At 56.2% G+C, this 57,671-nt stretch carries 51 protein-coding genes and 5 pseudogenes (2 of these 56 only partly in view); 39 read left to right on the top strand and 17 right to left on the bottom strand.

Annotated elements, in window-relative coordinates:
* The 22 genes and pseudogenes from gyrA to Q8X48_RS08665 all read left to right on the top strand — a co-directional run.
* A protein-coding gene (gyrA, locus tag Q8X48_RS08560) for a DNA gyrase subunit A (RefSeq protein ID WP_126049925.1) crosses the window boundary here: on the top strand, window positions 1–217 show its 3' portion. The gene continues 2,438 nt to the left of window position 1, outside the view; only the last 217 of its 2,655 coding nucleotides appear in the window; its start codon lies off the left edge, out of view; the stop codon is at window positions 215–217.
* Window positions 218–525: 308 nt separating this feature from the next.
* Window positions 526–1,611, top strand: coding sequence for a 3-phosphoserine/phosphohydroxythreonine transaminase (gene serC, locus Q8X48_RS08565; RefSeq protein WP_407800511.1), 1,086 nt, complete (start codon window positions 526–528; stop codon window positions 1,609–1,611).
* The gene (pheA, locus tag Q8X48_RS08570; RefSeq protein WP_007939916.1) at window positions 1,611–2,705 is read left to right on the top strand and encodes a prephenate dehydratase; all 1,095 of its coding nucleotides are present in this window, start codon (window positions 1,611–1,613) and stop codon (window positions 2,703–2,705) included. The genes serC and pheA overlap by 1 nt, the downstream gene beginning before the upstream one ends.
* A gap of 12 nt (window positions 2,706–2,717) precedes the next feature.
* The gene (hisC, locus tag Q8X48_RS08575; protein ID WP_407800510.1) at window positions 2,718–3,830 is read left to right on the top strand and encodes a histidinol-phosphate transaminase; all 1,113 of its coding nucleotides are present in this window, start codon (window positions 2,718–2,720) and stop codon (window positions 3,828–3,830) included.
* 28 nt (window positions 3,831–3,858) lie between these two features.
* Window positions 3,859–6,066, top strand: a complete 2,208-nt coding sequence (locus tag Q8X48_RS08580; RefSeq protein ID WP_407800584.1) for a bifunctional prephenate dehydrogenase/3-phosphoshikimate 1-carboxyvinyltransferase — start codon at window positions 3,859–3,861, stop codon at window positions 6,064–6,066.
* The gene (cmk, locus tag Q8X48_RS08585; protein ID WP_007973641.1) at window positions 6,063–6,752 is read left to right on the top strand and encodes a (d)CMP kinase; all 690 of its coding nucleotides are present in this window, start codon (window positions 6,063–6,065) and stop codon (window positions 6,750–6,752) included. The genes Q8X48_RS08580 and cmk overlap by 4 nt, the downstream gene beginning before the upstream one ends.
* A gap of 120 nt (window positions 6,753–6,872) precedes the next feature.
* Complete coding sequence (gene rpsA / locus Q8X48_RS08590) at window positions 6,873–8,564, top strand: 30S ribosomal protein S1 (protein ID WP_007973639.1); 1,692 nt, start codon at window positions 6,873–6,875, stop codon at window positions 8,562–8,564.
* Window positions 8,565–8,774: 210 nt separating this feature from the next.
* Window positions 8,775–9,056, top strand: coding sequence for a hypothetical protein (locus Q8X48_RS08595; protein ID WP_095966354.1), 282 nt, complete (start codon window positions 8,775–8,777; stop codon window positions 9,054–9,056).
* Window positions 9,057–9,206: 150 nt separating this feature from the next.
* Window positions 9,207–9,509, top strand: a complete 303-nt coding sequence (gene ihfB, locus Q8X48_RS08600; RefSeq protein WP_150812244.1) for an integration host factor subunit beta — start codon at window positions 9,207–9,209, stop codon at window positions 9,507–9,509.
* Window positions 9,484–9,750, top strand: coding sequence for a hypothetical protein (locus tag Q8X48_RS08605; protein ID WP_407800509.1), 267 nt, complete (start codon window positions 9,484–9,486; stop codon window positions 9,748–9,750). Before ihfB ends, Q8X48_RS08605 begins: the two co-directional genes overlap by 26 nt.
* Before the next feature lie 184 nt (window positions 9,751–9,934).
* Window positions 9,935–10,066 carry an asparagine synthase-related protein gene (locus Q8X48_RS08610; RefSeq protein WP_407800583.1) on the top strand — a complete coding sequence of 44 codons (132 nt, stop codon included), beginning with the start codon at window positions 9,935–9,937 and terminating at the stop codon, window positions 10,064–10,066.
* A gap of 228 nt (window positions 10,067–10,294) precedes the next feature.
* Window positions 10,295–11,155 (top strand): glycosyltransferase, encoded by an 861-nt coding sequence (locus Q8X48_RS08615; protein WP_407800508.1) that lies wholly within the window; start codon window positions 10,295–10,297, stop codon window positions 11,153–11,155.
* A 3-nt stretch (window positions 11,156–11,158) separates the two neighbouring features.
* Entirely contained in the window at window positions 11,159–12,403 is a 1,245-nt protein-coding gene (locus Q8X48_RS08620) for a glycosyltransferase family 4 protein (protein WP_407800507.1), read from the top strand.
* Window positions 12,400–13,257 (top strand): dTDP-4-dehydrorhamnose reductase family protein, encoded by an 858-nt coding sequence (locus Q8X48_RS08625; protein WP_407800506.1) that lies wholly within the window; start codon window positions 12,400–12,402, stop codon window positions 13,255–13,257. Before Q8X48_RS08620 ends, Q8X48_RS08625 begins: the two co-directional genes overlap by 4 nt.
* A gap of 33 nt (window positions 13,258–13,290) precedes the next feature.
* Entirely contained in the window at window positions 13,291–14,301 is a 1,011-nt protein-coding gene (locus Q8X48_RS08630; protein ID WP_407800505.1) for a polysaccharide biosynthesis protein, read from the top strand.
* Window positions 14,294–15,421: a non-hydrolyzing UDP-N-acetylglucosamine 2-epimerase gene (wecB, locus tag Q8X48_RS08635; RefSeq protein ID WP_407800504.1), complete on the top strand. Its 1,128-nt coding sequence runs from the start codon at window positions 14,294–14,296 to the stop codon at window positions 15,419–15,421. The genes Q8X48_RS08630 and wecB overlap by 8 nt, the downstream gene beginning before the upstream one ends.
* A gap of 19 nt (window positions 15,422–15,440) precedes the next feature.
* Window positions 15,441–16,403, top strand: a complete 963-nt coding sequence (locus Q8X48_RS08640) for a UDP-glucose 4-epimerase family protein (protein WP_407800503.1) — start codon at window positions 15,441–15,443, stop codon at window positions 16,401–16,403.
* Between the two features lie 64 nt (window positions 16,404–16,467).
* Complete coding sequence (locus tag Q8X48_RS08645; RefSeq protein WP_407800502.1) at window positions 16,468–17,493, top strand: MraY family glycosyltransferase; 1,026 nt, start codon at window positions 16,468–16,470, stop codon at window positions 17,491–17,493.
* A 101-nt stretch (window positions 17,494–17,594) separates the two neighbouring features.
* Window positions 17,595–19,589 carry a polysaccharide biosynthesis protein gene (locus tag Q8X48_RS08650; protein WP_407800501.1) on the top strand — a complete coding sequence of 665 codons (1,995 nt, stop codon included), beginning with the start codon at window positions 17,595–17,597 and terminating at the stop codon, window positions 19,587–19,589.
* Between the two features lie 490 nt (window positions 19,590–20,079).
* Window positions 20,080–21,048 (top strand): NAD-dependent epimerase/dehydratase family protein, encoded by a 969-nt coding sequence (locus Q8X48_RS08655; protein ID WP_407800582.1) that lies wholly within the window; start codon window positions 20,080–20,082, stop codon window positions 21,046–21,048.
* On the top strand, window positions 21,045–22,163 hold the full coding sequence (locus Q8X48_RS08660; RefSeq protein ID WP_407800500.1) for a glycosyltransferase family 4 protein: 1,119 nt from the start codon (window positions 21,045–21,047) through the stop codon (window positions 22,161–22,163). Before Q8X48_RS08655 ends, Q8X48_RS08660 begins: the two co-directional genes overlap by 4 nt.
* Before the next feature lie 519 nt (window positions 22,164–22,682).
* Window positions 22,683–23,210: pseudogene (locus Q8X48_RS08665) on the top strand (IS66 family transposase); the annotation flags it as partial.
* Here the strand turns inward: Q8X48_RS08665 and Q8X48_RS08670 are convergent.
* The 7 genes and pseudogenes from Q8X48_RS08670 to Q8X48_RS08700 all read right to left on the bottom strand — a co-directional run.
* Window positions 23,204–23,572: pseudogene (locus Q8X48_RS08670) on the bottom strand (IS66 family transposase); the annotation flags it as partial. The pseudogenes Q8X48_RS08665 and Q8X48_RS08670 sit on opposite strands and share 7 nt — an antisense overlap.
* Before the next feature lie 99 nt (window positions 23,573–23,671).
* Window positions 23,672–23,788: an IS66 family insertion sequence element accessory protein TnpB gene (gene tnpB, locus Q8X48_RS08675; RefSeq protein ID WP_407800499.1), complete on the bottom strand. Its 117-nt coding sequence runs from the start codon at window positions 23,786–23,788 to the stop codon at window positions 23,672–23,674.
* Between the two features lie 906 nt (window positions 23,789–24,694).
* Window positions 24,695–25,822, bottom strand: coding sequence for an EpsG family protein (locus Q8X48_RS08680; RefSeq protein ID WP_407800498.1), 1,128 nt, complete (start codon window positions 25,820–25,822; stop codon window positions 24,695–24,697).
* A 4-nt stretch (window positions 25,823–25,826) separates the two neighbouring features.
* Window positions 25,827–26,735 carry a glycosyltransferase family 2 protein gene (locus tag Q8X48_RS08685; protein ID WP_407800497.1) on the bottom strand — a complete coding sequence of 303 codons (909 nt, stop codon included), beginning with the start codon at window positions 26,733–26,735 and terminating at the stop codon, window positions 25,827–25,829.
* 62 nt (window positions 26,736–26,797) lie between these two features.
* Complete coding sequence (locus Q8X48_RS08690) at window positions 26,798–28,084, bottom strand: flippase (protein WP_407800496.1); 1,287 nt, start codon at window positions 28,082–28,084, stop codon at window positions 26,798–26,800.
* Between the two features lie 563 nt (window positions 28,085–28,647).
* Window positions 28,648–29,652, bottom strand: coding sequence for an LPS O-antigen chain length determinant protein WzzB (locus tag Q8X48_RS08695; protein WP_407800495.1), 1,005 nt, complete (start codon window positions 29,650–29,652; stop codon window positions 28,648–28,650).
* Window positions 29,653–29,862: 210 nt separating this feature from the next.
* Window positions 29,863–30,141, bottom strand: a pseudogene (locus tag Q8X48_RS08700) (hypothetical protein); the annotation flags it as partial.
* A gap of 503 nt (window positions 30,142–30,644) precedes the next feature.
* On the opposite strand from Q8X48_RS08700, the pseudogene Q8X48_RS08705 reads away from it, so the two are divergent.
* From Q8X48_RS08705 to fabF, 5 genes and pseudogenes are all read left to right on the top strand, one after another.
* A pseudogene (locus Q8X48_RS08705) lies at window positions 30,645–31,336 on the top strand (IS5 family transposase); the annotation flags it as partial.
* Between the two features lie 31 nt (window positions 31,337–31,367).
* A pseudogene (locus tag Q8X48_RS08710) lies at window positions 31,368–31,571 on the top strand (polysaccharide biosynthesis protein); the annotation flags it as partial.
* 112 nt (window positions 31,572–31,683) lie between these two features.
* Complete coding sequence (locus tag Q8X48_RS08715) at window positions 31,684–32,019, top strand: ComEA family DNA-binding protein (RefSeq protein ID WP_095966369.1); 336 nt, start codon at window positions 31,684–31,686, stop codon at window positions 32,017–32,019.
* Between the two features lie 481 nt (window positions 32,020–32,500).
* The gene (locus Q8X48_RS08720; protein WP_407800494.1) at window positions 32,501–33,295 is read left to right on the top strand and encodes an SDR family NAD(P)-dependent oxidoreductase; all 795 of its coding nucleotides are present in this window, start codon (window positions 32,501–32,503) and stop codon (window positions 33,293–33,295) included.
* A gap of 31 nt (window positions 33,296–33,326) precedes the next feature.
* Window positions 33,327–34,601: a beta-ketoacyl-ACP synthase II gene (fabF, locus tag Q8X48_RS08725; RefSeq protein ID WP_407800493.1), complete on the top strand. Its 1,275-nt coding sequence runs from the start codon at window positions 33,327–33,329 to the stop codon at window positions 34,599–34,601.
* On the opposite strand, the gene Q8X48_RS08730 is transcribed toward fabF, so the two are convergent.
* From Q8X48_RS08730 to rfbB, 6 genes are all read right to left on the bottom strand, one after another.
* On the bottom strand, window positions 34,598–35,155 hold the full coding sequence (locus Q8X48_RS08730) for a TetR/AcrR family transcriptional regulator (protein ID WP_126049951.1): 558 nt from the start codon (window positions 35,153–35,155) through the stop codon (window positions 34,598–34,600). The two genes, fabF and Q8X48_RS08730, sit on opposite strands and share 4 nt — an antisense overlap.
* Before the next feature lie 167 nt (window positions 35,156–35,322).
* On the bottom strand, window positions 35,323–35,490 hold the full coding sequence (locus tag Q8X48_RS08735; protein WP_007973599.1) for a DUF2897 family protein: 168 nt from the start codon (window positions 35,488–35,490) through the stop codon (window positions 35,323–35,325).
* 142 nt (window positions 35,491–35,632) lie between these two features.
* Entirely contained in the window at window positions 35,633–36,997 is a 1,365-nt protein-coding gene (gene eat / locus Q8X48_RS08740) for an ethanolamine permease (protein WP_217837532.1), read from the bottom strand.
* 260 nt (window positions 36,998–37,257) lie between these two features.
* On the bottom strand, window positions 37,258–38,127 hold the full coding sequence (gene rfbD / locus Q8X48_RS08745) for a dTDP-4-dehydrorhamnose reductase (RefSeq protein WP_407800492.1): 870 nt from the start codon (window positions 38,125–38,127) through the stop codon (window positions 37,258–37,260).
* A 46-nt stretch (window positions 38,128–38,173) separates the two neighbouring features.
* The gene (gene rfbA / locus Q8X48_RS08750; RefSeq protein WP_407800491.1) at window positions 38,174–39,049 is read right to left on the bottom strand and encodes a glucose-1-phosphate thymidylyltransferase RfbA; all 876 of its coding nucleotides are present in this window, start codon (window positions 39,047–39,049) and stop codon (window positions 38,174–38,176) included.
* Complete coding sequence (gene rfbB, locus Q8X48_RS08755) at window positions 39,046–40,128, bottom strand: dTDP-glucose 4,6-dehydratase (RefSeq protein ID WP_407800490.1); 1,083 nt, start codon at window positions 40,126–40,128, stop codon at window positions 39,046–39,048. Before rfbB ends, rfbA begins: the two co-directional genes overlap by 4 nt.
* A 343-nt stretch (window positions 40,129–40,471) precedes the next feature.
* Here rfbB and kdpF point away from each other — a divergent pair, with 343 nt between their 5' ends.
* The 6 genes from kdpF to Q8X48_RS08785 all read left to right on the top strand — a co-directional run bounded on the left by kdpF (window position 40,472) and on the right by Q8X48_RS08785 (window position 48,573).
* The gene (gene kdpF, locus Q8X48_RS08760; RefSeq protein WP_007899818.1) at window positions 40,472–40,561 is read left to right on the top strand and encodes a K(+)-transporting ATPase subunit F; all 90 of its coding nucleotides are present in this window, start codon (window positions 40,472–40,474) and stop codon (window positions 40,559–40,561) included.
* Between the two features lie 8 nt (window positions 40,562–40,569).
* Window positions 40,570–42,264: a potassium-transporting ATPase subunit KdpA gene (gene kdpA / locus Q8X48_RS08765; protein ID WP_407800489.1), complete on the top strand. Its 1,695-nt coding sequence runs from the start codon at window positions 40,570–40,572 to the stop codon at window positions 42,262–42,264.
* Window positions 42,265–42,275: 11 nt separating this feature from the next.
* Window positions 42,276–44,333 carry a potassium-transporting ATPase subunit KdpB gene (gene kdpB, locus Q8X48_RS08770; RefSeq protein WP_407800488.1) on the top strand — a complete coding sequence of 686 codons (2,058 nt, stop codon included), beginning with the start codon at window positions 42,276–42,278 and terminating at the stop codon, window positions 44,331–44,333.
* Window positions 44,334–44,485: 152 nt separating this feature from the next.
* Complete coding sequence (gene kdpC / locus Q8X48_RS08775) at window positions 44,486–45,031, top strand: potassium-transporting ATPase subunit KdpC (RefSeq protein ID WP_015094010.1); 546 nt, start codon at window positions 44,486–44,488, stop codon at window positions 45,029–45,031.
* Window positions 45,032–45,162: 131 nt separating this feature from the next.
* On the top strand, window positions 45,163–47,814 hold the full coding sequence (locus Q8X48_RS08780; protein WP_407800487.1) for an ATP-binding protein: 2,652 nt from the start codon (window positions 45,163–45,165) through the stop codon (window positions 47,812–47,814).
* Window positions 47,815–47,862: 48 nt separating this feature from the next.
* A complete protein-coding gene (locus Q8X48_RS08785; RefSeq protein ID WP_126049966.1) occupies window positions 47,863–48,573 on the top strand; it encodes a response regulator in 711 nt (236 codons plus the stop codon).
* Window positions 48,574–48,714: 141 nt separating this feature from the next.
* On the opposite strand, the gene Q8X48_RS08790 is transcribed toward Q8X48_RS08785, so the two are convergent.
* Window positions 48,715–49,752 carry a patatin-like phospholipase family protein gene (locus Q8X48_RS08790; protein ID WP_007973589.1) on the bottom strand — a complete coding sequence of 346 codons (1,038 nt, stop codon included), beginning with the start codon at window positions 49,750–49,752 and terminating at the stop codon, window positions 48,715–48,717.
* A 221-nt stretch (window positions 49,753–49,973) separates the two neighbouring features.
* Here Q8X48_RS08790 and Q8X48_RS08795 point away from each other — a divergent pair, with 221 nt between their 5' ends.
* The 3 genes from Q8X48_RS08795 (at window position 49,974) to Q8X48_RS08805 (ending at window position 52,142) form a co-directional block, all read left to right on the top strand.
* Window positions 49,974–50,252: a hypothetical protein gene (locus Q8X48_RS08795; RefSeq protein WP_007973587.1), complete on the top strand. Its 279-nt coding sequence runs from the start codon at window positions 49,974–49,976 to the stop codon at window positions 50,250–50,252.
* Between the two features lie 100 nt (window positions 50,253–50,352).
* Window positions 50,353–51,111, top strand: coding sequence for a CHAD domain-containing protein (locus Q8X48_RS08800; protein ID WP_407800486.1), 759 nt, complete (start codon window positions 50,353–50,355; stop codon window positions 51,109–51,111).
* A gap of 233 nt (window positions 51,112–51,344) precedes the next feature.
* Complete coding sequence (locus tag Q8X48_RS08805; protein WP_407800485.1) at window positions 51,345–52,142, top strand: acyl-CoA thioesterase; 798 nt, start codon at window positions 51,345–51,347, stop codon at window positions 52,140–52,142.
* Here the strand turns inward: Q8X48_RS08805 and Q8X48_RS08810 are convergent, their stop codons facing one another.
* The 3 genes from Q8X48_RS08810 to Q8X48_RS08820 form a co-directional block, all read right to left on the bottom strand.
* Complete coding sequence (locus tag Q8X48_RS08810; protein WP_095966385.1) at window positions 52,143–52,508, bottom strand: Mpo1-like protein; 366 nt, start codon at window positions 52,506–52,508, stop codon at window positions 52,143–52,145.
* A 230-nt stretch (window positions 52,509–52,738) separates the two neighbouring features.
* Window positions 52,739–54,220 (bottom strand): methyl-accepting chemotaxis protein, encoded by a 1,482-nt coding sequence (locus Q8X48_RS08815; protein WP_407800484.1) that lies wholly within the window; start codon window positions 54,218–54,220, stop codon window positions 52,739–52,741.
* A 190-nt stretch (window positions 54,221–54,410) separates the two neighbouring features.
* Window positions 54,411–55,226 carry a TatD family hydrolase gene (locus tag Q8X48_RS08820; RefSeq protein WP_217837542.1) on the bottom strand — a complete coding sequence of 272 codons (816 nt, stop codon included), beginning with the start codon at window positions 55,224–55,226 and terminating at the stop codon, window positions 54,411–54,413.
* Between the two features lie 224 nt (window positions 55,227–55,450).
* On the opposite strand from Q8X48_RS08820, the gene Q8X48_RS08825 reads away from it, so the two are divergent.
* The 3 genes from Q8X48_RS08825 to Q8X48_RS08835 all read left to right on the top strand — a co-directional run.
* The gene (locus Q8X48_RS08825; RefSeq protein WP_407800483.1) at window positions 55,451–56,872 is read left to right on the top strand and encodes a transglycosylase SLT domain-containing protein; all 1,422 of its coding nucleotides are present in this window, start codon (window positions 55,451–55,453) and stop codon (window positions 56,870–56,872) included.
* 103 nt (window positions 56,873–56,975) lie between these two features.
* Window positions 56,976–57,410, top strand: coding sequence for a DoxX family protein (locus Q8X48_RS08830; RefSeq protein WP_407800482.1), 435 nt, complete (start codon window positions 56,976–56,978; stop codon window positions 57,408–57,410).
* Window positions 57,411–57,658: 248 nt separating this feature from the next.
* Window positions 57,659–57,671, top strand: the beginning of a protein-coding gene (locus tag Q8X48_RS08835) for a hypothetical protein (RefSeq protein WP_008001428.1). The gene runs 296 nt beyond the window's last position; only the first 13 of its 309 coding nucleotides appear in the window; its start codon is at window positions 57,659–57,661; its stop codon lies off the right edge, out of view.

Raw genomic sequence — 57,671 nt, forward strand, 5'->3', positions numbered from 1 at the left:
GTCCAGCCTGGGTCGTAACACCCAGGGCGTGACCCTGATCAAACTGGCCAAGGATGAAACCCTGGTCGGGCTGGAGCGGGTTCAGGAACCTTCGGAAATCGAAGGTGAAGAACTGGAGGGTGAAGAGGGGGCGGTGTTCGATGGTGAAGTCGTGATCGACGACGTTGCCGAAGACCAGCAACTCGACGCCGCTGCTGACGAAGAGCCACAGGAATAAGCGGGCAAGCAGGGGGCGGATGAAAATTCGCCCCCTTGTTGTTTGTCCCTTTTGAAAATTTTGACACTCATGGCGACCTTGTGTGGGTGCCGGGCTTTTGTGGCGAGGGGGCTTGCCCCCGTTGGGGTGCGAAGCGCCCCTGAAACCAGTCACCGCAATCTTGCGTGAGGCGGCGGTGACAGGTTTACGATTGCTACGCAATCGAACGGGGGCAAGCCCCCTCGCCACAGGTAAGCGCGCTCCTGCATGAGGTCTGTGTCAACTGATTATTTATTGCGTGATACCCCCAAATCAGAGCGAGATTGGATGTGAGCAAGAGAGCCTATAACTTCTGTGCCGGTCCTGCGGCGCTTCCCGAAGCTGTCCTGCAGCGCGCCCAGGGTGAACTCCTCGACTGGCACGGCAAGGGTCTGTCGGTCATGGAAATGAGCCATCGCAGTGATGAGTTCGTGTCCATCGCCACCAAGGCCGAGCAGGATCTGCGTGATCTGCTGAATATCCCTTCGAACTATAAAGTGCTGTTCCTGCAAGGTGGGGCCAGCCAGCAATTCGCGCAGATTCCTCTGAACCTGCTGCCGGAAAACGGCTCGGCCGACTATATCGACACCGGTATCTGGTCGCAGAAAGCCATCGAAGAAGCTTCGCGTTATGGCCAGGTCAACGTTGCCGGCACCGCCAAGCCCTACGACTATTTCGCCATTCCCGGTCAGAATGAGTGGAAGCTGTCGAAAGACGCGGCCTACGTTCACTACGCGCCGAACGAAACCATCGGTGGCCTGGAGTTCCAGTGGATTCCGCAAACCGGTGACGTTCCGCTGGTGGCCGACATGTCCTCGGACATCCTGTCGCGCCCGGTGGATGTTTCGCGTTTCGGCATGATCTACGCCGGTGCCCAGAAAAACATCGGCCCGAGCGGTATCGTCGTCAACATCGTTCGCGAAGACCTGCTGGGCAAGGCCCGCTCCATTTGCCCCACCATGCTCAATTACAAGGTCGCGGCCGACAACGGCTCGATGTACAACACCCCTCCGACCCTGGCGTGGTATTTGTCCGGCCTGGTGTTCGAGTGGCTCAAAGAGCAGGGCGGTGTCGAGGCCATCGGCAAGCTCAACGAAGTCAAGCAGCGCACGCTGTACAACTTCATCGATGCCAGCGGCCTGTACAGCAACCCGATCAACAAGTCGGACCGCTCGTGGATGAACGTGCCGTTCCGCCTGGCTGATGATCGTCTGGACAAGCCGTTCCTGGCCGGTGCCGACGAGCGTGGCCTGTTGAACCTCAAGGGCCACCGTTCCGTGGGTGGCATGCGCGCCTCCATCTATAACGCCGTCGACATCAACGCCGTCAATGCGCTGATTTCGTACATGGCAGAGTTCGAGAAGGAACACGGCTAATGTCTGAGCAAGAACTCAAGGCACTGCGCCTGCGCATTGATGCCCTGGACGAAAAGGTCCTGGAGCTGATCAGTGAGCGTGCGCGCTGCGCCCAGGAAGTCGCGCGAGTAAAGATGGCCTCGCTGGCCGAAGGCGAAGTGCCGGTGTTCTATCGTCCTGAGCGTGAGGCTCAGGTGCTCAAGCGTGTCATGGAGCGTAACCAGGGGCCGCTGGGCAACGAAGAGATGGCGCGGCTGTTCCGCGAAATCATGTCTTCCTGCCTGGCACTCGAGCAGCCGTTGAAAGTGGCTTATCTCGGCCCTGAGGGTACCTTCACCCAGGCGGCGGCCATGAAGCACTTCGGTCACGCGGTAATCAGCAAGCCGATGGCGGCGATCGACGAAGTGTTCCGTGAAGTGGCGGCCGGGGCGGTGAACTTTGGCGTGGTGCCGGTGGAAAACTCCACCGAAGGCGCGGTCAACCACACCCTCGACAGCTTCCTCGAACATGACATGGTGATCTGCGGCGAAGTCGAGCTGCGTATCCACCATCACCTGTTGGTCGGTGAAAACACCAAGACCGACAGCATCAGCCGCATCTACTCCCACGCCCAGTCCCTGGCCCAGTGCCGCAAGTGGCTGGACGCCCATTACCCGAATGTCGAGCGTGTGGCGGTGTCCAGCAACGCCGAAGCGGCCAAGCGGGTCAAGGGTGAGTGGAACTCGGCGGCGATTGCCGGTGACATGGCGGCCGGTCTGTACGGCTTGACCCGTCTGGCCGAAAAAATCGAGGACCGCCCGGATAACTCCACGCGCTTCCTCATGATCGGTAACCAGGAAGTGCCGCCGACCGGCGACGACAAGACCTCGATCATCGTCTCGATGAGCAACAAGCCGGGTGCGCTTCATGAGTTGCTGGTGCCGTTCCACGACAACGGCATCGACCTGACGCGAATCGAGACCCGTCCGTCGCGCAGCGGCAAATGGACCTACGTGTTCTTCATCGATTTTGTCGGCCACCACCGCGATCCGCTGGTAAAAGGTGTGCTGGAAAAAATCAGTCAGGAAGCAGTGGCACTCAAAGTGCTGGGTTCCTACCCGAAAGCAGTTCTCTAAGGGCGGTAGCAAATGAGTGGCAATTTCCTCGCTCTGGCACAGCCGGGCGTGCAACAACTTTCGCCTTACGTTCCGGGCAAGCCCGTGGACGAACTGGCTCGCGAGCTGGACCTCGATCCAGCCAGCATCATCAAGCTGGCGAGCAACGAAAACCCGCTGGGCCCTGGTCCCAAGGCGTTGGCGGCCATCCGCGATGCGCTGGCCGAGCTGACCCGTTATCCGGACGGCAACGGCTTTGCCCTCAAGAGCCTGTTGGCCGGGCAGTGCCGCGTCGAACTTGATCAGGTTACGCTGGGCAATGGTTCCAACGACATCCTGGAACTGGTCGCGCGTGCCTATCTGGCGCCAGGCCTGAACGCCGTGTTCAGCGAGCATGCGTTCGCGGTCTACCCGATTGCCACTCAGGCGGTCGGTGCACAGGCCAAGGTCGTTCCGGCCAGGGATTGGGGGCATGACCTGCCTGCCATGCTGGCAGCCATCGACGCCAATACCCGCGTGGTCTTCATCGCCAACCCGAACAACCCGACCGGGACCTGGTTCGACGCCGAGGCGCTGGACGAATTCCTGCAGGATGTTCCGGAGCATGTGCTGGTCGTACTGGATGAGGCTTATATCGAGTACGCCGAAGGCAGCGATCTGCCGGATGGCCTGGACTTCCTGGCGGCCTACCCGAACCTGCTGGTTTCCCGCACCTTCTCCAAGGCCTATGGTCTGGCGGCGTTGCGCGTGGGTTATGGCTTGTCCACGTCAGTAGTCGCAGATGTGCTGAACCGTGTGCGCCAGCCATTCAACGTCAACAGCCTGGCCCTGGCCGCAGCCTGTGCGGCGTTGAAGGACGACGAGTATCTGGCGCAATGCCGTCAGTTGAACGAGTCCGGCATGCAGCAGCTGGAAGCCGGTTTCCGTGAGCTGGGGCTGAGCTGGATTCCATCCAAGGGCAATTTCATCTGCGTCGATCTCGGTCAAGTGGCGGCTCCGGTGTTCCAGGGCTTGCTGCGTGAAGGTGTGATCGTGCGCCCGGTGGCCAACTACGGCATGCCGAATCACCTGCGCGTCACCATTGGTCTGCCGGCAGAGAACAGCCGCTTCCTGGATGCGCTGACCAAGGTTCTGGCTCGTGGTTGATGTCACTGCACTGCAATCTGCTGAACCTATGATCGGTCGCCTGGTGGTGGTCGGTCTGGGGTTGATCGGCGGTTCGTTTGCCAAGGGATTGCGCGAAAGCGGGATGTGTCGCGAAGTGGTCGGGGTCGATCTCGATCCACAATCGCGCAAGCTCGCGGTCGAGTTGGGGGTGGTGGATCGCTGCGAAGAAGACCTGGGCGTTGCTTGTCAGGGCGCCGACGTCATTCAGCTGGCGGTGCCGATCCTGGCCATGGAGAAAGTGCTTGCGCGTCTGGCTGGCATGGACCTGGGGCAGGCGATCCTGACCGATGTCGGTAGTGCCAAGGGCAACGTGGTGCGCGCTGCCACTGAAGCATTTGGCACGATGCCGCCATGCTTCGTGCCGGGGCATCCGATTGCCGGTTCCGAGCAGAGTGGGGTCGAGGCCTCCAACGCCGAGCTGTTCCGTCGGCACAAGGTGATCCTGACACCGCTGGATCAGACCGATCCGGCAGCCTTGGCCGTGGTCGACCGTTTGTGGCGCGCGCTGGGTGCCGATGTCGAGCACATGCAAGTCGAACGTCACGACGAAGTATTGGCCGCGACCAGTCATCTGCCGCACTTGCTGGCGTTCGGCCTGGTCGATTCGTTGGCCAAGCGCAATGAAAATCTTGAGATCTTCCGTTACGCTGCGGGCGGTTTCCGCGATTTCACAAGAATCGCCGGTAGCGACCCGGTCATGTGGCACGACATCTTCCTCGCCAACCGCGAAGCTGTCCTGCGCACACTCGATACATTTCGCAGCGATCTCGACGCCTTGCGCGACGCGGTCGATGCAGGGGATGGGCACCAATTGTTGGGCGTTTTCACTCGCGCCCGGGTTGCCCGCGAGCATTTCAGTAAAATCCTGGCCCGCAGGGCCTATGTGGACGCTATGAATTCCAACGATCTGATTTTCCTGGCTCAACCTGGTGGCCGCCTGTCCGGTCGGATTCGCGTACCGGGTGACAAATCGATTTCCCACCGTTCGATCATGCTCGGTTCCCTCGCTGAGGGCGTCACCGAAGTCGAAGGCTTCCTCGAGGGTGAAGATGCCCTGGCGACCTTGCAGGCGTTCCGTGACATGGGCGTGGTCATCGAAGGTCCGCACCACGGACGCGTGACCATTCACGGCGTTGGCCTGCACGGCCTGAAGCCGGCACCGGGCCCGATCTACCTGGGCAACTCCGGTACTTCGATGCGTCTGCTGTCCGGCCTGTTGGCTGCGCAGAACTTCGACAGCACCCTGACCGGCGACGCCTCGCTGTCCAAGCGCCCGATGAATCGCGTGGCCAATCCGCTGCGTGAAATGGGCGCGGTGATCGAGACTGCCGCCGAAGGTCGTCCACCGATGACCATCCGTGGCGGCAACAAGCTCAAGGGCCTGACGTACACCATGCCGATGGCCAGCGCCCAGGTTAAATCCTGCCTGCTGCTGGCCGGTCTGTACGCCGAAGGCAAGACCACCGTTACCGAGCCGGCTCCGACCCGCGACCATACCGAGCGCATGCTGCGCGGTTTCGGCTACCCGGTGAGCGTTGATGGTGCCACGGCATCGGTTGAGTCCGGTGGCAAGCTGGCCGCGACCCACATCGAAGTGCCGGGCGACATTTCGTCGTCGGCGTTCTTCCTGGTGGCGGCATCGATCGCCGAAGGTTCGGACCTGGTGCTCGAGCATGTCGGCATCAATCCGACCCGTACCGGTGTGATCGACATCCTGCGCCTGATGGGAGCGGACATCACTCTGGAAAACCAGCGTGAAGTCGGCGGCGAACCCGTGGCTGACCTGCGTGTGCGGGCAGCTAAACTCAAAGGTATCGAGATTCCGCAAGCGCTGGTTCCATTGGCCATTGACGAATTCCCGGTGCTGTTCGTGGCCGCTGCCTGTGCCGAAGGGCGCACTGTGCTGACCGGCGCCGAAGAGCTGCGGGTCAAGGAATCGGATCGCATCCAGGTCATGGCGGACGGTCTGCTGGCACTGGGCGTCAAATGCGAACCGACCCCGGACGGCATCATCATCGACGGCGGCCAGATCGGCGGCGGTGAAGTGCACGGTCATGGTGATCACCGTATCGCCATGGCGTTCAGCGTTGCTTCGCTGCGCGCCAGTGCGCCGATCCGCATTCATGATTGCGCCAACGTCGCGACGTCGTTCCCGAACTTCCTGGCGCTGTGCGCGCAGGTCGGTATTCGCGTGGCACAAGAGGCGCAGTCGTGAACAACATTGCACCGGTCATCACCATCGATGGGCCAAGTGGCTCGGGCAAGGGCACGGTAGCCGGGATTCTGGCCAAGCGCCTGGGCTGGAACCTGCTGGATTCCGGTGCGTTGTACCGCCTGCTGGCTTTCGCCGCGCATAACCATGGTGTCGACCTGACCAACGAAGAGTTGCTGAAGAAACTTGCCGCTCATCTGGACGTGCAGTTCATCGCGGCGACGGACGGTCAGCTGCAACGCATCATTCTGGAAGGTGATGAAGTCAGCGATGTCATCCGCACCGAAAGCGTCGGTTCCGGCGCGTCCCAGGTGGCTGCGTTGCCCGCTGTGCGCGAGGCGCTGCTGCAGCGCCAGCGTGCTTTTCAGGAAGCGCCGGGCCTGGTGGCGGATGGGCGCGACATGGGAACGGTGGTTTTTCCTGATGCGCCGCTGAAGATTTTTCTGACCGCCAGTGCCGAGGAGAGGGCACGCCGCCGATATTTGCAGTTGAAGGGCAAAGTCGAGGGTGTTAGTCTGTCGAGTCTGCTAGATGAGATACGTGCACGCGATGAGCGTGACACCCAGCGAGCGGTAGCCCCGCTCAAACCGGCGGCTGACGCCATACAGCTGGATTCCACGGAATTGTCCATCGACCAGGTGCTGGAACGCATCATGAGCGAGATCGCCATTCGCGATATCGCCGGGTGACCAAGAGGGCCGCAGGGGACCAGTCATAGTCCTGCGGTGGCTTCTTTTAAATGAAACTAACCCACACCGTCTGGGGTGTGGAGATGGGCGTTTTCTTCGCCCTCATCAACAGGAATTAAAATGAGCGAAAGCTTTGCGGAACTCTTTGAAGAAAGCCTAAAAACCCTGAACCTTCAGGCAGGCTCCATCATCACCGGTGTTATCGTTGATATCGATTACCAGGCTCGCTGGGTAACCGTTCACGCTGGCCTGAAGTCTGAAGCACTCATCCCGCTTGAGCAGTTCTACAACGACGCTGGCGAACTGAACATCAACGTCGGTGACGAAGTTCACGTTGCTCTGGACTCGGTTGAAGACGGCTTTGGTGAAACCAAGCTGTCCCGTGAAAAAGCCAAGCGCGCTGAATGCTGGATTGTTCTGGAAGCAGCCTTCGCAGCCGAAGAAGTGGTCAAGGGCGTTATCAACGGTAAGGTTAAAGGCGGCTTCACTGTCGACGTTAACGGCATCCGTGCGTTCCTGCCAGGTTCTCTGGTTGACGTCCGTCCAGTGCGCGACACCACGCACCTGGAAGGCAAAGAGCTGGAATTCAAGGTCATCAAGCTGGACCAGAAGCGCAACAACGTTGTCGTTTCCCGTCGTAGCGTCCTGGAAGCCGAGAACTCCGCCGAGCGCGAAGCTCTGCTGGAATCCCTGCAGGAAGGCCAACAAGTCAAAGGTATTGTCAAGAACCTCACCGACTACGGCGCATTCGTCGATCTGGGTGGCGTCGATGGCCTGCTGCACATTACCGACATGGCTTGGAAGCGTATCAAGCATCCTTCCGAAATCGTCAACGTTGGCGACGAGATCGATGTCAAGGTTCTGAAGTACGATCGCGAGCGCAATCGTGTTTCCCTGGGCCTGAAGCAACTGGGTGAAGATCCATGGGTTGCTATCAAAGCCCGTTACCCGGAAAGCACTCGCGTTACCGCGCGTGTAACCAACCTGACCGACTACGGCTGCTTCGCTGAGCTGGAAGAAGGCGTTGAAGGTCTGGTACACGTTTCCGAAATGGACTGGACCAACAAGAACATCCACCCTTCGAAAGTCGTACAAGTCGGCGACGAAGTGGAAGTCATGGTTCTGGACATCGACGAAGAGCGTCGTCGTATCTCCCTGGGCATCAAGCAGTGCAAATCTAACCCATGGGAAGATTTCTCTGGCCAGTTCAACAAGGGCGATAAAATCTCCGGCACCATCAAGTCGATCACCGATTTCGGTATCTTCATTGGTCTGGACGGCGGCATCGACGGTCTGGTTCACCTGTCCGACATCTCCTGGAACGAAGTGGGCGAAGAAGCCGTACGCCGCTTCAAGAAGGGCGACGAGCTGGACACCGTTATCCTGTCGGTTGACCCAGAGCGCGAGCGCATCTCCCTGGGTATCAAGCAACTGGAAAGCGATCCGTTCTCCGAGTACGTTCAAGAGAACGACAAAGGCGCCATCGTTAAAGGCATCGTGAAGGAAGTTGACGCTAAAGGCGCCATCATCACTCTGGCCGACGATATCGAAGCGACTCTGAAAGCCTCCGAAATCAGCCGTGACCGCGTTGAAGACGCGCGCAACGTTCTGAAAGAAGGCGAAGAAGTAGAAGCCAAGATCATCAGCGTTGACCGCAAGAGCCGTGTAATCCAGCTCTCGATCAAGTCGAAAGACGTTGAAGACGAGAAAGAAGCAATCCAGAGCCTGCGCGACAAGCCAGTAGCTACTGATGCTCCTGTGGCCACCACTCTGGGTGACCTGCTGCGTGCACAAATGGAAAAACAGAACTAAGTTCTGATTTTCTGTAAAAAAGGGCGACTTCGGTCGCCCTTTTTTGTGCCTGGAATTTGGTGAGGCGCGCCCGGCTTTGGTTGCTCGAGTCGTGAACCAAAGCTGCTGAGAAAATGTCTGATTGTTTAGTCGGATCAAGTGCTTGTTTGCGGCTAGTCTTTAGCTTGAGACTAATGATCGCCCATTGGGCTTTCTGGCAAAAGGACGTGAATGAACAAGCTAATTGTCGCAGTAGCAGTGCTGGCGCTAGCGGGTTGTGCCACCAATGCCAAAACTCACGCAGTGCGCGGGGTGAGCGGCATTGAGGTTGATTGTTCGGGGCTCGGTTCGAATTGGGATAAGTGTTACAAGCGCGCGGCCAAGGAGTGCAGGGGGGCGGGCTATAAAGTGGTGGCGAGGTCTGACGATGTGAAGGAGGAGGAAGATGGCTTCCCCTTCGGCTTCAATCCCGCAGGTTTCCTGACGCGCACTATGCTGGTGATTTGCCGATGAGACAGTGATGGCTCGGAGGTCTCCTCGCTCCAGGAATCAGGCATTCCGGGGTGGTGGGATGTATGGCAAAACTCGGGCTGTTCAAAATCATGCCGGCGTGCTAAAACCTTTGGAGCGCTGATCTAGCTGCTTGAAAAAGAAGGGAAAAATATGACGAAGTCGGAGTTGATCGAACGAATTGTCACCCATCAAGGGCTGCTTTCATCCAAGGATGTGGAGCTGGCCATCAAGACCATGCTTGAGCAAATGTCCCAGTGTCTGGCTACCGGAGACCGTATCGAGATCCGGGGGTTTGGCAGCTTCTCTCTGCACTACCGTGCTCCACGGGTTGGCCGTAATCCGAAAACCGGTCAGTCTGTCAGTCTCGACGGCAAATTCGTTCCTCACTTCAAGCCAGGCAAGGAGTTGCGTGATCGGGTGAATGAGGATGAAGAAGGTTGCAGTGATGATTAGTTGGCGAGACGGCAGTCGCCTCAAGCGACTCGTGATCACAGGGTTTGTGTTGTTTGTATCAATTCCATGCCTGCTCTTCGTGCTGGAAAACCAGCAGCTTGTTGCTGTCTCCTTTTTAGGTTTTTCTTCACCACAGCTTCAGTTGTCGATTTTTGGCGTTGTTTCATTCTTGGTCGGAATGATTGTGGGAGGGGGTGTTGTGTCTGCTTATGCCTTGAGGGTCAGGAGCAGGGGGCGGTAAGTTGAACATTGATTTTATTGGAGTTTGTTTCTGGTGTTCAGCAGAGGCAATGCCGCGGTATTCTGCGCGCTTTAGTTGTTAGGGTTTTCTGGCGCAAATGTAGTCGCAATGGCAACCTACAGACAATGTGGTTCTGGGTATTGACGGCCTAGATCAGGGCGACGTCTCTTGGGGGTGATGGACGATTACATCGAAGAAATGCCAATGGGATGTTTCTCAGTACTTACCGGATGATCTGCTGGTAAAAGCCGACCGTGGTGCCATGAGCGTGAGCCTCGAAGCCTGGGCACCCTTGCTTGATCATCGAGTCGCGTAACTGGCGTTTTCTTTGTCTTCAGAGTAGTTGATCAAAGTGGGCAGAGGACTTGCTGGCTGAGGAGCGAATTAGGAGATAGGGTTGTTTCGATTGTCAGAAAATTCTCTCGGAGTGGCTCCAGCATCAAAACGGAACGTACGATCGCAGTCTTCATTTGTGGAATATTCTGATGTTCCAATCCTAGCTTGATAAAAATAGTCGCTAATACAGATTGAGCAAAAGGTTTCCATGAAGATAGTTTTCAATGCGCTCTCTGCCCGTTTAGGTGGAGGTCAGACATATCTGATTAACCTTTTTCAGTTTGTACCCTTCGACAAGGATATTGAGATTCGCGTGTTTGCCCCTTCGTCACTCAAGCTACCGGATCACTCAAGGATCCGTCGAGTCCAACCTGCCTGGCCGACAGAAAATTCAATTGTCAGAGCCTTGTGGGGAAAGTGGGTGCTGCCCGGTATCTTGAAGGCGGAAAAGGCTGACGTGCTGTTTTGTCCCGGGGGGGTAGTGGGCACTCGTGCACCAGCAGGTTGTAAGGTGGCGACGATGCTTCGGAGCATGATTCAATTTGATTTGCACGTACGAAAAAGTTTACCGCTGGGGTTGCAACGACTCAGAAACTGGTTTTTGAGCCGTATTGTGCTCAAGAACATGTCTGAAGCTAATCTGACGATATTTGTTTCAAACTATGCACGAAGTATCATCGAATCGCTGGCCAAGGCTAAAAATCCCTTCACTATCCATCATGGAATTGACTCTGTGTTTTTGCTACACGGTAAAAGTACTGTTAGTCCGGATTTATTGCTCGGGAAAGAGTGCGCTTTATATGTGTCGAGATTTGACGTTTACAAACACAATTTTCAAGTAGTCAGTGCTTGCGGGGAGCTAGCCAAGGAGCTTTTCGAAAGATTTTCGCCGTTTGATTCCCAAGACAAAGGTCAGGTGCTGACAGAGGTTTTAACAAATTCCGAACTCTTGAAGATGCTGGCCGTTGCGGCGGTTGCGCAAGGTGATAAGTTTGACTGGGAAGATGTCTCAAGAAAAACGTGGTCCGAGCTGCTGGCGTTGGCCAAGTTGCACAAAGTGGGTGTTTGATAAATGAGAGTTCTCGTGGTATCGCAGTATTTTTGGCCGGAATCTTTTATTATCAACGACCTGGTCAAGAACTTATCTGCTCAGGGGCATGTCGTAAAAGTTCTTACCGGCAAGCCGAATTATCCGGATGGTGTTGTGTTCGACGGTTACCAAGCTTGCGGATATCAGGAAGAAAGTTACGAAACGACCGTTAGCGTATGCCGTGCGCCGCTTAGGCCTCGCGGTTCGTCGGGTGCAAAAAACCTGATGCGGAATTATTTATCCTATATCGTAAATGGACTGAAATTTTACCCGGACGCTGTAAAGGGTGAGAGTTATGACGCAATCTTTGTGTTTGCACCTTCCCCGATTACGTCAGTCATTCCTGCCATCTATTTGAAATGGAAACTCAAGAGTCATCTGGCAGTATGGGTCCAGGATCTCTGGCCAGAGAGCTTGAGTGCGACGGGATTCATCCGGAATAAATCGGTCTTGCGCGTGGTCGGGTGGATGGTCAGAGGCATTTACGCCTGTGTTGATACTTTACTCGTTCAGTCGAGGGCATTCCTGGAACCGGTTGCTCGCTATGCTGATCCCGGCAAGGTCGTGTATTACCCAAACTCTTATCAGGACACTCCGCCAGTCTTCGAAGACACCCGGATTCCTGCACCGCTGCTTGCGGAGCTCGAAAACAGTTTCTGTCTCGTTTTTGCCGGCAATCTGGGGACCGCACAATCGGTCGAAACCCTGGTTGAGGTAGCAGACAGGCTTCGCCATCTCTCCGAACTCCGAATTGTGCTGGTCGGCAGCGGTAGCATGCTGAGCTGGATCGAAAGCCAGAAAAAATCCAGAGCATTGGACAACCTTGTTCTTGCCGGCAGGTTTGCGGCAAGTGAAATGCCACATTTTTTCAGTCGTGCCACAGGATTGTTGGTAACGTTGAAGCAAGATGAGGCATTCTCCTATACCATTCCCAGTAAGGTTCAGGCTTACCTGGCGGCGGGGAGGCCGATCATCGCCGCGCTTGATGGCGAAGGGGCTCGGGTTATTCAAGAGGCCAAAGCGGGCCTGACGAGCGCGGCGCAAGATGTAGAGGGTATGGCCAGGTGCATCGAGCAACTTTTCCACATGAGTTCAGATGAGCGGGAGTCGTTGGGGCAGTCGGGCAGGGCGTACTACCTCGAGCATTTCGAAATGGAGCGTCAAAGCGCGCGTCTCGTAGAAATCCTCAGTACCAGGATCAATGAATTGAAGGGTAGCTTAAAATGAAAGTTCTAGTGTTAGGGGTCACCGGAATGCTCGGTAGCACGGTGTTCAGGCAATTCCATGGACACCCGCGCTTTGAGGTGTGGGGCACTTTACGCAACCCCGGTGGCGCAAACCATTTTTCAGACGATGTTCGCAGTTCGCTGATCAGCAATGTTGATGTGCTGGACCAGGACTCGCTGGTTTCTGTGCTGGCACGGGTCAAGCCGGATGTGGTCATTAACTGCGTCGGCTTGATCAAGCAGCTGGCTGATGCCAAGGATCCCCTTTCAGCACTTCCCATCAATGCCATGCTGCCGCATCGCATTGCCAAGTTATGCGAACTGTCTGGCGCTCGCTTGATTCACATCAGTACCGACTGTGTGTTCTCCGGACGCAAAGGGCTTTACATTGAAGAGGATGTCTCCGATGCGGAGGATCTCTACGGTAAGTCCAAGTACATTGGTGAGCTTCATGCCCTGCCGAATGCAGTCACCCTGCGGACTTCAATCATCGGTCACGAACTGGGAAGCAATTACTCGCTGGTGGATTGGTTTCTATCTCAGAACGGCTCCGTCAAGGGCTACGACAAGGCCATTTTTTCGGGGCTTCCTACCGTGGAGCTGGCGCGTGTCATTCGAGATTACGTGATTCCGAATCCGGAGCTTCAGGGCCTTTATCATGTCTCGGTGGCACCCATTGACAAGTTGTCCCTGCTGAAACTGGTGGCAGAAGTTTATGAAAAGGATATCGATATCGTCGCTGACAGTAATCTTTCTATCAATCGTTCGCTGGACTCATCAAAGTTCCAATCCGCGACCGGTTACGTTCCACCTTCATGGTTGGAATTGGTTAAATCGATGCGCGCGCTGCGTTGATCATTAAATTCAATCAGATTTTGGATTATAGTTATGTTCGATAATAAAGTTTTGATGATCACGGGTGGCACAGGGTCATTTGGCCATACAGTGTTGAAGCGTTTTCTGGATACCGACGTAAAAGAGATTCGTGTATTCAGCCGTGATGAAAAAAAACAGGAAGATATGCGCATTGCCCTGTCGAACGACAAGGTGAAATTCTATATCGGTGATGTTCGGGATCGCGATAGCCTTGATCAGGCCATGTTCGGTGTGGATTACATTTTTCACGCTGCTGCATTGAAACAAGTGCCTTCCTGCGAGTTCTACCCAATGGAAGCCGTGCGTACCAATGTTATTGGTACTGAAAACGTTCTGAATGCCGCGATTGCTTCCGGCGTTAAGCGCGTTGTCGTGCTCAGTACCGACAAAGCTGTTTATCCAATCAATGCCATGGGTATTTCCAAGGCCATGGCTGAAAAACTGATGGTGGCCAAGTCGCGGATGATTCCGGCTGCGGGACCTGTGATCTGCGCAACTCGTTATGGCAATGTCATGGCCTCGCGCGGGTCAGTGATTCCGTTGTTTATCAACCAATTGCAAAATGACGAACCGCTGACTGTCACCGATCCGAACATGACCCGCTTTCTGATGTCGCTGGAGGACTCTGTCGATCTGGTGCTGCACGCTTTCGAGCATGCCGAGCAAGGCGATATTTTCGTTCAGAAAGCACCTGCTTCGACAGTCGCGGACTTGGCGCAAGCGCTCAAGGAGCTGTTTGCTCGCGATAATACTGTCAAGGTCATTGGCACCCGTCATGGCGAAAAACTCTACGAGTCGCTGATTTCCCGTGAAGAAATGGCCAAAGCCGAAGACATGGGGCGTTACTATCGAATCCCAGCTGACAATCGCGACCTGAACTACAAGAAGTTCTTTGTTGAGGGTGAACAGGAGATTTCCGATCTTGAAGATTACACTTCGCATAATACCGATCGTCTCGATGTCGAAGGTGTGAAGAAAGTTCTTTTGAATCTGGAATACATTCAGGAAAAACTTGATGCTTAAGGTCATGACGCTAGTCGGCACGCGACCGGAGCTTATCAAGATGAGTCGTGTCATTGCCGAGCTGGATAAGCAGGTCAACCATGTGTTAGTCCACTCCGGCCAAAACTATGACTTCGAATTGAATCAGGTATTTTTCGACGAGCTTGAAATTCGAAAGCCTGATTACTTTCTGGGCGCCGCCGGCGATACAGCTGCCAAGACCATCGCCGAGGTGATTTCGAAGGCGGATGAAGTATTTGAAGTTGAAAAGCCGGACGCGCTTCTGCTCTATGGCGATACCAATACCTGTCTAGCAGTGATTGCCGCAAAGCGCCGCAAGATACCGGTATTCCATATGGAAGCCGGCAATCGCTGTTTCGATCAGCGAGTTCCCGAGGAACTGAATCGCAAGGTGCTCGATCACCTGAGCGATATCAATATGGTTCTGACCGAGCATGCCCGGCGTTATCTGATCGCCGAAGGGATTCGTCCTGAAACCATCATCAAAACCGGTTCGCATATGGAGGAAGTGCTCGACTACTACATGCCGAAAATTCTCACGTCCGATGTGCTGGTTCGAGAGAGTCTGGAGCAGGACAAATTTTTCATCGTCAGCGCTCACCGAGAGGAAAATGTCGATACGCCGGAAAACCTCCGGGATTTGCTCAAGACGTTGCGAGCCTTGGCCGACGAGTATCAGTTTCCGATCATCGTGTCCACTCACCCCCGGACCCGCCAGCGTCTGGAGGCGATAGGTGAATCGCTGGATCACCCGTTGATCCGCTTTTCCAAGCCGTTCGGTCTGTTTGACTACATCAAGTTGCAGATTTCGGCGTTTTGCGTCCTATCCGACAGTGGCACCATTACTGAAGAAGCCTCTCTGCTCAACTTGCCTGCAATTACTATCCGTAATGCACATGAGCGTCCGGAGGGAATGGACGAAGGGACACTCATTATGAGTGGCCTGAAAGTGGATGGCGTTCTCAATGCCGTACGTGTGGTGACCAGTCAGCATGAGCGTGATCGGCGTGTCATTCCCGTGGTCAGGGATTACCAGGCAGGTCCTGTGTCCAAGCAGGTGGTTCGTGTTGTATTGAGTTATACCGACTACATCAACCGTACTGTCTGGTCGAAACCCTGAGCGGCGTCGAGGTTTGAAAATGCGTGTTTTATTGACAGGTGCCACGGGTTTCGTAGGCCGTGCTGTCCTGGGCCGGTTAGCGGCTTCTGAAGATCTGGAACCGGTGGCAGCAATTCGTGGGCATGCCTTGCCCGACTGTCCGGCGCGCGTTACAACTGTTCGAACCGCCGGACTCGATAGTGATGCCGATTGGTCGCAAGCGCTGGATCGTGCGGAAGTTGTCATTCACAGCGCGGCGCGTGTCCATGTCATGAATGATACCGAGTCCGATCCGCTGGAGGCGTTCCGCAAAGTGAACGTCGAAGGTACCCTGAATCTTGCGCGGCAGGCGGCTGGCCAGGGGGTTAGACGTTTTGTGTTCATCAGCTCGATCAAGGTGAATGGCGAAGGTACGCCGCTCAATAAACCCTATTTTGCAGATACTCCACCCGCGCCAGCGGACCCCTATGGCGTTTCAAAAATGGAAGCCGAGCAAGGGCTTCGGGAAATTGCGACTGGCTCAGGGATGGAGGTCGTGATTATTCGTCCTGTGCTCGTTTACGGCCCGGGTGTAAGGGCCAATTTCCTGAACATGATGCGTTGGCTGGACAAGGGCGTGCCGCTGCCATTCGGGGCTATCCATAATCGACGCAGTCTGGTCGCGCTTGATAATCTTGTTGATTTGATATTGACCTGTATTCGTCACCCTGCTGCGGCGAACCAGACTTTCCTTGTCAGTGATGGGGAAGATCTGTCTACGACGCAGTTGTTGAGGCGCATGGGGCAAGCACTGGGCAAACCCGCACGATTGTTGCCTGTACCGAGTGTGCTGCTTGAGCGAGGAGCGCAGCTTTTAGGCAAGCAGGGTTTATCGCAACGGCTTTGCGGGTCGTTGCAAGTTGATATAAGCAAAACTCGAAAATTGCTGGACTGGACTCCTCCGGTGAGTGTCAATGAAGCTCTTTTGTCGGCTGCGAACTACTACAAGGGCAGACAGCGATAAGCTGGCTAACGACAGTGTTGGTTCAATTGCAAAATTGATTTTGGCTGTTTCAGGAAGTTGACCTTTGAACACAATCTGGTTGTTGGTTGCAGTGGTTGGCGTTTCATTTTTGGCCACGGGTGCGTTGCGCCGATATGCTTTGGCACGTAGCTTGATAGATATTCCGAATTCGCGAAGCTCACATTCGGTCCCGACACCCCGGGGTGGAGGTGTGGCCATCGTCCTGAGTTTTCTGGTTGCGTTACCGGCACTAGTCTGGACAGATGACATGGCTTGGCCCATGGCATTGGCTCTACTTGGAGCCGGTGGGTGGATTGCAGTCGTAGGCTTTCTTGATGACCACGGACACATTGCTGCCCGGTGGCGCCTGCTGGCGCATTTCGTTGGTGCCATCTGGGCATTGTTATGGATCGGCGGCATGGCCCCGATCAATGTGTTCGGTTACGAAATAAGTCTGGGATGGTTTGGTTATGTCATCGGGGCTTTGTTTCTGGTCTGGATGCTCAACCTCTACAACTTCATGGATGGCATTGATGGTCTGGCGAGTGTCGAGGCTATTTGCGCCTGTGTCGGCGCTTGTCTGGTGTATTGGATTGGCGGCCATCCGAGTCTCTCCATTCCCCCGTTTGTGCTGGCAATGGCCGTACTCGGTTTCCTTGTCTGGAATTTCCCGCCAGCGCGTATTTTCATGGGCGATGCCGGGAGTGGTTTTCTAGGCATGGTGCTGGCGGTGTTGGCCTTGCATGCCGCATGGACTGTCCCGGTGTTTCTGTGGGCATGGCTTATCCTGTTGGGAGTTTTCATTGTTGACGCTACCTTTACCTTGCTGCGCCGCCTGTTGCGTGGTGACAAAGTCTATGAGGCTCATCGCAGCCATGGATACCAGTACGCTTCAAGGAAATTCGGCAGCCATCGTGTGGTCACGGCTGCAATAGCCGCTATCAATTTGTTGTGGTTACTGCCGGTCGCTATATTGGTCGTCATGCGGTACCTGGATGGTGCGACGGGATTGATTCTGGCCTATGTGCCGTTGGTGGCGCTGGCTTTCAAATTCCACGCTGGCGAGTTGGAAGTCACGAGTAATGCGTGATGGTTGCTCTGGCTATCACGCAATGCCTGGTCCACAAGCGATACCAAAAGCTGTAGTTGCTGTATCAATGCTAGGAGCTTCGAGAGGTGTTTAGAGGGGTTATGGATAAGATTCGGGCAAATTTATTAAGTCTGCCAAGACGACATAAGCGCATTTTGCAGGTATTGACTGATATTTTTCTGGTCTGGCTTGCCTTGTGGATGGCGTTTGTTGTGCGTCTGGGGCTGGACGAGTTGGTCAATCCCCTCACTCAGCATGTTTGGCTTTTTGTCAGCGCGCCTGTCGTGGCAATTCCTTTGTTCATCCGCTTTGGTATGTACCGCGCGGTGATGCGGTATTTCGGCAATGATGCACTTATTGCCATTATCAAGGCTGTCACATTATCGTCCCTGATCCTCGGCGTCTTGGTGTACTGGTACAGCAATCATCAGAACATCGTTCCCCGCTCGATCATATTCAACTACTGGTGGTTGAGTCTTATCATGATCGGGGGATTGCGCTTGGCCATGCGCCAGTATTTTATGGGTGATTGGTTCAGCGCAGCTCAGCATGTCCCGTTCACGAACAGGGATGACGGCTTGCCAAAAGTTGCGATTTACGGTGCGGGGGCCGCAGGCAATCAACTCGTTGCCGCCTTGCGAATGGGGAGGGTCATGCGACCTGTTGCGTTTATCGATGATGATAGCGGTATTGCCGACAGGGTTATTTCGGGGCTGCAAGTCTATAAGCCTAAACATATCCAGCAAATGATCGAGAACACGGGCGCTCAGGAAATTCTCCTTGCCATCCCGTCATCCAATCGTGGTCGCCGTCGCGAGATTCTTGGTTTTCTCGAAGGTTTCCCTCTGCATGTTCGGAGTATCCCGGGGTTCATGGATCTGGCCAGCGGCAGGGTCAAGGTCGATGACATCCAGGAAGTAGACATTGCTGACCTGCTCGGCCGTGATGCTGTTCCGGCCCAAGGGGAGTTGCTTGAGCACTGCATCAAGGGGCAGTCCGTTCTGGTCACAGGTGCCGGAGGCTCCATCGGCTCCGAACTCTGTCGTCAGATCCTGGAGCTCGGGCCCACGACACTTTTGTTGTTTGAACATAGCGAATTCAATCTCTACAGCATATTGTCCGAACTGGAACAGCGAATTGCACGAGAGTCATTATCGATCCGTCTTTTGCCAATCCTGGGGTCCGTGCGCAACCAGGAAAAACTTCTCGATGTGATGAAATCCTGGCACGTGAATACGGTGTATCACGCCGCAGCCTACAAGCACGTGCCAATGGTCGAGCATAACATTGCCGAAGGTCTGCTCAACAATGTGATTGGCACTCTCAATACAGCTCAGGCCGCACTTCAGGCAGGTGTCTCCAACTTTGTATTGATTTCGACCGACAAGGCCGTGAGGCCTACCAATGTAATGGGCAGTACCAAGCGTCTTTCCGAGTTGACGCTGCAGGCGCTCAGTCGAGAGTTGGCGCCGGTATTGTTTGGTGACATGACCAACGTTTCTAGGGTGAACAAGACGCGCTTCACGATGGTGCGGTTTGGAAACGTTCTGGGATCGTCCGGTTCGGTTATTCCGCTATTTCACAAACAGATCAAGTCGGGGGGGCCACTGACGGTCACCCACCCAAAGATCACTCGATACTTCATGACAATTCCCGAAGCCGCGCAGTTGGTTATTCAAGCAGGTTCCATGGGGCAGGGCGGTGATGTCTTCGTATTGGACATGGGGGAGCCTGTGAGGATTGTCGAGCTCGCCGAGAAGATGATTCATCTATCTGGTTTAAGTCTCCGCACGGAAAAAAACCCGCATGGCGATATCGCTATCGAGTTCACGGGGCTGCGTCCGGGTGAAAAGCTTTATGAGGAATTGTTGATTGGTGACAACGTGGCTGCCACTCAGCACCCGATGATCATGACCGCTAACGAGGATTACCTGCCCTGGGATGTGCTGAAGGTCAAGCTGACCGAATTGCTCCGTGCCGTTGATCAAGACGATTATGCGCGTGTTCGCCAATTGTTGCGCGACACGGTTAGCGGCTACACCCCGGATGGCGAAATCGTCGACTGGATCTACCAGCAACGACGCTTGGAACCCTGATTGTTTCATATTTTGCAATGTGCATATTTTTGACGGGGCCACTACATAGCCTAAGTTTGAGGAGCAGCTTCGGAAAGGCTGCGTTCTAAAATGTAGTCATGGGACTTCCATTATGCGTACAGGCTATCTCTACTCTCTATTTTTTGCTCTTCTCACCAGTGTTCCCATCGTTGCTTTCGCTGTTCCAACGACCAGTCCTGAGGTGGTCAAAGCACCTCAGGTACTGGATGTGGCCACCAAGGAACGTAATACTCCTTACTCCAGCTTACGATGTGTTTTATACTGTTTCGCCAGAACGACAGAAAGGGCGCAGGTTCTTTGCGCTAATCGAAATGCTTCCTGATAAAATTTTAGACTCCTGTTGAGTTAAGTAGGCGTACTGAGTAGATGTATTATGTTTTTTTAGCTGTTTTATATTTTTGATGGTGTCTGTTCGAATAGTAGGGCTTGGTTTGTTTGTGCATTTAATGAGTGAATCATCTTGAATACTGTGATAAGTGATGCTGAATGTGAGGCTCGCGCTACCATTGAACAGCGTATTGTGGTGATAGGTGGAACTGGCTTTGTTGGTCAGCATTTACTCAGGTCTTTAGTTGATTGCAGCAAAGAGTTCGAAATCGTTTTCGCGGTCCATCGAAGTGAACCACGTTGGTTAACAGAATCGTCTATACAGGTCAGATATTTTGACTTGGATGATAGCGCGTCATTAGAACAAATTTTGAATCGCGGCAGTATCGTTTTGAATTTGCTGCGGCCAGACGGCACCGGATGGTTCTTGTCTGCGATCAAGAATGTTTTGCGCGCTTGCGGCAATGCACACGTTAAACGTTATATCCATATTTCAAGTATTGACGTTTTTGGAGCAAACCAAGACAGCATTTGTACTTCGTCGTCACAGATCGTGCCGATCACGCCTTATGAGCGTGAGCATGCCGCTGCTGAGAAGCTTGTGTGCGCCATCAATGCGGAGTCTTTCGAAACCTTGATCTTGCGTCTTGGCGCGGTATTTGGTGTCGGGGGATTAAATATTGTTTCATTCGTAAGAGAAGTTTCGAGTGCCCCCGGCTGGAAGTTGGCATTGCGTCGTTCATTGTACGGTGTGCGACGGATGCATTTGGTCAGTGTTGAGAAAGTAGTCGAAGTTTTGTTGTTTATTACAACTGCAGCGCCAATAGTTCAAGGGGAAGTTATTGTCGTGACGGACGATGCTGACGCCGATAACAATTTCGCTTACCTCCAAGATTGTTTGCTGGAAGTATTTAATCGTACTGCAGTTTTGCATATACCTTACCTTCCCCCGCAAGTACTACGTTTGGTATTAAGTGCGAGGGGGGTTAGTAATACCAATCCAATGCGTCGCTTTCATGAGGGGCGATTGTTGCAACTTGGATTGTCTGATTCTGCACTGTTCGCCAATCGCCTGAAAAGTTATTTGAGTCACTTGAGGGCAACAGTATGAATGTTTTATTGATTAATATTTCTCTTGATGCACAACGTGGCGGTGGAACAGCGGAGCGCACAAGACATTTAGCCAATACCCTTGCGGATAAAGGCTGTTGTTGTCAAGTCATCGCGATGTCCGGTGATTCCTGGCAATCAGAATTTAATAGTCGGGGTGTTAAAACTTACATTACTGGAAAAATTGGTCAGCGCTTTCCAATCCCATTGGTCAATTTTATACGACTGTGGAAAGCGGTGAAGTCTGTTGATATTATCCATATCATGGGCTATTGGAATTTACTGAGCATTATTACCGGCTTCTTCGCCAGAATCGCGCGGACTCCTTATGTGCTTTGCCCTGCGGGTGAATTTGCTTCCATCGGAAAACCTCGTCCAGTTATGAAGCTATTTCATTTGTTGGTTGGTAAGTCGCTTATAAATAGGGCGTCGGGGTTCATTGCAATTACTCAGTTGGAACGGGCACTGATTGCAGATATTACTGGTTTTTTACCAGATCGTATCCCCGTCTTTCCGAATGGGGTGGCGGAACCCGCGTTAACTCCAACGCGTACACTGCAGTATCTACCTGAAGAACCGTATATTTTATTTATGGGTAGGCTTGCCCCCATTAAAGGTCCTGACTTACTGATTAAAGCCTATCTCTCCACGAAGGCAGCCCACCATTATCCTTTAGTGCTTGCCGGGCCAGACTTTGGAATGCAAGCTGAACTAGAAGCTTCTTTGATTGGCCATGAAGTATCTCATCAAGTTCGTTTTATTGGATTTCTCAATGAGGCCCAGCGAAATGAAGCTTATCAACACGCATTGATGCTTGTCATTCCCTCTAGATCGGAAGCCATGTCACTTGTTGCTCTGGAGGCCGGAATTACAGGTTTGCCGGTATTACTGACAAATACATGTGGCTTTGATGAAGTACAGACGATCAACGGGGGGAGCGTAGTCGATCCGACAGTTGCTGGCATCAGTAGTGGACTTCAGATTATGCTTTCAGAGATCGACGATTTGACGCATAAAGGGCAGCGACTTAAATTGTTTGTGATCGACCATTATAGTTGGCATGTAATCGTAACTAATATGGTCGATTATTTTGAGGGTTTTTCTCAGGAAAATTAAAGTTGTGATTTAATTGTAGGGATTCATTCGCATTATTAGATATTCTATTGCAATGTCTATGGCAGCACTTTCCATTAAATTATTTAGTAATCGCTTCGTGGCGAGCTCGATGCTGTAATCCAAGAAGAGTAATGGCGCCATGCCAGCTAAAAGCACGAGATAATTGCCGCTGTAAGCAATGCTGCTATAGGGGTAGGGGGCATGAATATACAGTTTTCGAATGTTTCATACTTTTCATCAGGTATTAACTGATATGTTGCTTGTGTACCTTGTGCAGGATCCTCCTTTAAGCCTCTCATGAAAAAATTTAAACCTAGAGTGCTGTTTTCGAAATAGTTTTTCTGCTGCCTTGGCTACACTCTCCCTATCATCCAGCGCTCGGAGGAACGAAAGCGAACGCCCGAGAGATTGTCCTCAGGCCAGAAGAGCAGACCGAACTGAACCGCGGTGTACGCTCAGCCAGCATCAGTCAGCGCGACGGCCGTCGCACCCGAGTGGTCCTGCTGGCAGCCCAAGGTGCTTTACCGTTTTGAAAAAGTGCTGGGCCGCCATGGCATCGTTTTCCCGCGCCAGACCTTGGGCCGCTGGGTTATCCAGGGCGGCGAACACTTGCAACCCTTGCTGAATTTAATGCGTGACCAGTTATTGGAAAGCCGCGTCATCCACTGCGATGAAACCCGCGCGCAGTTGTTGAAAGAGCAGGATCAGGAGCCCACCAGCCAGTCCTGGATGTGGGCGCAAACCGGTGGCCCATCCGACAAACCGGTGATCCTTTTCGACTACTCCACCAGGGCTTAGGATGTACCGACGCCTCTACTTGATGGCTATCGCGGCTACGTGATGACCGATGATTATGCCGGTTACAACGCGCTGGACGCACAGGCGGAGGTTGAGCGTTTAGGTTGCTGGGCGCTTGTACGACGCAAATTCGTCGAAGCGCAAAAAGTGCAGCCCAAAGGCAAGACGGGGCGTGCCGACATCGAACTGAACCTGATCAACAAGCTGTATAGCATCGAGCGCGACCTAAGGGCCGGTATTCTGGTTTCTTCGCCGATGGCATGTCTGCGGCAGCTGCAAACGCAGGTCAGTTCGTGTTCAGGGAGTTCGTGGATAACTTCGATGCGTGGCAAGTCAGCCGGTAGTGGCTTGCGTTTACCACGGCGCCTGGTCGGGGCGACAACTTCTTCGTCAGCAGCAACAGGCGCTAGCGTGTCGATACTTTCGGCTTCATTAAACAACGGCAGTTGTGGTTTCGCCGGATTTGCCGTTTGCTCAGACTTGCGTCCGAACAGGCGCTGACGAAGCAGCGCATTCTCTTCTTCAAGAAGAACGACCTTCGACTGCATCTGAGCAAGTAATTGCTTGAGCGCTGCCGGGCCATCGGGAAAGTTGTCGGACCTGGGAAACATGGGCAGGAGTATACCCAATCAAGCAGCAAATCGCGGCGTCAAAGCCCGATGTGGACGGTTGCGCCACAGGTCAAAACCGTCAAGTAGCCAGCTCAGTTGCTAGACGCTCAATACGATGTATTCGTCAGTGACGTCGGGCGCGATTTTGAAACGCTCGGACTCCAGGCGCTTGAGCCAAAGGCAGAAGCCGTTGCGCTCCCAATAGAGTATTTTCAACCGGTTACGGGGGCGATTCAGAAAAACAAATAGTACCGGGTGAATACTGGCACCTTGATATCCAGCTTGACCAGAACGGCGAGGCCATCGATGGATTTTCGAAAATCCACGGACTTGGGGTAGAGGTACACTTCTTTAACTTTGGCGTCGGGTCGCATCTTGAGGTGCTGGCTCCGGAAAGAAATCGGGAACGCAGCATCAGGCTTCAATGGGCGGTTTTGAATGTGTAGGTGATGGATCGCTCACCGCCTGTCCGGCACCGTAATGAAGTTCAACCGCAAGAGCGTCACGGTTGTAACTGACACCAGCCAGCGCTGGAATATTTTGTCGCACTTACTGTCCCCAATCAGAAACGCACAGGCCGGCTGGTGGTGGATATCAGGCCGAAAAAATGAAGTAACTGCCCCAAGAATAGTCTCCGCACCTGCGTGACTTGATCCCCCCCCCCACCTCACGTGCCGTCTGTTTGGATAGGCTGGACTTGTGGATTGGTTAAAAAAGGCAGGAATGAGTGAGTGATCTGAACGCTTTGGATCGCCTTGCCACTTTTAAAATCGGCGGTGGCCAAAGTCAGCCAGAAATACATAACTATTTCAGACCTTCCCTAAGTCTCTGGAACTTGACCAAGGAGATCGCTGGTGAGGTTGTGGTGATCGGAAAGATAGTCTTGCAGAGAATCTTCGAGTTGGGTTATCGACAGGAAACATTCAAGAGCAACTCGGCCGCTAAACTAATCCACAGTTGCTGATGCAGAAATCAACAGCCTGCTGTAAGTCAAATTTCAATCGGCAGAGTGGGTCAATTTTCCATCAGCGCCAACACCCAACCTATCAAATCTTCTCACAGCCAGCCTAATAACTCCTCGGCAACTATATTTTTTAAAATTCAAGCCCCCTCCCCAAAAAATTAAAATTTAGGAACAATATTAATGTACGGAATCAACGGATATAAAAAATTAGACAGCGGATACCTTATCAGCACATTTATGTTTGAAATAAACAAGCACAAAAACAACAATAAATACAGAATATATCTAAAATCATCCCTTATGCGTACTCTCAACATAAAAACGCTAAAAACAACAAAAGAAAATTGCCAAAGCCTATCACCTATAGCTCCAAGAGACGTAGCAAACACCAAAGCAGACAATGCAGGAACTGAAGAAATTAAAAATGGCAACAAAGTCCTTCCTTCAAGATCCATTGATTCCAAGACGTATTTTCTCGATGACACGACTTTATAAAAAAAAACCCCAACTAATAATATGCCAGCCATTGAAATGCTATTAATCCCAACCGACGCAACATATTTGCCGCTATAGTCTTCCATTTTACTTACATTCAATAGAGCAAGAGCTTTGTCAACAACTAACCCACTCACCCCCAATCCGATCCCTGTCAAGGCAAGCTTTAACGCACTTTGATTGAAAAAATTATAGAACAACCAAAAAAAACAAAAAAAACAAAAAACAAAAGCCGCCTGCACGTGAAATGCAGTAGAAGAAACCAAGAGAGCAAAGCCTATAAGTTTTCTATCTTTTAAAAGGCAATATCCACCAAAAATAATTAAAGTCAAAGCACAGCCGGCGCGTATTGCATTAGCCTCAAACAATGTAATCGCGTAAATATTGATCAGTACGATCCAGGCCCAATTTATACCGAGCCTTCTCATGATGAAAACCCTCGTCATTAGCGATATCGTAGCGATTAACGCGTAGACTAACTCTGGACTTTCAGTGATAAAAAACAGAGCCCTTACAAACAGTACAAAACCAACCTCTAAGAGGCCTGAAGGGGGGATGCTTACGTAAATGAATGGTAAATTACTTTGCAGCGAAAAAAAAATATCTTCCAGCTGCATTTTTTGTATGGCGTCAAAGTAGCCTATATAAAAAATATAATCATATGAAAAGCTTTCCTGCGCAGAATAAAATGAACAGAAAGCCAGCACTAAAAAAAGCACATATAAATTGAAGCTAAAGAGGCTTCGTACCACAGAATAAACGAAGCTAAATTCTTGCTGTTTTTCTTGCACTTAATTACACCTTACCTAGCAATGATAAAAACCTTAAATAAATGCTGGCCTTTGCGCTTTGAAAAGAAACAGTCGGATTAAGTGCGAACATAACCCTCCTTTGAAAACTACGATGGTGATTGCAATACTTGTCAAGAATTACATAGTTTTCCTTGCTGAGCGACTTGCCAAAACAGTGCATAAAGTCTTCGGCCTGAACGCGGAACGGGCTAACACTTGATAACCTAGAAAATCGTGAAGCGATTTTCTTCTTTAAAGACCTTGAAGCTCCGAATACATTACTACCATGCTGTCTATATTTTATCGTAGGGTATTCACTGTAAATAAACTTGCCGAATGCAGAAATCACTAAATATACCCATGCATCATGCATGACAGCATGGCTAGGCCTTACTGATCTGACTAACTTAAATGCTTGTTCATTCATTAGAATTGATGCGCCACTCGCGACAGTTTCAACGATGGCATTTTTAAAGATCAAACCCTTTCTAGGTATTTTTGTGTAGCCAATAGGAGCTAAAAACTCATCGACAATCTGTAATCTTGTAGAGACAGCAACGGGAATATCACTCCCATCTTTCTTCAATTGGTCTATAGAGTGCTTAATTTTGTCAGTTACCCAAACATCATCTGCGTCTGAGAATCCATAATAATCCCCAACAAAATTACAGGAGAAAACAGCTTCAATAAACGATTTACATGCACCTAAGTTCTTTCCCTTCTGTATAAACACCCTGTCATCATTGGCGTATTTTTCACTAATTAAACTAGCTGTACTATCAGTTGAGCCATCATCTCTGACCCAAAGCTTTACATTTACCGATTCTTGGCAAAGTATGCTGTCGATTTGCTCGGCCACATATTTTTCACCATTGAATACAGACATAATTATTACAACGTCATGAACTTTCAAATTAAACTTCCTATAGTGGCGTCAATTAAACTCAACAGGTATGGCAAAGTGGGAACTCTGAGCTAGCCATATTTTACCGTTGCCACACGCGGAGCAAGGATGTGCTTTGCACATGCAAACATCAATCCAGTATCAAAAAATATGCGCAATAGCCACGCCCATGCTGAACCCTCGACACCATAATTAATGGTAAACCACCAGAGGGCTACCATAAATACCGGAAATTCTACTAAATGTATGAGCGCTGTCAATCGAGCATGCCCGCTGCTCTGAATCAAGGTAAAGGGAATATGAGTTAGGCTATTAACAAGTATTCCGACTGCAAATATCCGTAGAATTGCTGCACTTTGGTTTGCAAAATCCTCGTTAATCCACAGGCGCATGATTTCGTGAGCGAAAAGTATCAGCACAGCCACAATTGGAGTCATCGCAAGAAAAAGCCAGAGCAGAACCTTCTTGAAAAGTGCGCGCGCTTCTCCTCCGCCGCGACTGATCTGCGCGGCAAAGGTTGGGAATAGTACGGCTGTCAATGCAGCAGGGAAAATCCAGAGTTTGGTAACAATCTCATTCGGTGTCGCGTAATACGTCACGGCTGCAGTCGAAACCAGTGCCCCGATGATGAAGCGGTCAATGTAACCCATCAGTGGGCTAATGACATTGCTCACAGTTAACCAGCCACCATTGACGCATAACGGTCGAACCCAGGCTCGTTTGACAACCAGTGCCCGATACTCTTTCGGCAAAGAGCGAGAGGCGAACCAAGCGTGCACGAGACACCCTAAAACTCGCCCCATGGCAAGTACCCAGGCTATCAGGTCCAGTCTAGGTTCATCAAACCAGACTACCGCAGCCGGGCCGAGAAAAGTGAAAAGCCCCATGGGAATGCGAATCAAATTAATAACTCCGAAGGCTTGTCGCGCTTCGAGTACGCCGCGAAATCCTGATGTCAGAACAATGAATGGCATCGCACCAGCCATTGCGTACAGAGCATTAATAGCTTCGGAGTTGTTAGGAATACTCTTAATCTGGCCAACAAGAAGTGGCGCTACCAAGGCCATAATCAGGCCCGCGCAAAGGCCAAGGACAAGCATGATAAGATAGGCGGTCCCTGTGATTGACGGTGTATCTTGGTTTTCATCACGTGACCATGTGATAGCGAGCTGCTGGGTAAGTGCGCGCCCTAGTCCAAAATCAAACAAGCCGAAGTAGCTAACGACAGCCCAAATCAAGGTTAACAGTCCGAAGCGCTCAGGACCGAGCTCTGCTATTAAATACGGTATAGTAAAAATTGCCGCCAGCAATGGACCGCCAAGTCCAATTAAATTCAATAGAGAGTTACGCAATATCATTAACAAGCCCCCCAATAAAAAGAAACACCATAGTTAAGTCGCAGCCTTCATTTCATAGGGGAAAAGATTTTTTTGGGCACTTAATTCGCAATATATATAAATCTGCATTATTTACTTTGTGCTATCTAATTTTCTTGCCAACAAGGAGTTCGAATAACTCAAACAAAACTTTTCACGACTGGATATATCTGAATAAAAATTCACACGCCCAACAGGTACTAAGTGCTGATAAAACTAAAATCGCGATGCGCGACCTCGAGTTAATTCTGCTTATTGCGGTGTCGTCGCACTTCACCAAACAGTTGCTTAGCCCCGCCTCACCACCGCAAAAAATCGTACCTCTGATGAACACATAAATTTGCCGGATTCTACATATTTCGGTGCCCGCAGGGCTCAGAAGGATTACAACCTCCTAAAATACTCGGTGAAACGATTGCCCCATGAAAAGTCGAGGAAGAAGGGGAGTTGAGCGTTAATTTCCTTCGGCCAATGCACCTTCCTGGATGTGGCGTTGGCTACTTTTAACTCCTGCTCCCCTCCAGTAAACGGTAGAGGAGGAGTGTTTAGGTCGTGGCTAAACGTTTTTTAAGCATCAGACGAATCAGAGCGATGAAGAGACCAAGCATGCCGCCTAGAACTACGCCAAGCGCCAGAATCAATGCCTTCCTGGGCTTGATGGCGGCATCCGGCATTTCGATACTACCATCTTGACGGAAGACCGCGACTCCTTCTGTGTCGAGTTTTACACCGGCATAAAGCTCGTATTGTTCCTGAAGGTCCCGTAAGTCGGGAATGAAGGGGTCGTCAGATTCGCGTGACTTAAGCACCTGCAATTCTGCTCGCAGCGCCTTGGCTCCGCGCATATACATCAAGCTACCTCCCATGAATGCGGTGAACTCGCCGTCATTTCGGTCAGTAATCATTGGAGGTTTTTCAAGGCCAATTTCCTCGGCAACCCTAAGGGCCTCTTGCAGCTGAGTGATGCGGTCCTCACGACGAGCTTTGGCAAAATCCCGCTGGATTTTTATCTGCCGCTCAATATTTCCGGCCTGCATAGAGAGTTCACTTTGAGCGTTTTTCAGCATTTCACCGAGGGATTGCCGAGCTATCAGGTCGATATAGCGTTTGGCCCAATTTGCAGCTTGGCCTGGGTCGTGACGCTCAATAACAATGGTATAGCGATCTGGCTGACTTTTGTCTAACGCCTTGACACTTAGTGATCCAGAAAACTCCGTGTAGAGCCTATCCAGAGAACTTGAACGCTGCTCTTCGTTCAGTGAAGGCAAGTAAATCTCCTTGAAGAATTGACGGCGAACTTCCTCGGTTTGCAGGTTACGAGTGAAAACAGTGTATACATCGTTGACCGAGAAAGGCGTCAGCCCTCGCAATCCATTCCGTCCCTGGTTGAAGCCAGCTATGTTACTGAGCGAGGGCGGTAGTACAGAAATCCTCGCCTCGTAAACCGGCTTACTGAGAAACGCATAAAAGGCGGCGCCAGCAGTGATCGTCAAGGTGATCAGTATGATTAGCCACTTTTGCATCCATAAGCTCAGCAGCAGTTCAACCAAGTCAGTCTCATCATCCTTAAGAGTCCGACGGGGGGAAATATCAGTAGTCACAGTCGATCCATATTTTATTGAGTAGTCTTGTTTAAGCAGATTTTATTGAGTAGTCTTGTTCAAGCAGATAACAGTCTTAAACTCTGATCGCCCGCACAAAAAACTCCCGCATTACCTTGTGCGCGCGAAACCGGGGGGATTCGAGCCTTCCTTATCGCACTTTGGTGGGGCTTCGTCGTGCCATTCAGGGCGCTGAGTAATGATCTCGTTGTACAGGTGCAGGCAAATCTCACAACTCATGACCACCACCATGGTCTCGCCATTCTGCGCCTGATTGCGCCCCTCGAATTGCGCCACCAGATCGGTGACCACACTCTCAATACAAGGCTCGGTGCCTCTACTTTTTCCAGCGCCCACCCAGCGATTTTTCAGATGGGACTGCCGCTCCTCCTTCTCGTCTTCGGCCAGCATATCGACTTCTTCATCGATATGTGCCAACCCAGGCGTCACCAGGGGGACGCATAAGCTCTACTCTGTTCTCGCCCACAGGCTTTGGCATAGAGCTTTGCATAACAGCGTTCAAAACACCACCCCCACCTCTTCATAACGGCTCAAGCGGTTTTCCCAGAATGGGGTCAGCATCCCGTACTCAAACACACCAATGTTTTGACTGTTTCGATCATCTGTTTCATCGAATCGGAGCGCTCGCTAAGCGCGTCAATCATGAACTCGATTCTGATCGACAACTCCTGAGTAAGCGTCCGGCGAAGCCACTTACCCGATCCCGGCGATAAACGCGGTGGCGTCCACTTAAAAATACGCGGACACCATCGCTCTTATCGTCAGGATTACCATGCGCCAACGAACCTCTTTTCCCAAACCCTTTAACGCCAAAATCGTCAAGGAATGCCGGCAACCTGGCGTGTCGATGGCTAGGGAAACTCTGATGAAGACTTCCTGATTTTGGCAACATACCCAGAGTCCATCCGCCAAGTTTTCCGATGAGGCAAATGACTTTCGCCGATGCCGGTGTGCCGGCAAACGCAAGCAGACCCGCAAAGAGTTGTTCCTGATCGAGATGGATCGGGTGAGCCGTGGAAGGGTTTGATTATTCTGATCGAGCGGTACTACCCGAAGGGTGATGGTGGTCGTCCGCGCTATCAGCTGATGGCGATGCTACGTGTCCATCTGATGCAAAACTGGTTCGGCTACAGCGATCCAACAATGGAAGAGGCACTGTATGAGGCGACTATTTCTGCGCCAGCTTGCTGGGCTGAGCCTGGAGCACATTCCCGACGAAACCACCATCCTCAACTTCCGTCGTCTGCTGGAAAAGCACGAGTTGGCGGCAGGGATTCCGGGCGTGAGCAATGGCTACCTGGGTGATCGCGGCCTGTCGTTGCGCCAAGGCACCATCGTCGATGCCACGCTGATTCATGCGCTGAATTCGACCAAGAACCAGGGCGGCAAGCGCGACCCGGAAATGCACCAGGCCAAGAAAGGTAATCAATGGTACTTCGGCATGAAGGCCCGTATCGGTGTGGATGACGAGTCGGGCCTGGTGTATAGCGTGGTGCGCACTGCGGCCAATGTGGCAGATGTTACGCAGGTCGATAAGCAGTTGTACGGCGACGAAAACGTGGTCTGTGCCGATGCCGGTTATACCGGAGTGGAGAAACGCCCCGAGCATGACCGCCCAGGCGGCATTGAAAGCCGGTGTTGCCAACTTCGTACTGATCTCGACAGACAAAGCCGTACGGCCCACCAATGTCATGGGCAGCATCAAGCGGCTGACCGAGTTGCTCGCAGCGGTGGATCAGGACGACTACGCGCGCGTCCGCCAGTTGTTGCGCGACACTGTCAGCGGCTACACCCCGGACGGTGAGATTGTCGACTGGATCTACCAGCAGCGCCGCCTTGAGCCCTGATTGTTTCATATGCAGTAACGTACACATTTTTGACAGCCCCATGGCATAGCCTAGGTTTGGAGAGCAGCTTCGGAAAAGCTGCTTTCTCAAACGACGGCATGGAGCTTCACTTATGCGTACAAGCAGTTTCTACTCTCTGGTATTCGCCCTCCTCACCAGTGCTTCTCTTACGGCAATCGCCGCGCCTGTCAAGGCGCCTGAGGCGATGAATGCGCCTCTGGTGCAGGATGTGGCCGTCCAGGCGCCATCCGGTAAAGTCGATCTCAATAGTGCTGATGTATCTACGTTGCAACGTGAGCTGACGGGAGTGGGCGAGGCCAAAGCGAAAGCAATTGTTGCTTATCGTGAAAGTAATGGTGCGTTTGCGTCAGTTGACGAGTTGCTGGAAGTGAAGGGTATTGGCAAAGCGCTTCTGGACAGGAACCGCGACAGGATCGAGGTGAACTAGGGGCGGGACTGGACGACAAGGGCCGGTCATTGATCGGCCTTTGTCTATAGCGAGAGTTATGTCCGGTGGACCAGTCGCAGTACTTGAATGGTTTGTCGGTTCCCCGAAATCAGACAAAGTACAGGCCTGCGTTGTTCAGCAGGGTCGCCAATCAGACATCGCTTTGATCGACTATCGGGCGGATTCGACGGATGAAAGTCCAGTCGCTCAGTCACCGTTGAATGCGCACTGTTCATCCGCGCCGGCATTTATCGGTCAACATGCAATACCGTTCATTCCATCGCAGAGCTTCGGAGCGGTTTTGTGTTCATTCAGGGTCTACTCTCTCATTCTGACCGGGCCACCAACGAGTGACGTCCGCTTCGCGGAAATAAAAAATTACGACTATCATATTATGCTTGTATTATGTGCATAATAAATACCGTTTGCGCCAAAGTGCCTCGGCGTCAGGCGTCCTTCAGCATCCTTCAGGAGCACCGTCATGAATTCAGTTCAGTCCCAAGGTACGGCCCTTGTCACCGGTGCTTCGTCCGGCATCGGGGCGGTTTACGCCGAGCGGTTGGCGGCCCGTGGTTTTGATTTGTTACTCGTGGCTCGCGACGAGCAGCGACTGGAGGCGGCCGCGAGCAAACTGCGTTCGGAGCATGGGATCAAGGTTGAAGTGCTGAAGGCGGACCTGACTCAAAAAGCAGATGTGCTGCAGCTCGAACAGCGGTTACGCAGCGATTCGAGTATCAGTCTGTTGCTCAATAACGCCGGCGTGGCGGCGGACGGGCTTTTGGCCAATGCCGATATCGACCAGCTGGAGCGAATGATTCAGTTGAATATCACCGCTGTCACGCGATTGGCCGCGGCGGCTGCAGCCGGTTTTACCAAGGCTGGGCGCGGCACAATCATCAATATTGCGTCGGTGGTGGCCTTGTTTCCCGAGCGTTTCAACGCGACCTACAGCGCCAGCAAGGCCTATGTATTGAGCCTGACTCAATCGTTGAACGCCGAACTGGACGGCACTGGGGTGAAGATCCAGGCGGTGCTGCCCGGTGTAACCCGAACCGAGATCTGGGAGCGCTCCGGCATCGATGCGTCACAAATTCCTGCGGAAATGGTGATGGAGGCGGGTGAGATGGTCGATGCTGCATTGTCGGGTCTGGATCAGGGGGAATTGATCACTATTCCTTCATTGCCCGATGCGGCGGATTGGAATGCGTTCGTGGCGGCGCGTCTTGTGATGGCGCCTAACCTGTCCAAAAGCAAGGCTGCTGCCCGCTATCGGTAAGTGTCATCAATCAGATTGAGGTGTGAGCGGTATGAATGATCGTCGTGTGGTTGTAACAGGCATGGGCCTGGTGTCGCCGCTGGGGAGCGGTGTCGAAGTGGTCTGGGAGCGGCTGCTGGCCGGGCGTTCCGGGCTGCGTAATCTACCGGATGAGGTGGTTGCCGATCTGCCGGCCAAGGTCGGCGGTGCGGTGCCGACCTTGGTGGATGACCCGCAGGCGGGTTTCGATCCGGACCGGGCGACCCCGCCCAAGGAACAGAAGAAGATGGACCGCTTCATTCTGTTCGCCATGGAAGCCGCGCGTCAGGCATTGGAGCAAGCCGGTTGGCAAGCGCTGGATGCCAATGCCCAGGAGCGTACGGCCACCATCATCGGTTCAGGCGTGGGTGGTTTCGGTGCGATTGCCGACGCGGTGCGTACTACCGATAGCCGTGGTCCGAGGCGTTTGTCTCCGTTCACCATTCCTTCATTTCTGGTCAACCTCGCGGCCGGTCATGTGTCGATCCAGCATGGCTTCAAGGGGCCATTGGGCGCGCCGGTCACGGCATGCGCTGCCGGGGTTCAGGCGATTGGCGACGCGGCGCGAATGATTCGTGCGGGTGAGGCGGATATCGCGGTGTGCGGCGGTACGGAAGCGGCGATCGATCGGGTCAGCCTTGCCGGGTTCGCGGCTGCTCGTGCCTTGTCCAGTGCTTACAACGAAACGCCTGAGCGCGCATCACGACCTTTCGATAGTGGTCGCGATGGCTTTGTCATGGGTGAAGGGGCCGGGCTACTGGTCATCGAGTCTCTGGACCATGCGCTGGCCCGGGGCGCCAAGCCCCTGGCGGAGCTGGTCGGCTACGGCACCAGCGCCGATGCCTATCACTTGACCGCCGGTCCCGAGGACGGCAGCGGTGCGCGGCGAGCGATGTCGTTGGCATTGGCACAGGCCGGTGTTTCTCCGGCTCAGGTCCAGCATCTGAATGCTCATGCAACCTCGACTCCGGTAGGGGATCTGGGTGAGCTGGCGGCGATCAAGGCGTTGTTCGGTGCGCAAAACGGCATCGCAGTGACATCGACCAAGTCGGCGACCGGACATTTGCTCGGTGCCGCGGGTGGACTCGAAGCGATCTTTACGCTGCTGGCGATCCGCGACCAGGTCGTGCCGGCGACCCTCAATTTCGAAATTCCGGACCCTGCCACTGAAGGCGTGGATATTGTTCATGGCAGCGCACGGCCGATGGCCATCGAATATGCGTTGTCCAACGGCTTCGGATTTGGCGGGGTCAATGCCAGTGTGCTGTTCAAGCGTTGGCAGGGTTAATCCTGCGGGTGTTTGAGGTGTTCGCGTGCGACGTCGAGAATCCGTTGGGCAAACCCGGCGTTGGCCACGCTGCGAGATAACAGCAAGGCGCCGACCAGCGTAGACATGATGACGATGCTGCGGTCGGCGGTGCGCTCTCCGTCAAGGGTGTGCCGGATCTGGTCGAGTCGCGCCTGGAGCACGACGTCGCTGGTGGGGCTCGGTTGACCACGCAGCCCCAGTTCCGAAGAAATGGTCGGCAGCGGGCAACCCTCGTGAGGTGAGGTTTGATGCCATTCGGACAGGTAGGTGTCGATGAAGGCTTCGAGCGGGTGTTCCTCGGCGAAGATTTGCGCGCACAACTCGTCGACTTGTGCGCCAGCCTCTTGCAAGGCTTTTTCCACCAGTTCGTCCTTGGACTTGAAGTGCGAGTAAAAGCCACCGTGGGTCAGGCCCAGCGCTTTCATCAGAGGTTGCAGCCCGGTCGCGCCGATACCGTCGCGTCGAAATCGCGCTGAAGCTTCCTTGATTATGCGTTGGTGGGTCTGGGCTTTATGGTCCTGCGAGTAACGCATCTGATATCTCCGCATCAATGCGGCCCATATTAACCAATGAAAATTGCATGGTGACTGTACTTCTATTTCTAAAAAGCATGCAGATGCTTCGATATGGGTACAAAGCGGCATGATTTCAGGGCAAACCACGTAAAAACAAACCCCGCTGTTCAAGGCGGGGTTTTCATTCAGCGGTCCTGCGCTTCCTTGGCGTCCATTTCCGCATTGCGTTCGGCGACGCGCTTACGTTGCTCTTCGGTCAGTTCGACTTTGTGGGCTGTGTCGCGCAGCATCATCAGACCACCAACGATCGAGCCAATGGCAACGACCAGAATCAACCAGGCATACCAGGGCATAGGGTTCTCCTTGAAAAGCAGGCGGGTCGACGAGGGTTCGCCAACCGTTCGCGTATAGCACTTTGAGTGACGGGGTTTCATCGCAGTTCCATCGCTATCACCCCCATTCTATGCCTGTTGTTCAAGCTTCACTTGAACGCTTTCAAAGTCCGGTCAGCATCGCATCCGCCGGTGCATCGGCGCGCAATTGCGCGGTGAGCGTGAAGTACACGAAACCTGCGGCCATGAAGCCCAGGAAGATCAGGCCGATCAAGGTGTTGAACCAGGCCATCGCCACCAGGCATACCACCGCCAGCATCAGCGCAATGAACGGCACCAGCGGGTAGCACGGCGCGCGGAAGGTGCGCTCCAGGTTTGGCTCGGTTTTGCGCAGTTTGAACAGGCTGAGCATGCTCATGATGTACATGACGATGGCGCCGAACACTGCCATGGTGATCATCGCCGCCGTCAGCGTCATGCCGCCGAGGTTGATCAAACCGTCGCTGTAGATCGCCGCGATACCGATCACGCCGCCGGCGATGATCGCCCGGTGGGGAGTCTGGAAACGCGACAATCTGGCCAGGGACGCCGGCAAGTAGCCGGCGCGGGCGAGGGCGAAGAACTGGCGCGAATAGCCAAGGATGATCCCGTGGAAACTCGCCACCAGACCGAACAGGCCGATCCACACCAGCATGTGCAGCCACCCGGAGCTTTCGCCGACCACGGTTTTCATCGCCTGGGGCAGCGGGTCGTTGATGTTCGACAGGGTGCGCCAGTCGCCGACGCCACCGGCGAAGAACATCACGCCCATCGCCAGCAGCACCAGGGTCAAAATACCGCTGATGTAGGCCTTGGGAATGGTGCGTTTCGGGTCCTTGGCTTCTTCGGCGGCCATGGCGGCGCCTTCGATGGCCAGGAAGAACCAGATGGCAAAGGGGATGGCCGCGAACATTCCGGCAATCGCCGGAGCGCCGAACACGTCGGTGCCGGCCCAGCCATTGAGGGCGAAGTTGCTAAAGCTGAACGCCGGCGCGACCACGCCCATGAACACCAGCAATTCAGCGACCGCCAACACGCAGACCACTAGTTCGAAGGTCGCCGCCAGTTTCACGCCGAGGATGTTGAGACCCATGAACAGGATATAGGCACCAACTGCCGCGTGTTTCGGGTCCAGGGCTGGAAACTGGACATTGAGATAGGCGCCGATGGCCAGGGCAATCGCCGGTGGGGCGAAGACGAATTCGATCAATGTCGCCAGGCCGGCGATCAATCCGCCTTTTTCCCCAAACGCACGACGGCTGTAGGCAAAGGGGCCTCCAGCGTGAGGAATGGCGGTGGTCAGCTCGGTGAAACTGAAGATGAAGCAGGTGTACATGGTGGCGACCATGAAAGAGGTCACCAGAAAACCCAAGGTCCCGGCCACGCCCCAGCCATAACTCCAGCCGAAATACTCCCCGGAAATCACCAGCCCGACGGCAATGCCCCACAGATGCAACGTGCCCAGCGTGGGTTTGAGTTGTGTGTTCATGCGCTTGCTCCCTGAGTGGTTTGGAACGCTCGGGGGGAGGCCAGTGCAGTGGGCGTGCCATTTTTCGAGGGGGCGTCGTAATGGGCTGAAAGGCGTCGTATCGGAGATGTTCGCAACCGAATGTGCGAACTTTGTGCGTCAGTCGGGGGCGTCGTTGCTACTAATGCCGCTTTCGCGAGCAAGCCCGCATGTCTGCTACACGACGCCGCTGCGATGCGGATACGTCGTGTTTCAAAGCAAGCGCGGGCCGCCTTTGATGTTCAGGTTTGTTCGGTAAGGCACTCGCGCAACGCCGTCTGCCAGTCAGGTTGACTGACGCCCCAATCGCGTTGCAAGCGACTGCAATCCAGGCGCGAGTTGAGCGGCCGGGCAGCAGGCGTCGGGTAGTCGCTGGACGGGATCGGTAACAGGGCGGCGCAGGGTTTGCCCTGTTGTCGCAATGCTTCGCCGATTGCCTGAGCGAAGCCGAACCAGGAGGTCTCACCTTGAGCGCTCAGGTGATAAGTCCCCCAGTTGGCCACCTCATTCGCCTGCCAGTGTTCAATCAGGGCAAGGGTGCTGTTGGCGATTGTGCCGGCCCAGGTAGGGGCTCCGATTTGATCGGCGACTACCCGCAACTCCGGTTTCTCTTGCAGCAATCGCTGCATCGTCAGCAGAAAGTTGCGGCCATGGGTTGAATAGACCCAACTGGTTCGCAGGATCAGGTATTTGCCTTGCACGTCCCTGATGGCCTGTTCACCGGCCAGCTTGCTCTTGCCGTATACCCCGAGCGGATTGGGCGTGTCGTCCTCGTTATAAGGACCGGCTTTCAACCCGTCGAAAACATAGTCCGTGGAGTAATGTATCAATGGGATGTCCAGAGCCCGCGCCTCTTCGGCGAGGATGCCGGGAGCGATCGCGTTGATGGCAAAGGCTGCTTGCGGCTCGCTTTCTGCCAGGTCGACCGCTGTATGGGCCGCCGCGTTGATGATCAGGTCGGGCCTGAGGTTTTGCACCTGGCGGCGAATCTGATCGGGTTGCGCGAGATCGAGTTGATCGCGACCCAATACGATCAGTTCGCCGACACCCCCCAGTCGCCGTTGCAGCTCATGTGAGACCTGACCGTTGCGGCCATTGATGAGTACTTTCATGGCTGCAGCCCAGTCTCTTCACGAGGCAAGTCGGGCTCACAGAGGTTCATTGCTCTTCCCCTGCCAGTTTGGCCAGGTACTGGCCATAACCCGTCTTGCCAAAGTACCGGGCGCGCTCCAGCAGCTGTTCGCGGTCGATCCAGCCATTTTCATAGGCTATTTCTTCGAGACAGGCGACTTTGAGGCCTTGGCGATGTTCGATGGTCTGCACGTATTGAGAGGCTTCGAGCAAGCTGTCGTGGGTGCCGGTGTCGAGCCAGGCGAAACCTCGACCAAAACGCTCGACCTGCAGATCGCCACGTTGCAGATAGGCATTGTTGACGTCAGTGATTTCCAGCTCGCCGCGAGGCGAAGGTTTCACCGCCTTGGCGATCTCGATCACGTCGTTGTCGTAGAAATACAGGCCGGTTACGGCATAGCTGGATTTCGGTTTTTTCGGTTTTTCTTCGATCGAAAGCGCACGGCCGTCGCTGTCGAAATCGATGACGCCGAAGCGCTCGGGGTCCTTGACCCAATAACCGAACACGGTGGCGCCGGAACAGCGTTGTGCCGCGTTCTGCAATTGTTCGCCAAAGTGCTGACCGTGGAAGATGTTGTCGCCCAGGATCAGGCACACAGGGTCATCGCCGATGAACTCCTCGCCAATCAGGAAAGCCTGGGCCAGACCGTCCGGTGAGGGCTGCTCGGCAAAGCTGAAGTTCACCCCGAACTGGCTGCCGTCACCCAGCAGATTGCGATACTGGGGCAGATCCTGCGGGGTGGAGATCAGCAGGATATCCTTGATGCCGGCCAGCATCAGCACCGAGATCGGATAGTAGATCATGGGCTTGTCGTAGACCGGCAACAGTTGCTTCGACACGCCGAGCGTAATCGGGTGCAGGCGCGTGCCTGAGCCACCCGCCAAAACGATGCCTTTCATCATGGGAGCAGCTCCTTGGGATTGATGGCGCCAAGGCGTTCACCCTGATAGCTGCCGTCCTGGACACGGCGGCACCATTCCAGGTTGTCCAGGTACCATTGAACGGTTTTGCGCAGACCGGTTTCGAAGGTTTCTTCGGGCACCCAGCCCAGTTCGCGTTCAATCTTGCCGGCGTCGATTGCGTAGCGTAAGTCATGACCAGGACGATCCTGGACAAACGTGATCAGGTCGGCGTACTGCGCAACGCCCTCAGGCTTGTGCGGTGCCAGTTCTTCAAGCAGGGCGCAGATGCCGCGCACCACGTCGATGTTCTTCTGTTCGTTGTGCCCGCCGATGTTGTAGGTCTCACCGACGGTTCCGGTGGTCACCACCTTGAGCAGTGCCCGGGCGTGATCCTCGACGAACAGCCAGTCACGCACTTGCAGGCCGTTGCCATACACCGGCAGCGGCTTGCCGGCCAGGGCATTGAGGATGACCAGCGGAATCAGCTTCTCGGGGAAGTGGAAAGGCCCGTAATTGTTCGAGCAATTGGTCAGCAGCACCGGCAAGCCATAGGTTCGCTGCCAGGCGCGGACCAGATGGTCAGACGCGGCCTTGCTGGCGGAGTAGGGCGAGCTGGGGGCGTAGGGCGTCGTTTCCGTAAACAGGTCGTCGACACCGTGCAGGTCGCCGTAAACCTCGTCAGTGGAGATGTGATGAAAGCGGAACGCGCTTTTCACGGGCTCCGGGAGGGCTTGCCAATAGGCGCGGGCGGCTTCGAGCAGGCTGTAGGTGCCGACGATGTTGGTCTGGATGAATTCAGATGGCCCGTCGATGGAACGATCGACGTGGGACTCTGCGGCCAGGTGCATGATCGCGTGAGGCTGGAAACGGGCCAGCACGGCACTGACGGTGGCCTGGTCAACGATATCGGCCTGAACGAACTCGTAGCGCGTGTCGCTGGCAATGCTGGTCAGCGATTCGAGATTGCCGGCATACGTCAGTTTGTCTAGGTTGAGCACTTCATGCCCGGTGTGTTGAATCAGCTCGCGAACAAGGGCCGAGCCGATGAAGCCGGCTCCGCCGGTAATGAGGATACGCACGTTGGGCCAGCCTTTTTCAGTAATGCGAATGGCGGTAGCTTGCAGGCGCGAGCAGGGAGGTGCAAGAGTTCTTGACCCATTTGGTTGCGTCGCGCCAATCGGGTTCGATTATCCATGAGTTGCCGCCGTCACTCACTACTCTTGCGCACAATTTGGAGTTCCAGGTACGACCCTCGCGGTTTTTTGCGTACCGGAGCCCCTTCGCGCACCCCGTAACCCCAGCGTAAACCCACTCTTTACGCTTTCTTTATGTCCGGCCCGCACCCTCGGTCTCGCTCCTTTACAGCCTCCTTTCCGACAATGACTCCACACGCGGCAATACGCCGTAACACGGAGAACTTCCATGAGCGTTCTGGACGGAGTGTCACTGCTGTTGGCAGTGGGGCTGTTCATTTATCTGTTGGTTGCGCTATTGCGCGCGGACCGGAACTAGGAGCAGCTATGCACAGTTATGACTATTGGCTGATCCTCGGGTTTTTCGCCTTGGTATTGGTCCCGGCGCCGTTTCTCGGGCGCTTCTACTACAAGGTGATGGAGGGGCAGCGCACGTGGCTGTCGCCGGTCCTGGGCCCGGTCGAACGCGGTTGCTATCGGCTGGCCGGCGTCGATCCGCACGCCGAACAGAGTTGGCAGAAGTACACCCTGGCCTTGCTCGCCTTCAACCTTGCGGGTTTCCTGCTGCTGTTCGCGATCCTGCTGTTCCAGGATCATTTGCCGCTGAACCCGCAAAACCTGCCGGGTCAGGAGTGGACACAGGCGTTCAACACCGCCGTCAGTTTCATGACCAACACCAACTGGCAGTCTTACAGCGGCGAAGCGTCCTTGAGCTACTTGAGCCAGATGGCCGGCCTCACCGTGCAGAACTTCGTCAGCGCCGCCACTGGCCTGGCCGTACTGGTTGCGCTGTGCCGCGGCATCGGGCGCAAATCCACGGCATCGCTTGGCAACTTCTGGGTCGACATGACCCGCGCCACCCTCTACGGCCTGCTGCCGCTGTGTCTGTTGCTGGCGCTGTATCTGGTCTGGCAGGGCGTGCCGCAAACCTTCGCGCAGTACGTGAATGCGGTGACGGTGCAAGGCGTCGACCAGGTCATTCCCTTGGGCCCGGCTGCCAGCCAGATTGCGATCAAGCAATTGGGTACCAACGGTGGCGGCTTCTTCGGCGTCAACTCGGCGCATCCGTTCGAGAACCCGACGGCCTGGAGCAACCTGTTCGAAGTGGCCTCGATCATCCTGATCCCGGTGGCGCTGGTGTTCACCTTCGGCCACTACGTGAAGGACCTGCGTCAGAGTCGCGCGATCATCGCCTGCATGCTGGCGCTGTTTCTGATCGGCGGCGCGACCTCGCTATGGGCTGAATACCAGCCGAACCCGACCCTGAACAACGTAGCCGTCGAGCAGACTGCGCCGCTGGAAGGCAAGGAAGCGCGTTTCGGCACTACCGCCACGGTGCTCTGGTCGGTAACCACCACGGCGGCGTCCAACGGCTCGGTCAACGGCATGCATGACAGCCTCAATCCGCTGAGCGGCATGGTGGCCCTGGTCAACATGATGGTTGGCGAGGTGATCTTCGGTGGCGTCGGTGCCGGGCTCTACGGCATGTTGCTCAACGTGTTGATCGCGGTGTTCCTCGCCGGCCTGATGATCGGTCGTACGCCGGAGTACCTCGGCAAGAAACTGCAAGCCAGGGAAGTGCAATTGCTGGTGGTGACCCTGATGGTCATGCCGATTGGCGTATTGGTGCTCGGCGCGATTGCCGCCAGCCTGCCAGGCCCGGTGGCCTCGGTGAGCAACCCCGGCGCCCACGGTTTCAGTCAGTTGCTCTACGCCTACACCTCGGCCAGTGCCAACAACGGTTCGGCTTTCGGCGGCTTCGGTGCCAACACGCCGTTTCACAACCTGATGCTGGGCCTGGGCATGTTGATTGGTCGCTTCGGTTACATCCTCCCGGTTCTGGCCCTGGCCGGCAGCCTGGCGATGAAGAAAACCGCACCGATTGGCCAGAACAGCTTCCCGACCCACGGCCCGCTGTTCGTGACCCTGCTGACCGTGACCATTTTGCTGGTGGGCGGCCTGACATTCCTGCCGACCCTGGCACTGGGCCCGATTGCTGAACATCTGAGCATGGCCTTCTGAGGAAGTTGAAGATGAATATGCCTGTATCCAAAACCGTCGCCGTGAAGGCGCCGGAGCAACCGAAAACCGCGATCTCGGCCCTGTGGCGCCCGGCGCTGGTGCAAGCCTTCGTCAAGCTCGACCCACGGCAATTGCAACGTGCGCCGGTGATGCTGGTGGTCGAACTGACCGCGATCCTGACCACCGTGCTGTGCTTCATTCCCGATACGGCCGTACCGACCTTCGTCGCCGCGCAAATTGCCGTGTGGCTGTGGTTCACCGTGCTGTTCGCCAACTTCGCCGAAGCCTTGGCCGAAGGTCGTGGCAAGGCCCGTGCCGACAGCCTCAAGGCCGGTAGCGAAGGCCTCAGCGCCCGGCGCAAAACCAGCAATGGCACCTTTCAGGTAGTGCCGGCCACCAGCCTGCGCAAAGGTGATGTGGTGCGTGTCGAAGCCGGGGAGATGATCCCCGGTGACGGCGAAGTGCTCGAAGGTATCGCAGCGGTCAACGAAGCGGCGATTACCGGTGAGTCGGCACCGGTGATTCGTGAGTCCGGCGGCGACCGCTCGGCCGTCACCGGCAATACACGGCTGGTGTCCGACTGGCTGTTGGTGAAGATCACCGCCAACCCTGGCGAGTCGACCCTGGACCGCATGATCGCCCTGGTCGAAGGCGCCAAACGCCAGAAAACCCCGAACGAAGTGGCGCTCGACATCCTGCTGATCGGCCTGACCCTGATCTTCCTGCTGGTGGTCGTCACCCTGCAACCGTTCGCCCACTTCGCCAACGGCAGCCTGCCGCTGGTGTTCCTGGTGGCACTGTTGGTCACCTTGATTCCGACCACTATCGGCGGTCTGTTGTCGGCCATCGGTATCGCCGGTATGGATCGTCTGGTGCGCCTGAACGTGATCGCCAAGTCCGGTCGTGCGGTGGAAGCGGCGGGGGACGTGCACGTCCTGCTGCTGGACAAGACCGGCACCATCACCTTCGGTAACCGTCGTTGCTCGGCGGTGTATGCCGCGCCAGGCGTGACAGCCAGGGAATTGGCCGAAGGCGCGTTGCTGGCGTCGCTGGCCGACGACACCGCTGAAGGCAAGTCGATCGTCGAGTACCTGCGTGGCACTCATCCGCAACCGGAACCGTCCGCCGACGTGCTGACAGCCGTGCCATTCAGCGCCGAAACCCGCCTGTCCGGTGTCGACTATCAAGGGCGCGTGTACCGCAAGGGGGCGGTGGATTCGTTGCTGGCGTTCGTCGGCCTGAAACGTGCTGACCTGGCACCTGCCCTATCCCGCGAAATCGACAAGATCGCGCAAAGCGGCGGCACCCCCTTGCTGGTCTGCGCCGACGGCAAGTTGCTCGGCGCGATCCACCTCAAGGACGTGGTCAAGCCTGGTATCCGCGAGCGTTTCGCCGAGTTGCGAAAGCTGGGCATTCGCACGGTGATGGTCACCGGCGACAATCCGTTGACTGCCGCCGCCATCGCCGCTGAGGCCGGTGTGGACGACGTGCTGGCGGAGGCCACGCCGGAGAAGAAACTGGCGCGCATTCGTCACGAGCAAAACGACGGGCGTCTGGTCGCCATGTGCGGCGACGGCGCCAACGATGCCCCGGCGCTCGCCCAGGCGGACGTCGGCATGGCGATGAACGACGGCACGCAAGCGGCGCGTGAAGCGGCCAACATGGTCGACCTCGACAGCGACCCGACCAAGTTGTTGGATGTGGTGCAGATCGGCAAGGAATTGCTGGTTACCCGCGGTGCGCTGACGACCTTTTCCATCGCCAACGACGTGGCCAAGTACTTCGCGATCCTGCCGGCGCTGTTCGCGGCGATCTACCCGCAACTGGGCGTGCTCAACGTAATGCAACTGAGCAGTCCGCAGAGCGCGATTCTGTCGGCGATCGTGTTCAACGCCTTGATCATCGTGGTGCTGATTCCCCTGGCATTGCGCGGTGTGCGCGTGCAGGCGGCGAGTGCGGCGGCGCTGTTGCGACGCAATCTGCTGATCTATGGCCTGGGCGGGATCCTGGTGCCGTTCGTGGGCATCAAGGCGATCGACATGCTGATGACAGCGTTGCATCTGGTTTGACCTATGGCGAGCGCTTCGCGCTCGAACGACACCCCCTGTAGGAGCTAGCTTGCTAGCGATGGACGTTAACGATAACGCGTTCTGTCTGGCTAAACGCGGCGCTCTCCGGTTCTTCGCGAGCAAGCTCGCTCCTACAATTCGAGGATTTTGAAATGTCCACATTGATACGCCCGGCCCTGAGCCTGTTGGTCCTGATGACGCTGATCACCGGCGTCGCCTATCCACTGGTAGTCACAGGCGTCGCCCAGGTCGCGTTCCCGGATCAGGCCAACGGCAGCCTGGTGCGCGATGCCGAGGGCAAGGTCCGCGGTTCCTCGCTGATCGCCCAGGATTTCGTCGGCGACGCCTGGTTCCACCCGCGCCCTTCGGCCGGTGCCTTTGCCACCGTATCGAGCAGTGCCAGCAACCTCTCGCCGAGCAACCCGGCCCTCGCCACGCGGGTGATCGACGAGGCCGGCAAGCTGCTGGTGCCCGGCCAGGGGGCGGTGCCATTGGCGCTGGTCACGACGTCGGGCAGCGGTCTCGATCCGCACTTGCCACCGGCGGCGATTGCCTATCAACTGGCGCGTGTCGCGGCGGCGCGCAATTTGCCGGTCGCGTCACTGCAACAGCTGCTGGACGCGCACATCGAACAGCCATTGGTAGGTCCGCCGGTGGTGAATGTGCTTGAGTTGAATCTGGCGCTGGAAAAACTGTAAATCGGCGGTGCAGCCATTCGCGAGCAGGCTCGCTCCCACAGGAGTATGCATTCCAATTGTGGGAGCGAGCCTGCTCGCGATGACGGCCTCCCAATCACCACAACAACATCTGAAAAAAGAGATTTCCAAGCATGAGCAACTCCGGCCGCGCCGACGCGCTGTTAGCAGACCTGCCCCGCGATGGCCGTGGCCGGCTCAAAGTTTTTCTCGGCGCCGCGCCCGGAGTCGGCAAGACCTACGCCATGCTCCAGGCGGCCCACACCCAACTGCGTCAAGGCGTGAAGGTCATTGCCGGCGTCGTCGAAACCCACGGCCGCGCCGAAACCGAAGTACTGCTCAGCGGCTTGCCGCAGCAGCCGTTGGTGCGCTCGGAATACCGTGGTGTGTTGCTCGAAGAAATGGACCTGGACGGTCTGCTCCTCGCCAAACCGAAGCTGGTGCTGGTCGACGAGCTGGCGCACAGCAACGCACCCGGCAGCCGTCACGAAAAACGCTGGCAGGACATTCAGGAGCTTCTCGCCGCCGGCATTGATGTCTACACAACGGTCAACGTCCAGCACCTGGAAAGCCTCAACGATCAGGTGCGTGGCATCACCGGCGTGCAGGTCCGTGAAACCCTGCCGGACTGGGTGCTGCAAGAAGCCTACGAGCTGCTGCTGATCGACTTGCCGCCACGGGAACTGCTCGAGCGCCTGCGCGACGGCAAGGTCTATGTGCCGGAGCAGGCGCGGGCGGCCATCGACGCGTTCTTTTCCCAGACCAACCTGACAGCCCTGCGCGAACTGGCGATGCAAACTGCGGCGGCTCAGGTCGATAACGATCTGGCCCTGGGTTATCGCCAACTCGGACAAGCGGCGCCAGCCGTACGCGGGCGTTTGCTGGTAGGGGTGGACGGCGATGCCCAGGCCGAGCGTCTGGTACGGCATGCCAGTCGCGTGGCCCAGCGGCGGCACCTGCCCTGGAGCCTGGTGCACGTGGACAACGGTCGCGTGCGTGACGAACAGTCACGCCTGCGCCTGCAGAGCGCCCAGCAACTGGCCGAACGCCTGGGCGGCGAAGTGGTATTGCTGCGCGCCGGTGAGGTGGCGAAAACCCTGATCCAGCATGCCGCCGAACGCCGCGCCAGCCTGGTGCTGGTCGGCCAGTCCCGGCCGAGATTGCGCCGACGCCTGTTCGGTGGCGGGCTGGCGGCGCGGCTGCTGCGCAATGCCCGCGGACTGGAAATCAACGTTCTCGACGGCGATCACCAACAGCATCAACCTCATCAGCGGTCGATGGGGCCGCTGGTCTGGTTCGACTACGCGTTGGCGGTGGTCGCAACGGTCATGGCCAGCGCCCTGGCCTGGGCCGTGGCGAGTGTACTGCCACTGCCCAATATTTCACTGGTGTTCCTCGCCGCCGTGTTGCTGGTGGCGGTGCGCAGTAGTCTCGGGCCGGCGCTGGCCTGTGCGGCGCTGTCGTTCCTGACCTATGACTTCCTGTTCATTCCACCGACTTTTTCTTTCAGCATCCAGCGCGAAGAAGACGTGCTGACCTTGCTGTTTTTCCTGCTGATGGCAGCCCTCACCGGCAACCTCGCGGCGCGCCAGCGCAGGCAATTGCAGGCACTGCGCGATACCCAGGAAGAGACCACGGAATTGCTCGACCTGTCACGCAAACTGACAGCCGCCACCGACCGCCAGGCCGTGGTCAGTGCGGCCGCCCAACACCTCAACGGTTGGAGCGACGTGCAGCTGTGTCTGCTCAATCGCGACGGGCAGAGCGGCTGGAAAGTCGAAACCGGTGGCCCGCTGGAGTTTACCGAAGCTGAGCGCGCCGCCGCCGATTGGGCCTGGCAGCACGATCAACCGGCAGGTGCGGGCACCGGCACCTTGCCGTTCGGCCGCTGGTGGTGGTGGCCGTTATCGGTCGAGGACGGCCCGCTCGCGCTGCTTGGCGTGTGCGCCAAGGAAGGCCAGACCCTGAGTGGCCAGCGCCGTCGCTTGTTGACCGCGCTGAGCCAGCCGCTGGCCCAGGCGCTGGCCCGGGCGCAACTGGCCGATGATCTGGAAGCGGCGCGGCTGCACGGTGAAACCGAGCAGTTGCGCAGTGCCTTGCTGGCTTCGGTGTCGCACGATTTGCGCACACCCTTGACGTCCATGCGCGGCAGTATCGATAGCCTGCTGGCCCTGGGTGAAGCGATCCCGCTGGAGGATCGGCGTGAGCTGCTCGAGGGCACCCGTGATGAAGCCGAGCGCCTTGATCGTTATATCCAGAATCTGCTCGACATGACCCGCCTCGGCCACGGAGCCTTGAAGCTGGCGCGGGACTGGGTGTCACCGGCCGATATCGTCGGCAGTGCGCGCAATCGCTTGCGCGCAGTCCTTGCGCCGCTGCATGTCAGCACCGACGTGCCGGCCGAGTTACCGCTGCTGTATGTGCACGCCGCGCTGATCGAACAGGCATTGGTCAACGTGCTGGAAAACGCCGCGCGGTTTTCGCCGCCCCACGGGCGTTTGCAATTGCGCGCCGGGACCGACGACGGTGAGTTGTTCTTTTCGGTCAGCGATGAGGGCCCGGGGATTCCGGAGGAGGATCGGGCGAAGATTTTCGACATGTTCTACACCGCGGCGCGAGGTGATCGTGGCGGACAGGGCACCGGACTGGGGCTGGCGATCTGTCAGGGCATGGTCGGTGCCCATGGCGGGCGCATCAGCGTCGCCGACGGCATTGAGGGACGCGGTACCTGCATCACGTTACACCTGCCGCTACAGGCTCAGCCGGGATACGAGAGTGAAGCCTGATCCTGCTTGCGCTAATCTCTTGCCACTTCTTTGTGTTGATGTGAACTCATGAGCCAGACCGCGACCATCCTGGTCATCGACGACGAACCGCAGATCCGTAAATTCCTGCGCATCAGCCTCGTTTCCCAGGGCTACAAAGTGCTGGAGGCCGGCACCGGCAGTGAAGGCTTGGCCCAAGCTGCATTGAACAAACCGGACTTGCTGGTGCTCGACCTCGGCTTGCCGGACATGGACGGCCAACAGGTATTGCGCGATTTCCGCGAGTGGTCGACGGTGCCGGTGTTGGTGCTCTCCGTGCGCGCCAGTGAAGGGCAGAAAGTCGAGGCCCTGGATGGCGGCGCCAACGACTACGTGACCAAACCGTTCGGCATCCAGGAATTCCTGGCACGGGTTCGAGCGTTGCTGCGCCAGGCGCCGGTCGGCGAAACCCAGCCAGCAGCGCTGAGCTTCGGTCCTTTGACGGTCGACCTGGCGTATCGCCGGGTATTGCTCGACGGTATCGAAGTCGCGTTGACTCGCAAGGAATACGCCGTGCTGGCGCAACTGGCGCGGCATCCGGGGCGGGTGATCACCCAGCAGCAATTGCTCAAGGACATCTGGGGGCCGACACACACCGAAGACACTCACTACTTGCGCATCGTGGTCGGGCACTTGCGCCAGAAACTGGCGGATGACCCGACCCAACCCAGGTTTATCGTGACCGAGGCGGGGGTGGGGTATCGGTTGTTGAGTGAGGGGCAGCCTTTAGTTTTGTGCTGAATGTTCCGGCCCCATCGCGAGCAAGCCCGCTCCCACATGGGATCTTGGTCAGACACAAACTTCGTGTACACCAAAAACTCACTGTGGGAGCGAGCCTGCTCGCGATGAGGGCCTTACATTCAACAAATAGTTTTCAGACGTTCAATTCTGCTCATTCTCATACCGATCCAGCGTATCGCGCGCAATCTCCCGTCCCAGCGCGATCAGCTCCGGCGCCTTGTAGAACTCGAAAAACCGGCACACGCGCTTGGGCACGTTGATCAGGATGTCCGGCGGATACCCGGCAATCTTGTACTGCGCCAGCGACGTCTGCATCACCTCGAAACTCTGGTTGATCAAGTCGAGCAAGGATGCCGGCCCGACGTTGTCGATGATGAACGAACCGGTGGCAGAGCGGGGCGCGCCACTGGCTTCCGGGGCGGCCGCGGGTTGCTGTGCTTCGGGTTCGGCGGACTCGATCCACGGGTTGAAATCCGCTCCTTCGGCTTTCAACGCTTCCTGCTCCAGAATCAACAATTGTTCCGCCTGTTTACGCCGGAACGGTAACTTCGAGCCGACTGAGCTCATCAGGTTGTCGAAGCGGGTCTTGAACGCGGCGGGGCGCTGGATAACCGGCAATTGGTAGTGGCGCTGGTTGGTGGAGTTGAGGTTGACCGCGATGATCAGGTCGCAATGGCTCGACACCACGGGCACTATCGGCAGCGGGTTGAGAATGCCGCCATCGACCAGCATGCGGTTGCCCTGCATCACCGGGGTGAACAGGCTGGGAATCGCTGCCGAGGCGCGCATCGCCTGGTGCAGGCAACCTTCCTGGAACCAGATTTCCTGCTGGTTGGTCAGGTCGGCGGCAACGGCGGTATAGGGGATGCGCAAGTCTTCGATGTTGATTTCGCCGACGATCTTGCGAATCTGCCCGAACACCTTCTCGCCACGAATCGCCCCCAGACGAAAACTGACGTCCACCAGGCGCAACACGTCGAGGTAATCCAGGCTCTCGATCCAGTCGCGGTATTCATTGAGTTTGCCGGCGGCGTAGATCCCGCCCACCACCGCGCCCATGGAGCAACCGGCGATACAGGCAATGTCATAGCCGCGCCGTTCGATCTCTTCAATGACCCCAATATGTGCGTAACCCCGGGCTCCACCCGAGCCCAATACCAGTGCGACACGCTTTTTCATGAATCGCCCTCGTTTGAATGCTTCAACAATGCACCCATCGAGGGGCATGCTTCAATCGTCATGGTCGTTCGAGGGGGCAAGAGCGTCGTATTTTCGACACTCCATGGCGGCACATGGTTGTTCTCGTCAGCGCTATAGTTCGCACAGCGGACCAACGGCACTTTTCAGGTGCTACACCGTCTTACCAGCATGACTGTTGACCTATTTTTGAGGAGTAAGTGATGAAAGCCTGGATCTGCGTGCCATTGATTGCCCTGGCACTCGCCGGTTGTGCCGGAAAAACCGCCTACCGCGACAGTTGCGGAAGTAACCTGGATGCGGCATGGCATGAACTGGACCTGGCCAAAGCCGAAGGTTTCGCCGGGACCGTCAGCTACTCCAAGGCCCTGTCGCTGTTGACCGCGGCCAAGACCCAGCAGCAATTCGAGGGGTTCGAAGGCTGCACCAGGAAAGCCGAGAAGGCTCGTTTCTATATTCGTGAATCGCGCGCGGGGCGTTGAAGGCAAAAAGCAGCTGCCGGCTCTAAGCTACGAGTTGCAAGACTCATCGGGCTTGCAGCTCGCGGCTTGCGGCCTGGCGCTGTTTACGGAGTAAACCCCCATGATCGATCGGCTGGTGGCTCATGTCCTGGGCCTGGAAGTTCGTCTGCTGGCCTGTCAGGCCCGCTTGAGAGAGCGGACTGACCCTGAAGCTTTACACGATCTGCGCACAACCATGCGTCGGTTACGCAGCCTGTTGCGGCCTTTGCGCGGGTTGCCCGGTGTCGAACAACTGGAAGCGGCCGCCTCGCGGGTGGGCGATCTGACCACGCCGTTGCGTGATCGCGAAGTGCTGGCGGCGTACCTGCTTGAGCACGGTCAACCTCACGCTGCACAGTGGCGCATGGCGCAAATGGCCGAAGCCTATCCGGCCGTGGCGGCCAGTCCCGAGCTTGCGCAATTGCTGATCGTGCTCGATGCGTTTCCGCGTTTTCTGCGCGCAGCCCAGCGCCAGGGATTGCTCAAGGGCCTGCGCAAGCGTATCGAAAAGCGTCTGGGCAAACAGTGGAAAAAACTCGACGAAGCACTGCACGACCCGGCCCACGACCGTCATCGGCTACGCCTGCTGATCAAGCGCGTACGCTATGGGATCGACGCTTACCCCGAGCTGGACCGTTTACCGAAAGCGGCCATGCCCCGGTTGAAATCGGCCCAGGGCGCGCTGGGTGACTGGCACGATTGCGTGCAATGGCTGGCCATGGCTGAGAAGGAAGCGGATTTGCGGCCCTGTGTCGCGGTCTGGACAGCCACCATGGCGGAGGCTGAACAGCGTGCGGACCGGGTGCTGGAAAAGCTCAGTCGCGATTGTTTCAAATCCTGATATCACCACCGAACAAATGTGGGAGCGGGCTTGCTCGCGAAGACGCCATCAGCCCGGACATTGTTGGTGACTGACAAACCGTCTTCGCGAGCAAGCCCGCTCCCACAGGAGGTTTATGTTCGACATGAAACCTGCGCGACTTATCTGTCAGTCAATTTGTCCGGAATAGGCGATGTATCCATCTCGCCAGATGGTTAAGATCCCCTCAACTTTTTCCGATCCCTGAGGTTTTCATGCGTTTTTCCGAACTGCTTGACGCTGTCCGTAGCCAGCCGCTGGAGCTCTCCATTCCGGCTTCCTGGGGCCAGGGGCGCGCCAGTTTCGGTGGCGTGGTGGCGGCTTTGCAGTACGAAGCCATGCGTGCCCGGGTGCCAGCGGATCGCCCGGTGCGTTCATTGGCGATCACCTTTGTCGGCCCGGTTGAGCCCGAGGTTCCAGTCAGCTTTGAAGTCGACGTATTGCGTGAAGGCAAGGCGGTCAGCCAGGTGTTGGGCCGGGTGATGCAGAAGGGCCAGGTGGTGACGTTGATCCAGGGGAGCTTTGGCGCTTCACGCCCTTCGGTGGTGGCCGTGGCCGCTGAACCGGCACCTGAAATGAAGCACTGGGACGAGTGCCAGGAGTTGCCTTTTATCGAAGGCGTTATCCCGGAATTCATGCGGCACCTGGCGATGCGCTGGAGTGTAGGCGGGCTGCCGTTCAGCGGTAGCACGTCGCGGCAAATGGGTGGTTGGGTGCGCTTGCGCGGCGATGACAAGGAGGAGGCCATCGGCGAGGCGCATATCCTCGCACTGGTGGACGCCTGGCCGCCGGCCCTGATGCCGTTTTTGAAGAAGCCGGCGATGGGCAGCACGCTGACCTGGACCATCGAGTTCGTGCATCCGCTGCTGGAATTGACCACCCTGGACTGGTGCAAATACCTCGTCGAGACCGAGCACGCCGCCGATGGTTACGGGCATGCCGCGGCGAAAATGTGGAGCGCCGATGGCCGGTTGATCGCCATGAGCCGGCAGACGGTGACGGTGTTCGCCTGATCAGTGACGACGGTGGCGCTCACGCCAGGCGCGCCACCAGCCACCACTGAGGAAGAACCGCGGAAAGGTCAGAAACTGCTCGACCAACAGGCGCGATACTGCATCCTTGCGGTCACTGAACGGCTCGGCGGCTTGCGTCTCCATGCTGTGGCCGTGGCGTTGCAAGGCCAGCGCCGCAATCACGCCGATCACGCCAATGGCGATGTTGGCCAGGCTCAGGCTGAAGACCCCGGATACGATCAGCAGAAACGCCACGATGAACAGCGGCACCGCGATCAGGTGCAACACCAGATTGGTCGGGTGCTGATGATTGTTCGGGTACGCTCGCCATTGCCAGGCGGGAAGGTTGGGGTGACGTTTGCCCATGTTGCTGATCCTCAATCCATGTTGAACACATGTAATGAAGAATAGGCCCGGTCAACGCCGGCGGCGAATCAAGGCTGGCTATTGGCTTGATAGGTGTCATGTTCAAGTTTGATGTGGATTCGACTGACGCCTTCGCGAGCAGGCTCGCTCCCACATTGATCCTCGGTGACCATCAGATTCTGGGCATACATAGATCCCTTGTGGGAGCGAGCCTGCTCGCGAAAGGGCCCTCAAAGTTTGAGCTGACCTATCGCCTTGCTCAACTCCCCGGCCAGCGCCGCCAGTTCATTGCTGGTCGTCGCCGAAGACACCGTCTGCTGCACCGTGTTTTCAGTCACGTCACGGATGCTCACCACCGCCCGGTTCATCTCTTCCGCCACCTGGCTCTGCTGCTCGGCCGCCACGGCGATCTGCGTGTTGCTTTCACGCATCTGTGCCACTGCCCCGGTGATTTCGGCCAGTGCCGCGCCGGCCTCTTGGGCTTGTCGTACGCAGTCATCGGCCTTGAACGAGCTCTCTTGCATGAAATCCACGGCGTCCCGCGTCCCGGCCTGCAACGCCGAGACCATGATCGTGATTTCGTCCGTGGAGGTTTGCACGCGTTTGGCCAGGTTACGTACTTCATCGGCGACTACCGCAAAGCCGCGCCCCATCTCGCCGGCCCGGGCCGCTTCGATGGCGGCGTTGAGCGCCAGCAGGTTGGTCTGTTCGGCGATGCTGTGAATCACGTTGACCACGCCGTTGATCTTCTGGCTGTCCTCGGCCAGGCGTTGAATCATCTCGGCGGTCTGCTGCACGCCGGTGGACAGCCCGGCAATCGAGCGCTGCACCCGCGTCACCACCTCCTGGCCACTACCGGCCAGGGTATCGGCCGATTGTGAAAGGTCACGGGTGGCGCCCGCGTGCTGGGCGATGTGATAGACCGTGGCGGTCATTTCATTGATCGCCGTGGCGGCCTGATCGGTTTCGCTTTGCTGACCGAGCATGCCATGGCGCACTTCATTCATGCTCGCCGCCAGCCGCGCAGCGCCGGTGTCCAGTTGCCGGGCGGTGCTGGCGACGGTGTTGACCACCCGTTGATAACCGGCCTGCATGGCGTTGAAGGCGTTGGCCATCTGGCCGACCTCGTCGCTGCAAGCCAATGGCACCCGGGCCGACAAGTCGCCGGTTTTCTCCACGTGCAACATGACGTCTTTCAAGGTGTTGAGCTGGCTGAGCAGGAATCGGATCAACAGCTGCGATGCGCCGAGCATGGCCAGCATCAGGATGAGCACTGCCACCGCGTAGTGGGCGAAGCGCTCGCTGAACACCTGGCTCAGGCTTGGACCGTGGGCGATCACGGCGACCCGCTGCCCGTCGGCGCGCGCGAACACTTCGGCGCCCATCAACGGGTTGTCACCGAACAGCGGCATCACGCTGATCTCGACCCAGCCGTTTGCATTGATGAGCTCGGGAAGGGGTTGTTCAAACAGCGAAGGCACTTGTCCGCGATTGAACGTCAGCAGGTTATCGATTTTGGGTAGCGGTTGCCCGGCGGGCCAGGCTTCGAGCAATCGCGCCTGGGCCTGGGCCGAAGCCTGGGAGGCGTGACTGCGGGCCTGCTGCTCAAGCTGCACCGCGTACAGCACCAGCAACAGGGTGGTGACGAACGCGACGGCGTTGACCGCCCAGAATTTGTATTTCAGCGAGATATTGCTAAGCCAGGCACCCATGGAGGTCTTCTCTGATAGCGGAAACGGTTTTGGCAAGGTGCCATCATTGTGCTGCTACTCAGGTGGCTGGTTCTTGATGCAGATCAATTTCGAACCTGTGGGAGCGAGCTTGCTCGCGATTGCGGTTTTTCTGTCACATCCGTACCGAATGTGTTGCCGCCATCGCGAGCAAGCTCGCTCCCACAGGGATTTATGGTGAACAGGAGATCAATGGCAGGCCATAAAACGCGCGTGCACAGGCTGTGGTGTGCGCCGCCAGATCCTCCTGGCTTTCCCCGCGATGCAGTGCCACTTCGCGCAATACTTCGGTCAGGTACGCTGGCTCGTTTCGCCCATTTTTCGGCTTGGGGCGCAGGCTGCGTGGCAGCAGGTACGGTGCATCGCTTTCGAGCATCAGGCGTCCGCGCTTGATCTCCCTGACCAGCGGATGCAAATGCGTGCCCCGGCGCTCGTCGCAGATCCAGCCGGTAATGCCGATGTGCAGGTCGAGGTCGAGGTAGCTGAACAGCGCCTTCTGCTCCCCGGTGAAGCAGTGCACCACCGCGGCCGGCAATTGGTCGCGGAAGTCGCGCAGGATCTCCAGCAAACGCTGGCTGGCGTCGCGTTCGTGCAGAAAAACCGGCAATTGCAATTCGACGGCCAAGGCCAGATGTTCTTCGAGGACCTTTTCCTGCTGCGGGCGTGGCGAGAAATCACGGTTGAAATCCAGCCCGCATTCACCCACGGCCACCACATTCGGCTCGTCAAGCAAGCTGCGCAAACGTCGGGCGCTGTCGGCGTTCCAGTCGCTGGCGCAGTGAGGGTGAATACCGGCGGTGGCGAACAGGCGCTGATTGCTTTCGTCCAGTTGCCGGCACAGCTCAAGGGCCTGTTCGCTGCCCTCGACACTGGTGCCGGTCAGCACCAGTTGGCACACGCCGGCCGCGTAGGCGCGGTCGAGTACGGCCTGGTGTTTGTCGGCAAAACTGGCGTTGGTCAGGTTGACGCCGATATCGATGAGTTGCATGGTGCTACCTCGGCCCAAAGGCCGGAAAGCATATCAGAGCCGTGGATTTATAAGAAAAGCCAAGAACTACAACGGGTTAACGCTGTCTCTTGAGCCGCGGACCAGGCTGGCTTGGCAGGTTTGCCATCATTGTGCCAGTCTTTCGCCCGTTGTCAGCGCCCTGGGCACCCTGTTTTTGTCGTCGCGTTTCATTGACGCGGCCTCATATTCTTTCCGGAGAGTGGATGATTCGTCCCTCGGTTTTGCTACTGCTGTGTTGTTCGCTGCTACTGCCGATGACGGCGGTCGCAGGTCTGCCCGGGCCGCTGCAAGCCGTACCGGCCAGTGAGGTGCGCGACCTTGCGCAGATCCGCAGCAGTCGTGTGCTGCGGGTGCTGGTCAACCAGAGCCGCAACAGTTCCGGCGAAGTCCAGGGGCAGGCGATCGGGGTTGAATACCATCGTCTGAGAGCGTTCGAGCAATACCTCAACGGTCATGCCCGTGACGGTCAGGAAATCACCCTCAAGATCATTCCCAAGGCCAAGGATCAACTGCTGGGCGCCTTGCAGCGCGGGGAGGGCGATCTGGTGGCGCCAGGCGAGTTGCTCGATCTGCAACCGGGCTTTGCCGTCAGCACCAGTGAGCCGATTGCCAGCAACATCCCGTTGGTCCTGGTGGGCATCAAGGGCGAACGCCGCTACACCCGGCTTGAACAGCTCTCCGGCAAGACCCTGGCGTTACCCGCCGGCAGCGCCGCCGGGGATGCCGTCAGCCAGATCAATCAAAAGCTCGCCCTGCACAAACTGCCACCGGTCAACGTCGAGTGGGTCGATCCGAGCCTTGCCGTGGAGGACGTACTGGAGATGGTCCAGGGCGGAATCTTTCACCTGACCATCGTCGAGCAACCGATTGCCGAACGCTGGGGCAAGATCCTGCCCAAGCTGCGTTTCGACAAGCAGGTCGTCATCAGTGAGCCAGGCGAAGAGTTCTGGTTCGTGCGCCGCGATGCGTCGATGCTGCGGGCCAGTATTAATCGCTTCCTCACCGTCTACAAAAAACCATCGGATCAGGACGCTGCATTCCTGCGCATCTATCGTCGTCTCTATCAAGTGCACTATCCACTGGCCAAGGCGGACCGGCAGCGCCTGGAAAAACTCCGCCCGGTGCTGCAGAAACACGCCGCTGCCCAGGGCATGGACTGGCTGAACCTGGCGGCGCTGGCCTTCAAGGAGTCAGCGCTGCAGCCCACCGCCCGCAGTGGCGGCAGCCCGACCGGCCTGATGCAGATCACGCCTTCTGCGGCGCAGCGGGTGGGGGTCAGCAATATTCAGGACGTAGACGGTAATGTGCAGGCCGGGGCCAAGTACCTGGCGATGATCCGGCGCAAGTTCTTTGCCAGCCCGAAACTCAACGAGCGCGAGCGCATGGCCTTCGTGCTGGCGGCCTACAACATTGGGCCGGAGCGGGTTCAGGGCATGCGCACCGAAGCCCGGCGGCGAGGCTTGAATCCCAACCAGTGGTTCTTCCAGGTCGAGCGCGTGGCCATGGAGCAGGTGGGTATGGGGCCTGTCAGCTATGTTAATAGCGTGAACAAGTATTACTTGGCGTTCGACCGGGAGCGGGAGTCGTTGGAGCCCCAGGGACAAAAGGTTGTCTCTCGCAAATGATCAACTAATCTGATTGTAATAGCGGGTTTTTTGCGCTTTTAACATGTGATTTATTGATTAATATGGCGCCCAACCCACACACACTGACAAGGATTTAAACAGCATGAGCACTCTGATCAACAAGGTACTGTTTACCCGCGCTGGCTACGGCCTGACCGTTCTGCGCATCGTGGTCGGCATTGTTTTCGCCGCTCACGGCGCACAAAAACTCTTCGGGGCGTTCGGTGGTTATGGTCTGGCCGGAACCGCGCAGTACATGGAAAGCCTCGGACTGACGCCGGGTTACCTGATGGCGGCACTGGCGGGCGGCACCGAATTCTTTGCCGGCCTGGCGCTGATCATCGGCTTACTGGTTCGCCCGGCTGCATTGGGCCTGGTCTTCCTGTCGCTGGTCGCGATTTTCTCGGTGCACATCAGCAATGGACTGTTCATGACCAACAACGGTTATGAGTTCGCCCTGGCCTTGCTCGGTGGCAGTATCGCGGTGCTGATCGAAGGTGCGGGCAAACTCTCGGCGGACCGTGTCATCGCCGGCTGACCACTCTGGTTCAACGAAAAAGGCCCGCCTCGTGCGGGTCTTTTTTGTTGAGCGTCATTCTTGACACTGTCCAGTCAGCTTCTCTAGGATGTTGCTCATGCGCCGATTTAAACAGCTACTTGCGGGGCGCCAGGTGACTCATTCAGTTGCCGATAGAAGCCGGAACAGGCTTCGAAATACCGCTAAAGCGCTGGTTCGGTGTTGCCTCTCACCTGCCATGCAGACTTTTGAGGCAGAGACACGACACAATGAATGCACTAA

Origin of the sequence: Pseudomonas sp. QLc11A (assembly GCF_052112305.1) — a bacterium.
Taxonomy (GTDB): domain Bacteria; phylum Pseudomonadota; class Gammaproteobacteria; order Pseudomonadales; family Pseudomonadaceae; genus Aquipseudomonas; species Aquipseudomonas laurylsulfatiphila.

Coding starts and splice junctions, on each gene's coding strand:
- Q8X48_RS08830 (WP_407800482.1), top strand. CDS start 56,976: ATGAGCACTCTGATCAACAAGGTACTGTTTACCCGCGCTGGCTACGGC.
- Q8X48_RS08625 (WP_407800506.1), top strand. CDS start 12,400: ATGAAAGTTCTAGTGTTAGGGGTCACCGGAATGCTCGGTAGCACGGTG.
- Q8X48_RS08800 (WP_407800486.1), top strand. CDS start 50,353: ATGATCGATCGGCTGGTGGCTCATGTCCTGGGCCTGGAAGTTCGTCTG.
- kdpC (WP_015094010.1), top strand. CDS start 44,486: ATGTCCACATTGATACGCCCGGCCCTGAGCCTGTTGGTCCTGATGACG.
- Q8X48_RS08795 (WP_007973587.1), top strand. CDS start 49,974: ATGAAAGCCTGGATCTGCGTGCCATTGATTGCCCTGGCACTCGCCGGT.
- Q8X48_RS08820 (WP_217837542.1), bottom strand. CDS start 55,226: ATGCAACTCATCGATATCGGCGTCAACCTGACCAACGCCAGTTTTGCC.
- fabF (WP_407800493.1), top strand. CDS start 33,327: ATGAATGATCGTCGTGTGGTTGTAACAGGCATGGGCCTGGTGTCGCCG.
- Q8X48_RS08720 (WP_407800494.1), top strand. CDS start 32,501: ATGAATTCAGTTCAGTCCCAAGGTACGGCCCTTGTCACCGGTGCTTCG.
- Q8X48_RS08735 (WP_007973599.1), bottom strand. CDS start 35,490: ATGCCCTGGTATGCCTGGTTGATTCTGGTCGTTGCCATTGGCTCGATC.
- Q8X48_RS08790 (WP_007973589.1), bottom strand. CDS start 49,752: ATGAAAAAGCGTGTCGCACTGGTATTGGGCTCGGGTGGAGCCCGGGGT.
- Q8X48_RS08650 (WP_407800501.1), top strand. CDS start 17,595: ATGGATAAGATTCGGGCAAATTTATTAAGTCTGCCAAGACGACATAAG.
- Q8X48_RS08620 (WP_407800507.1), top strand. CDS start 11,159: ATGAGAGTTCTCGTGGTATCGCAGTATTTTTGGCCGGAATCTTTTATT.
- Q8X48_RS08780 (WP_407800487.1), top strand. CDS start 45,163: ATGAGCAACTCCGGCCGCGCCGACGCGCTGTTAGCAGACCTGCCCCGC.
- Q8X48_RS08605 (WP_407800509.1), top strand. CDS start 9,484: ATGAAGAAGGTTGCAGTGATGATTAGTTGGCGAGACGGCAGTCGCCTC.
- Q8X48_RS08805 (WP_407800485.1), top strand. CDS start 51,345: ATGCGTTTTTCCGAACTGCTTGACGCTGTCCGTAGCCAGCCGCTGGAG.
- Q8X48_RS08825 (WP_407800483.1), top strand. CDS start 55,451: ATGATTCGTCCCTCGGTTTTGCTACTGCTGTGTTGTTCGCTGCTACTG.
- Q8X48_RS08660 (WP_407800500.1), top strand. CDS start 21,045: ATGAATGTTTTATTGATTAATATTTCTCTTGATGCACAACGTGGCGGT.
- Q8X48_RS08715 (WP_095966369.1), top strand. CDS start 31,684: ATGCGTACAAGCAGTTTCTACTCTCTGGTATTCGCCCTCCTCACCAGT.
- Q8X48_RS08640 (WP_407800503.1), top strand. CDS start 15,441: ATGCGTGTTTTATTGACAGGTGCCACGGGTTTCGTAGGCCGTGCTGTC.
- kdpA (WP_407800489.1), top strand. CDS start 40,570: ATGCACAGTTATGACTATTGGCTGATCCTCGGGTTTTTCGCCTTGGTA.
- pheA (WP_007939916.1), top strand. CDS start 1,611: ATGTCTGAGCAAGAACTCAAGGCACTGCGCCTGCGCATTGATGCCCTG.
- Q8X48_RS08630 (WP_407800505.1), top strand. CDS start 13,291: ATGTTCGATAATAAAGTTTTGATGATCACGGGTGGCACAGGGTCATTT.
- Q8X48_RS08580 (WP_407800584.1), top strand. CDS start 3,859: ATGATCGGTCGCCTGGTGGTGGTCGGTCTGGGGTTGATCGGCGGTTCG.
- Q8X48_RS08595 (WP_095966354.1), top strand. CDS start 8,775: ATGAACAAGCTAATTGTCGCAGTAGCAGTGCTGGCGCTAGCGGGTTGT.
- kdpF (WP_007899818.1), top strand. CDS start 40,472: ATGAGCGTTCTGGACGGAGTGTCACTGCTGTTGGCAGTGGGGCTGTTC.
- Q8X48_RS08615 (WP_407800508.1), top strand. CDS start 10,295: ATGAAGATAGTTTTCAATGCGCTCTCTGCCCGTTTAGGTGGAGGTCAG.
- rpsA (WP_007973639.1), top strand. CDS start 6,873: ATGAGCGAAAGCTTTGCGGAACTCTTTGAAGAAAGCCTAAAAACCCTG.
- hisC (WP_407800510.1), top strand. CDS start 2,718: ATGAGTGGCAATTTCCTCGCTCTGGCACAGCCGGGCGTGCAACAACTT.
- eat (WP_217837532.1), bottom strand. CDS start 36,997: ATGAACACACAACTCAAACCCACGCTGGGCACGTTGCATCTGTGGGGC.
- wecB (WP_407800504.1), top strand. CDS start 14,294: ATGCTTAAGGTCATGACGCTAGTCGGCACGCGACCGGAGCTTATCAAG.
- Q8X48_RS08810 (WP_095966385.1), bottom strand. CDS start 52,508: ATGGGCAAACGTCACCCCAACCTTCCCGCCTGGCAATGGCGAGCGTAC.
- ihfB (WP_150812244.1), top strand. CDS start 9,207: ATGACGAAGTCGGAGTTGATCGAACGAATTGTCACCCATCAAGGGCTG.
- Q8X48_RS08730 (WP_126049951.1), bottom strand. CDS start 35,155: ATGCGTTACTCGCAGGACCATAAAGCCCAGACCCACCAACGCATAATC.
- rfbD (WP_407800492.1), bottom strand. CDS start 38,127: ATGAAAGTACTCATCAATGGCCGCAACGGTCAGGTCTCACATGAGCTG.
- kdpB (WP_407800488.1), top strand. CDS start 42,276: ATGAATATGCCTGTATCCAAAACCGTCGCCGTGAAGGCGCCGGAGCAA.
- Q8X48_RS08690 (WP_407800496.1), bottom strand. CDS start 28,084: ATGATATTGCGTAACTCTCTATTGAATTTAATTGGACTTGGCGGTCCA.
- Q8X48_RS08785 (WP_126049966.1), top strand. CDS start 47,863: ATGAGCCAGACCGCGACCATCCTGGTCATCGACGACGAACCGCAGATC.
- Q8X48_RS08815 (WP_407800484.1), bottom strand. CDS start 54,220: ATGGGTGCCTGGCTTAGCAATATCTCGCTGAAATACAAATTCTGGGCG.
- rfbA (WP_407800491.1), bottom strand. CDS start 39,049: ATGATGAAAGGCATCGTTTTGGCGGGTGGCTCAGGCACGCGCCTGCAC.